Consider the following 57671-nt stretch of genomic DNA (forward strand, 5'->3'; position numbering starts at 1 on the left):
GCTTCCACGTACGGCAGTTACCGAACCGAGTGATCAAGTACGACGCACCGTTCGACGGCGCACGTTAAAGATCAAGCTAGGGCGTGTTTCGAAAGCAGCGTCGTCTGCCCGAAGGGCAGGCGGGACTTTCGAAACACGCCCCGGGGCGGGACCCGCGCGGTCAGGTCACTCCTCGACCGGCCGGCGGGTCGTGAGCTGGGGGAAGGTGCCGCCCAGGGTGCCGGTGGTGCTGCCGTCCGAGGTGCTTCCGTCGGTGGTCGCGCCGGTGGAGGTGTCTCCGCCGGTGCTGCCGTCGGTGGTGCCGCCGGTGGTGGGGGTGCCGCCGGTCGTCGTGCCGCCGCCGGTGCTGCCGTCGGTGGTGCCGCCGGTGGTGCCGCCCTGGCTCGTTCCGGGGTTCTGGGTGTTCTGGCCGCCGGTGGAGCCGTCGGCCTCGCTGCTCGCGCTCGGCTCGCCCGCGGAGGGCTCGGAGGAGGGGGAGGCGGTTTCCGCGGAGCCCTCCTGGAGCCGGAGGGTGAAGTCCTTCACGGGGGTGCCCTTGAGGGCGTTCCTGGTGAACTGGGCCCAGATCTGGGTGGGTGCGCCGCCGCCGTTGATGCGGGGCAGGCCCATCGCGCCGTAGAGCGGCTTGTGGGCGGCGGTGACGGGGTCCTGGCCCATGACGGCGACGACGGTGGCGAGGTCGGGGGTGTAGCCGGCGAACCAGGCGGCGGTGTCCTTCTCGGCGGTGCCGGTCTTGCCGGCGGCGGGGCGGCCGGCGGCGAGGGCCGCGGTGGCGGTGCCGTTCTGGACGACGCTGCGCAGCACCGAGGTGGTGGTGTCGGCGGCTTCGCGGCTGATGACCTGGGAGGTCTTGCGCTCGGGGAGGTCGAGGACGTCGACGCCGTTCCTGGTGATCTTGTCGATGAGGGTGTAGGTGCCGTGCCGGCCGTGGTTGGCGAGGGTGGCGTAGGCCTCGGCCATGTCCAGCACGCTGGCGGTGGCGGTGCCGAGGGCGATCGACGGGTAGGGGTTGAGGTCGGGGGTGTCGCTGGGCAGGCCGAGTTCGACGGCGGTCTGCTTGACCTTCTCGGGGCCGACGTCGACGGCCATCTGCGCGTACACGGAGTTCACGGACTTGTCGGTGGCGGTACGGACGTCGATGTCGCCGTAGTTGACGTAGTCCTCGTTCTCGGGTGCGTAGGTCTCGCCGCTCCAGCCCTGTACGGGGCGCTTGTTGGTGCCGTCGTAGAGGGTGCCCGGGGTGATGCGGCGGCGGTCCTGGGTCTCGGAGTCGTTCTCGACGGCCGCGGTGAGGACGAAGGGCTTGAAGGTGGAGCCGACCTGGAAGTCCCGGCGGGTGGCGTTGTTGGTGTACTGCTTGACGTAGTCGATGCCGCCGTAGAGGGCGAGGACGTTGCCGGTCTTGGGTTCGACCGCGGCGCCGCCGGCGCGGACGTAGGTGTCGGCCTTGCGGTTCTTCGGGTCGAGCTTGTCCATCAGCTGGTCGTCGACGGCCTTGACGAAGGCGTCCTGCTTCTTCTTGTCCAGGGTGGTGGTGATGCGGTAGCCGCCGGCTTCGAGTTCGTCGGCGGTGGCGATCTTGTTGGTGCGCAGGTAGTCCTTGATGGCGGTGACGAGGTAGCCGCGCTGGCCGGACATGCCGTTGTCGGCGCCGGAGGTCTCCTTGGGGGTGGGGAAGGTCAGTCCGGTGCGGTCGGCCTGGCTGAGCCAGCCCTTGGTGACCATGCCGTCGAGCACGTAGTTCCAGCGGGCCTCGGCGGCCTTGCGGTTCTCGGGGTGGGCGATGACGTCGTACTCGCTGGGCGCGTTGACCAGGGCGGCGAGGTAGGCGCCCTGGGCGGCGGTGAGCTCGGCGGCGTCGACGCCGTAGTAGGCCTTGGCGGCGGCCTGCATGCCGTAGGCGTTGCGGCCGAAGTAGCTGGTGTTGAGGTAGCCCTCGAGGATGTTGTCCTTGGAGGTCTCGCGGTCCAGCTTGATGGAGATGAAGAACTCCTTCACCTTGCGGGTGACGGTCTGTTCCTGGGCGAGGTAGTAGTTCTTCACGTACTGCTGGGTGATCGTGGAGCCGGACTGCTTGCCCTTGCCGAGGGCGGTGTTCCAGCCGGCCCGGAGCATCGCCTTGGGGTCGATGGCGGACTCGGTGTAGAAGTCGCGGTCCTCGGCGGCCAGGACGGCGTGCTGGGCGGCCTCGGAGATCTGGGAGAGGTCGACGTTCTCGCGGTTGACGGTGCCGTCGCGGGCGATCTCGGTGCCGTCGGCGTAGAGGTAGACGTTGCTCTGCTTGGTGGCGAGGGCGTTGGCGGGCGGGATCTTCACCATGGAGTAGCCGAGGAAGAACAGGCCGGCGAGGACGAGCGCGGCGAGGACGAAGGTGCCGAGGACCATGCGCCAGGTGGGGAAGAGGCGGCGCCAGCCGGTGCGCTTGGGCCGCTTCGGGCGCTTGGGTCCGGCGGCGTCGGCGGCGCTCGCCGCCTGGGGCGCACCGGGCGTGTCGGGCGTGCCGGGCGCCTCGGGGGTGCGGGCCGCCGTGGGTGCGCCGGCCGCCGCGGGTGCGCCGGCCGCCGCGGGTGCGCCGGCCGTTCCGGCGGCGCGGGCCGGGGTGGGGGTGTGTGCCGCCTTGGGCCGGTGGGCCGTGTCGGCGGTCCGGCGTGCCCCGGGGACACCGGCGGCCTCGGACGTACGGTCCGCCTCGGGACGACCGGCTGCACCGGCTGCACCGGCTGCACCGGCTGCACCGGCTGCACCGATCGCCCCGGTGGTGCGCGCTGCCTGGGCGGCTCGGGCGGCTCGGGCCGCTCGGGCAGCCGCGGGGCCTTGTGCGGCCCGGATTTCACGTGGCGCCTCGGTCTCCCGGCCGGCGCCGGTCTTTTGCACCGCCCGGAGTTCCCGGGTGTCCTCGGTCTCCCGCACGGCCCGGGGTTCTTGTCCGCCCCCGGTCTTCCGGGCCGCCGGGGGTTCCGGTGTATCCCCGGTCTTCCGGGCCGCCCGGGGTTCTTGTCCGCCCTCGGACTTCCGGGCCGCCGGGGGTTCCGGTGCGTTTCCGGCCTCGCGTCCGTCCCCGGTCCCGCGCGCCGCCTTCGGTGGACCGGCAGCCTCGGGTGTGCCGGCCGCCTCCGGTGTGCCGGTCGCCCGGTCCTCGGTCGGCTGCTTCGGCTGCGGCTCGTCGCTCATGTGTTGCTCGGACTCCTGATTCGCCTCGTACGTGGCCGTACGTGTCGTACACGTTCTGCGCCCCCTGTTGAAGACTCTCGCACCCTGCGTTCCGTTCCCGGCAATCGGCGCGTGTTGTGCCACACGCGCCCCGTGCCGGAGAGGTGCCCGGAAATCGCGTGGCGCGCGAGGAAGCCCGCCCACTAGGCTCCTGCGCTTCGCCGCCGTGGCGGGACGGGCGCGGGGTCGCCGCGGGTGAGGAGGGCTGGTGCCGTGGGTTCGGTGCGCTTGTACGCGGCCGTGGCGGCGGGGGGTTTCAGAAGGTACGCGACCTACCGTGCGGCGACGGCGGCGGGGGTGTTCACCAACACGGTTTTCGGCCTGATCCTCGCCTACACATATCTGGCGTTGTGGGACGAGCGGCCGCAGCTGGGCGGCTACGACCAGGCGCAGGCGGTGACGTACGTCTGGCTGGGGCAGGCGCTGTTCGCGACGCTCGCGATGCAGGGCGGCGGTTTCGAGGCGGAGTTGATGGAACGCGTCCGTTCGGGTGCGGTGGCGATCGACCTGTACCGCCCGGCCGATCTGCAGCTGTGGTGGCTGGCCACCGACCTGGGGCGCTCGCTGTTCCAGTTGCTGGGCCGGGGGGTGGTCCCGTTCGTGTTCGGGGCGCTGGTCTTCCCGACGGCGCTGCCCGCCGACCCCTGGTCGTGGCTGCGGTTCCTGGTGGCCCTGCCGCTGGCGGCGGTGGTGAGTTTCGGCATCCGGTTCCTGGTGGCGTTGAGCGGTTTCTGGCTGCTGGACGGCACGGGGGCGCTCCAGATGCTGGTGGTGACGGGGATGTTCTGCACCGGCATGGCGCTGCCGCTGAACGCGTTCCCGGAGCCGTTGGGCCAGATCGTGCGGGCGCTGCCGTGGTCGGCGATGCTCCAGATGCCGGCGGACCTGCTGATGGGGGAGGCCTCGGCGTGGGGGACGTACGCCTTCCAGGCGGGGTGGGCGGTGGTGCTGCTGGCGCTGGGGCGGGTGGTGCAGGCGGCGGCGACGCGGCGGGTGGTGGTGCAGGGTGGCTGAGGCGGGCCGGGTGCGGGAGGCGGACGGGGCGCGCGGGGCGGACCGGGCGACGGGCCGGGCGCGGGAGGGGCTGCGGGCGTACCGGCTGATCGCGGGGATGTGGATCCGTTCGATGACGGCCTACCCGCTGTCGTTCGCGATGACGCTGCTGAGCGGGCTGCTGGTGACGGGTCTGGACTTTGTCGCGATCTTGCTGATGTTCTCGCGGATCGACGTGCTCGGCGGCTACTCGCTGCCGGAGGTGGCCTTCCTGTACGGCCTGTCCGCGACCTCGTTCGGGATCGCGGACCTGATGATCGGCTCGGCGGGCCGGCTGGGCTCGCGGGTGCGGGACGGCACGCTCGACACGCTGCTGGTGCGTCCGGCGCCGGTGCTGGCGCAGGTGGCGGCGGACCGGTTCGCGCTGCGCCGGGTCTCCCGGATCACGCAGGGGGTGCTGGTGCTGGGGTACGCACTGGCGGCGGTGGACGTCGACTGGACGCCGGCCAGGGTGCTGCTGGTGCCGGTGACGGTGGTCAGCGGTGCGGCGATCTTCGGGGCGGTGCTGGTGGCGGGGGCCGCGTTCCAGTTCGTCGCGCAGGACGCGGCGGAGGTGCAGAGCGCGTTCACGTACGGCGGCCAGACGCTGCTGCAGTACCCGCCGACGGTGTTCGGCAGGGAGCTGGTGCGCGCGGTGACGTTCGTGTTCCCGCTGGCCTTCGTGAACTGGGTGCCGGCCGCGTACGTGCTGGGGCGGCCGTACCCGCTGGGCCTGCCGGGGTGGGCGGCGGGCGCCCCGCCGCTGGTGGCGGCGGCCTGTTGCGCGGCGGCGGGGCTGGCCTGGCGGGCGGGGCTGAGGTCGTACCGGAGCACGGGGAACTGACGGGGAACCAGTGGGAGTCGTGGTGGACGCGTTCATTGAACTCGACGGTGTCGAGAAGGTCTTCGAGGTGCGCAGGCGCACCGGCTTCCTGCGGCGCGAGCGGCGGCGGGTGCGGGCGGTGGACGGGCTGTCGTTCACCGTGGCGCGCGGCGAGATCGTCGGCTACATCGGGCCGAACGGTGCCGGGAAGTCGACGACGATCAAGATGCTGACGGGCATCCTCACGCCGAGCGCCGGCCGGCTGCGGGTGGCGGGCATCGACCCGGCCCGGGAACGGACCCGGCTCGCGCACCGCATCGGGGTGGTGTTCGGGCAGCGGACGTCGCTGTGGTGGGACCTCCCGCTGGTCGACTCCTACCGGCTCGCGCACCGCATGTACCGCATCCCGGACGCCCGTTACCGGGAGAACCTCGACCGGCTCGTCGAACTCCTCGACCTGGAGGCGTTGTTGGAGGTGCCGGTGCGGCAGCTGTCGCTCGGCCAGCGGATGCGCGGCGACATCGCGGCGGCGCTGCTGCACGACCCCGAGGTCCTCTACCTCGACGAGCCGACGATCGGACTCGACGTCGTGTCCAAGACGAGGGTGCGGGAGTTCCTGGGCGAGTTGAACGCCGGGCGCGGCACGACGGTCCTGCTCACCACCCACGACCTCCAGGACATCGAGCGGCTCTGCTCCCGCGTGATGGTCATCGACCACGGGCGCATGGTGTACGACGGTCCGCTCGCGGGACTGCACGAGGCGGGGGAGAGCGAACGGATCCTGGTCGTGGACCTGGAGCGGGAGCTCCCGCCCATCGACGCGGGTCCCGCGGCGCGGGTGGTGCGGGTGGAGGGGCCGCGCCAGTGGCTGGCCTTCCCCGCGTCGGGGTCGGCGGCCCCGCTGGTGGCGCGGATCGCGGCGGAGTACCCGCTGGTGGACCTGTCGGTGCGCGAGCCCGACATCGAGGCGGTGATCGGCCGCATGTACGCGGGCCGGGAGACCGTGGTGCCGGGCGCGGGGAACTCGTAGGCTGCTGTGCATGACCGACGACGCAGTCCCGGACCTCCGCGCCTCCGACGCCGACCGTGAGCGTGTCGCCGAGGTCCTGCGGGACGCCCTCGCCGAGGGCCGGCTCGACATGGCGGAGTTCGAGGAGCGGCTGGACGCGACGTACCGGGCGCGGACCTACGGCGAGCTGACGCCGCTCACGCGTGACCTGCCGGCGGCGGGGGCCGCCGTGCCGCCCGCCGTGTCGCTGCACAAGTCCGAGGAGCGGGGGGAGGAGGCCGGGGCGTGGGCCGGGCGGATCACGGGCGGCGAGGGGTCGTCCGCGTGGGCCGTTGCCGTCATGTCCGGCTTCCAGCGCAAGGGGCGGTGGACGGTGCCCCGCCGGTTCACCGCCTTCGCCTTCTGGGGCGGTGGTGAGCTCGATCTGCGCGAGGCGGATTTCGCGGCCGGCGAGGTCGTGATCAACTGCGTCGCCGTCATGGGCGGGGTGAACGTCGTGGTGCCGCCCGGCGTCGAGGTCGTGGTGCGGGGGATCGGGATCATGGGCGGCTTCGACCACCGGGAGCAGGGGGTGCCGGCCGCGCCGGGCGCTCCGCGGGTGGTGGTCACCGGGTTCGCCTTCTGGGGCGGGGTCGGCGTCGAACGCAAGCGCAGGCGGGACCGCGAGGAGCGGGAGCTGTCCCGGGGCCGGGACAGGCGGCGCCACCTGGGGCACTGAGGCCGGCAGCCGGCAGGCCGACCGCGGCGGGTGCGCCGCCCGAGGCGGCTCCGGGCGGGCTACAACTCCGCCCGTTCCGCTCCCCTGAGCTGCTCCCACTCGATCAGTTCGGCCATCTTCCGGTATCCCCGGTCGCTGGGGTGGAGGTGGTCGCCGGAGTCGTACTCCGAGCGCAGCCGCCGGGGGTCGTACGGGTCGTGCATCACCCGGTCGACGTCCACGACCGTGTCGTAGACCGAGCCGGACCGGATCGCCGCGTTGATCGCCTGCCGCACGTCCTCGCGGGCGTCGGTGTAGCCGCGGTGGCCGCGGAAGGGGAGCAGGGTGGTGCCGACGGCCTTGACGCCGTGGGCGTGGGCGCGGCGGACCAGGGTGCGCAGGCCGTCGAGGACGGCGTCGGGGTCGGCGGTGTCGCGGGAGCGGAGGATGTCGTTGACGCCGAGGTCGATGACGACGGCCCGGACGTTCGGCCGGCCGAGGACGTCGCGGTCGAAGCGGTTCAGGCCGCTGGGGTTGGCGGCCGGCCGGCCCTGGCCGTCGGCGAGGACGCGGTTGCCGCTGATGCCGGCGTTGACGACGCCGTAGCGCGGGGCGTACCCGCCGTCGGTGCGGGAGGCGCGGAGCCGGTCGGAGAGGACGTCGGGCCAGCGGCGGTCGGCGCCGGGGGTGGAGGTGACGCCGTCGGTGATGGAGTCGCCGAAGGCGACGACGGTGCCGTCGGCCTCGGTGCTGAGGACGTCCAGTGCGGTGACGTGGCGCCAGGAGGTGATCCGCCCGGTGTACGGGGCTCCGGTCACGTCGCCGGTGTGCTCGCCGTCGGCGACGTAACTCGTCTGCCGGGCCCGGTGGTGGAAGGTGACCGGGCCCGCGGAGTCCGGGGTGTGGAGGCTGATCAGGACGTCGGTGTCGCCGGGGACGGCGAGCGGGGCGGCGTCGCTGACGGCCTGTCCGCCCGCCGGGATCGTGATCGCCGGGCGGCCGCCGAAGGTGAGGCGGCGCAGGGTGGCGGGGTCGGCGGCCGCGCTGTCGTCGTCCGCCGCGACGGCGAGGGTGGCGGCGCTCACGGTCAGCGGGCCGGTGCCGTAGAGATTGGACAGCGTGATGCGGGCACTCGTCCCCGGGACGCTGGTGTGGACGACGTTGCGCACCGTGCGTCCCGCCGTGCCGTCGGTGTCGGTGAGGGGTTCGCCGCCGGACGGGGCGGCGGCCCAGCTGCCGACCCACACGCCGGTGGAGGCGGCCGCGGCGGAGCGGTGGCCGGTGCGGGAGGCGGCGAGGACGTCGTCGCGGCGGCGCCCGCCGTCCCCGGCGTCGACCCCGGCGTACACGGCGGCCGAGAGGCCCACGATCACGGCGAGGATCGCGGACAGGAGGGCGTGCTGGCGGGCGTGGTGGCGGGCACGGGGCACCCCGGGACCCCCGCCGTCAGGCCTGGTCATGCGGGCGTGTGTCTCCTCGGACGAGGGAGCGGCGAGGCTCCGACGGAACATTCAGGAGATCACCGTTGAACTCCCCCACCTGACAGACGCCGGGAACTCCTGTTTCGTTCCAGGAGTCGGACAGGTGGGGACAATGGCGGCGTGCGGGTCACGGGGGACCGGGAACGGGTGGAGCGGATGGAACGCAAGGGAACACAGGACGGGGCGGCGCCCGCGGCGCGCGCCATGAACGTCTTCAGCGCCGCCGACGAGGAGCGGCAGCGCGGGGTGCGGCGCATGAAGCTCACCGCGGCCGGGCTGCTGGTGTTCGTGGCGGTGGTGTACGTCCTCGCCGAGTGGGCCTCCCACCGGGGTGCCGGTGCCTGGGCGGGATACGTGGCGGCGGCGGCCGAGGCGGGCATGGTGGGCGCGCTGGCCGACTGGTTCGCCGTCACCGCCCTGTTCCGCCGTCCGCTGGGCCTGCCCATCCCGCACACGGCGATCATCCCCACGAAGAAGGACCAGCTGGGCGTCTCCCTGGGCGAGTTCGTCGGCGAGAACTTCCTGTCCGGCGAGGTCGTGCGGCAGCGGCTGCGCGCGGTCGGCATCGGCAGCAGGCTGGGGACCTGGCTGGCGCAGCCGGAGCACGCGGAGCGGGTGACGGCGGAGCTGGCGACGGCGCTGCGGGGCGCGCTGACCGTGCTGCGGGACTCCGACGTGCAGGCGGTGGTCGGGGAGGCGATCACGCGGCGGGCGGACGCCCAGGAGATCGCGCCGGGCATGGGCAAGATGCTGGAGAAGGTCGTCGCGGACGGCGGTCACCGGCGGGCCGTCGACCTGGTGGTGGGGCGGGCGCACGACTGGCTGGTGCTGCACTCCGACTCGGTGATGGACGCGGTGCAGGGCGGTGCGCCCGGCTGGACGCCCCGGTTCGTCGACAAGCGGATCGGCGAGCGGGTCTACAAGGAGCTGCTGCGTTTCTGCGTGGAGATGCGGGACATGCCGTCCCACCCGGCCCGTGGCGCCCTGGACCGCTTCCTGCGCGACTTCGCCGCCGACCTGCAGTCCGACACCGACACCCGCGCGAAGGTGGAGCGGCTCAAGAGCGAGGTGCTGGGCCGCGGCGAGGTCCAGGACCTCATCGCGTCCGTCTGGACGGCCGTACGCGCGATGATCGTCTCCGCGGCCGAGGACGAGCGCAGCGAGCTGCGGCTGCGGGTGCGGGCCGCGCTGCTGTCGCTGGGGTCGCGGATGGCGACCGAGCAGAAGGTGCAGGGCAAGGTCGACAACTGGGTGGAGAGCGCGGCGGTGCACGTGGTGTCGACGTACCGCAAGGAGATCACCCTGCTGATCACCGACACCGTGGCCGGCTGGGACGCCGAGCACACCACCCGCAAGATCGAGGCGCACATCGGCCGTGACCTGCAGTTCATCCGTATCAACGGCACGGTGGTCGGCTCGCTGGCGGGCCTGCTGATCTACACGGTGGCCCACGCGCTGGGGGCGTAGCGGCGGTCGGGCGGGGCGGGGGCGTAGCGGCATCTCCCCGGGGAACCTGATGGTGGTTCCGCTGGACGAGGAGGGAGCCCATGGCCACCACCGCACAGGCCGAGACCGGCCGAACCATCACGACGAACATCCCCGCTCGTCTGGACCGCCTCCCGTGGTCACGCTGGCACTGGACGATCGTGATCGGTCTCGGCACCGTGTGGATCCTCGACGGCCTCGAGGTCACGGTCGTCGGCAACATCGCCGGGCGGCTGTCGGAGCCCGGCAGCGGCCTGCCCATCACCTCCGGGCAGGTCACCGGCATCGCCGCCGCCCTGTACGTGGCGGGTGCCTGTCTCGGCGCGCTGATCTGGGGGCGCCTGACGGACCGCTGGGGGCGCAAAAAACTCTTCATGATCACGCTGGCGGTCTATCTGGCGGCGACCGCGCTGACCGCGGTCTCCTTCGACACCTGGTGGTTCCTGCTCTTCCGCTTCCTCACCGGCTTCGGCATCGGCGGCGAGTACGCGGCGATCAACTCCGCGATCGACGAGCTGATCCCCGCCAAGTACCGGGGCCGCGTCGACCTGATGATCAACGGCAGTTTCTGGCTGGGCGCGGTCGGCGGTTCGCTGCTGTCGATCGTCGCGCTGAACACGGACCTGTTCGCGGCGAACGTGGGCTGGCGCCTGACGTTCGCGCTCGGCGCCGTCCTCGCCCTGGTCATCCTCCTCGTACGGCGCCACGTCCCGGAGAGCCCGCGGTGGCTGCTGATCCACGGCCGGGACCGGGAGGCGGAGGAGATCGTCTCCTCCATCGAGCGGCGGATCGAGGCCGAGCGGGGCGGGCCGCTGCCGGCGGCCGAGGGCGAACTCACCATCCACCAGCGCCGCAGCGTCTCCTTCCTGGAGATCGGCCGCACGGTCTTCTCCGACTACCGCCGGCGCGCGGTCCTCGGCTTCTCCCTCTTCATCGGGCAGGCCTTCCTCTACAACGCGATCACCTTCGGCTTCGGCGCGATCCTCACCACGTTCTTCGACGTGCCGACCGGCCACACCGGCTACTACTTCGCCGTGATCGCCCTCGGCAACTTCTTCGGCCCGCTGCTGCTGGGCAAGCTCTTCGACACCGTCGGCCGCCGGATCATGATCTCGTCGACGTACCTGCTCTCCGGCCTGCTGCTGTTCGGCACGGCCTGGCTGTTCGACCACGGCGCGCTGAGCGCGACCACCATGACGGCCTGCTGGTGCGCGGTGCTGTTCTTCGCCTCCGCGGGCGCCTCCAGCGCCTACCTCACGGTTTCCGAGATCTTCCCGATGGAGACCCGCGCCATGTCCATCGCCTTCTTCTACGCCCTCGGCACCGCCGCGGGCGGCATCAGCGGCCCCCTGCTGTTCGCCGACCTCACCGGCACGGGCCGGGTCGGCGACACGGTCCTCGCCTTCCAGATCGGCGCGGCCCTGATGTGCGCGGCGGGCCTGGTCGCCGCGTTCCTCGCGGTGCGGGCCGAGGGACGCTCCCTGGAGGACATCGCCAAGCCGCTGACGGCGGCGGCGAGGCCCCGCCCGGCGATGGGGGTCGCGACGGCGGAGGAAACCCCGGGGGCCTGAGGGACCTCACACCCTCCACGGGGCTCCGTCACCCCACGGTGGACGCCTGAGAGCCGCTGTACGGCGGGACCGTGCCCGACGGGGCGCGGCCCCGCCGCGGCCTGCGGGCACCGTCCGGGGGAGCGGCCCCGCACCGGCCGGTGCCTGCGGGCGGGGCCTGCGGGCCGGGCCTGCGGCGTGGTCCTGAATTCTCCGGCCTGAGCCCGGCCGGGTCAGCCCCGACGGTCCGCGACCGCCCAGGAGGCCAGGGCGACGGCGCCCGCGACCCCGAACACCGACGGCCAGGCGCCCACCTTCTTGGCCAGCGGATGCGACCCGGCGAACGCGGCGACGTACGCCACGCCCAGCGCGCCCGCCGCCCTGCCGCCCGCCCGCTGCCGCCACTGCTGCGCCGCCGCGGCCCCCGCCACGGCGAGCACGGCCCCGCCGAGCGGCCGCTTCTTCGTCCACCGGGCCACGCCGTACCCGCCGACGAGCCCGCCCGCGGCGATCACCGAACTGGGAACCTTCGCCATCACTGCCTCCACGCATCACGTCCCCCGAAGTCACCCAGAGGCTATGCGCGCACCACGAATCGCCCCCAACCTGAGTCGAGGCTTGTCAAGTTTCCTCCTTCGGGCTATATAAGAAGTCGTAGGGCATCGCACCGACAGATCTGACGAGAGGAGTGGACTGTGATGCTCATGCGTACCGACCCCTTCCGCGAATTCGACCGACTCGCGCAGCAGGTCTTTGGTACCAACACCGCCACGGGGACCGGCAACCGCCCCGCCGCCATGCCGATGGACGCCTACCGTTCGGGGGACGACTTCCTCGTCCACTTCGACCTCCCCGGCATCGACCCCGAGACGATCGAGCTGGACGTCGAACGCAACGTCCTCAGCGTCCGCGCCGAGCGCCGCACCCCCGCCCCCGAGGGCGCGGAGCTGATCGTCGCCGAGCGCCCGACGGGCACCTTCACCCGCCAGCTCTTCCTCGGCGACACCCTGGACACGGAACGGATCGACGCCTCGTACGAGGCCGGCGTCCTGACCCTGCGCATCCCCGTGGCCGAGCAGGCCAAGCCGCGCCGCATCCAGATCTCCGGCGGCGGCGAAGGCCGCAGGCAGATCAGCGGCTGACGCCCCGCGCCGCACCCCGTGGCCCCGCGCCGCACCCCGTGGCCCCGCGCCGCACCCCGTGACCCCGTGGCCCCGAGACCCGACTCGGGGCCACGGGGCGCGCCCGCCCCTCGCTGTACCCCACCGCATCCCACCGGCCCGCACCCGACCGGCCCGCACCTGGAGGAGGAGCCCGAACGATGACGACGACCGCGACGACCACCGCGCAGACGCCGAGAACGGTGATCCCGGCCCCGCAGCGGTCCGTACGCGCGACGGCGGCAGGAGACGACGACCGGAGAGCCTGGACCGAACTGGTCACCGCGGTAAGGGAGTCGGGCCAGTACCCGACCGCCGCCGAGGCCGAACGCGTCACCCGCGCGGTCCTCTCCGAACTGGGCGGCCAGGTGACCGGCGACGAGCGGGTGGCCCTGGCCCGCACGCTCCCGAAGGAGGCGGCCGGGCTGATCGCGTCCCGCATCCCGGAGCCCCGCCCCCGCTCGGCGCGCGAGTTCGTCGACGCGGTGGCGACGCGCATCGAGGGCGCCACCCCCACCACGGCCCGCTGGCACGCCGGCTCGGTCCTCGGCGTCCTGCCACCCCGGATCGGCGACGCCCTCACCGACCGCGTCCTCGCCCAACTCCCGCCCGGCTACGCCCTGCTGTTCGGCCGCGCGGAACTGGCGACCCGCACGGCCTGACCGAGCCCCCGGCCGACGGCATGTCCCTCCCGGCCGACGGGACGTCCCCGTCGGCGGGGCCGCCGCCGACCCACGGCAGATCCGCCGGCGGTGGCGACGGACCGGGGGAGGAGCCGGCGGTACCGACCGCCGCCGGACGCACGGAGCAGGACCTGGACGGACGGAGTGTCAGGACCTCATGTCATCCTCTGGGCATGGCCAGTGCAGAGACGTTCGAAGACCGGCACGACGACGGGCCGCCCCCCGCTCCGGCGCCCACCACCCCGGCCGAGTGGGACGACCTGATCAGGGAGTGGGACGACATCCGGCACGGCTACTACCTCGGCGATGCGGCCGCAATGGTACGGGCCTGCGCGGAGAACCTTGAGGCGAGCGTGGCGGCCGGCGGCCCGGACACCGCCCTGTGGACCCTCGGGCTGATGCTGACAGGCCCTTACGTGGTGTACGCCCGCCCGGACGCGGCGGCCGAGGCCCGGGTGTCGGCGGCGATGGGCGCCGTCGAACGCGCCCTGGGGCAGACGTCCTGCGCACATGAGGAACACCCGTGCGACGAGATCCTGCTCGACGCCGAGTCGGACCACTTCCGGTGGGTCCTGGAGATGCTGGCCCATCCGGAGCGGGACGCCGCCCACGAAGCGGACCTGGCCGATGAGGGGCTGTGGCCCGATGACGAGGGGGCGCAGTCCTGGTACGAGGGCCGGATGACGCGTGACGTATGGGCCTGCCCGCAGAACCTGGCCGGCCTCGCCCGCTCCTTTCCCGGCTGAGGCCGCCCGTTGCTCGGACCGGGCACGGAAGCGGAGCGCGATCGCCGCAGCGCGATCGCCGGCGCGGGACGGTCGGCATCCAGCCGACGAACCACTGCCATGGGGCGCCGCTGTGTCCTCTCGGACGACACGGCCGTGCCGTCGGTCCTGTTCGTCCGCTCGGAGATCCTCGGCCCGTGCGCCGACTCAGGAGGTCTCCGACGGACGACCCGGCGCGCAGCGCCGCAACACCTGACGCGGTGGCCGGTCGTTCAGAGATCGGGCAGGGCAATCCGGCCGGTCATCAGGATGTCGTGGTTCGCGAAGAGCGTCCCCAGCACGAAACGCCGACGGATGTGGGCCGTCCACCGCGCACCGGGCAGGTCCACGTACGCCCGGACCGTCCTGGCGCGGCTCGCCTGGGTCAGGATCCACCGGGCCTGGTCTGCTTCCTGGGTGCGACCGCCCAGGTCCCGTGCGAGACGCCACAACTCCTCGCCTTCGCTGTGCTCGTCGACGATCGCGACGAGCCCGATCTCCCCCAGACCGCGCTCGTCGCCGGACCGGGTCGTGTAGGCGACGGTGAGTGCATCGAGGGGGAAGACCGTCACCCGGCTGCTCGCGGCCAACTCGATCAGGGACACGAGGGGGTCCGTTCTCGGGAGGTGGGGTGGGCGGGGCGCCCCGATCGCGGCCGCCCCGCCCGGGGCGGAGTGAGGAAGACGTCAGCAGCAGGGCCCGTCACCGCAGCAGGCGGGCGCGTTGCACTCGGCGGCCGTACCCCACAGCCGTTCGTCGACCTCGAAGCCCGCGGCGCGCAACCTGCCCACCACGTCGACCATCAGGCCGCGGGTGCGGACCTTGGAGTTGGGCTGGTGGTGCAGGAAGTACCCGAAGCTTCGTCGGCACCACTCGGCGTACCAGACGGTGTGCAGGATGAGCGTGTGCCACCCGGGGTCCACCTGTTGCGAGGGAGCCATGCTTGCGCCCTCACCGCTGGTGCCCATGACGAAGACCAGGGCGAGTGCCTGGTCGACGACCCGATCGGCGACACAGCGCTCCAGGCCGTACTCGTCCGCGCAGAAGGCGGCGAGCATCTCGAACTCGGCCTCGGTGACGAGGGAGCGGCCGGTGCGCGTCTCGGCGGCTACAGCTGTGACGGTCATGGGGTGGCCTCCTTGATGTGAGTGGTGTCGCAAGGTTCTTCGATGTGCGGCTGTTTTTCGGGCAGCACTGATTCACCTCACAGTTGAAGAATCATTCGGGAGTCCTCTCCTGGACTTCTGTGCATGTGACTTGGCCAGTAGAGGGGCTTACGTCGCGCTGCGAGCCGCGCCAAAAGGCGGCACCGTGTTCAGCGCGAAATCTCATACGACTGCGCGCACGATTGGCGAACGCTGCCCAGGCAGCTCAAGAGAGCATGGCGATTCCGCTCCGGCCCTCACCGGCCAGACGCGTGATAGCCCGGAGCACGATCTGCAAGCGGCGCTCGTCGAGAAACTCCACGGTGGAGAGGTAACTGTGCCTCAGGCCCACAATGGACAAAACAAGTCCGAGAAAAGCGCGTTCGCTTTCGCTCAGTCCGAGGGTGTAGAGACGTCCGGCCATCCCCTCCCACCGGCAGATCATGACACCGTTCTGCTTCGCCACGAGCGCCGTACGAACGTTGTCCCGTGTGAGGAGCTGCTCTTCTTCGACGAGAGCCTTCACGGCGATGCGGTCGCGCAGACCGACCGCCGACCGTACGAGACACTCGCCAAGTGACGGCATGTCGGGCGCGGTGGCGCTGTAAGTCTGCTGAGGCGTCCTGACCTCGGCGCTTCGAGTGACTGCCGTGGCAGTGGGCTTCGTAGCCATGACCGGGACGTTAGTCGGCGCAATTGCGCGCCTGCTTGCTGATTGCGCGCGATTGCGGATCCGCTCCCGGCATTTACCGGAGATTGCCTACGGGAGGTCCAAAGACGCTCGCGCTCGGCCGATCAGGCGGCGCGCCGGTGCTCCGAACTCTGCCGACTCCGCAAGCCAGTCCCACGCCCGTTCGTACAGTTGTAGGTCGTCCTCGCCGGTGAGCCACAACTCCTCACTGATCGTTTCGACGATGACCAGTCTGCGGTCGTAGATCCAGAAGGCGTGTGGCGCCGTCCGGCGGAGTTGTGCCCCGAAGGGCAGGATGCCGAGTTCGATCCGGCGCCGGCCCACCAGGTTGTACAACCGATCCAATTGCTCGGCCATGACGTTTGCCGGGCACGAACGGTGATACAAGGCGGCCTCGCACACGAGAAACCGGAACGTCTTCGTGGGGTCGTACAGTGCCTCTTGGCGGCGCATCCGGGCCTCGACGGCGGCCTCGGTGGTCGGGGTGATGCCCCGGAACTCGGCGTTGGCGTCGAAAATGGCGCGGGCGTACTCCGGAGTCTGGAACAGCCCTGGAATACGTGACACCTCCAGGCCGCGGATCGCCCTCGTGGCCTCGGTCTGCCGGACCGCGATCTCCTGGCGGCCACGATGCCCGCCGGCCAACTGACGACGCCACGAGCGATGCCGCTGCCTCGACTCCAGTCCGGCACGCAGCCCTTGAAGCTCAGCCTCTACGTCCGGTTGCCCGCAGGCGTGCGCCCATGCGGTCAAGTCGGCTGCGGACGGGGTTTGTCTGCCGTTCTGGAGGCGTGAGACCTTCGAGGGCTGACAGCCGAGCCGGGAAGCGATGGTTTTGCCGTCCAGACCGGCCTCGGCGCGTAGTTCACGCAGTCGCGCGCCGAGGGCTTCTCTGGCGGTCTGGTAGTCCGTGCTCACACGGTGGAACGTACCCGCCCGGCGAACTCCTCGGCACGCACCGCATGGTGCCAGGCGGCATCCCGCGCTTGGCATGCGGCGAGGACCTCGGCAGGGTCCTCGGTGACGTACACACCCAGCGTCGTGTCCTCGTCGTCGAACGCGAAGCGGACGAGAATCCTGGAGTCGAAGAGCCAGAAGTCGTGGTTCGGCAGACGCATTTCCTGAGCGCGGTTACGGCTCAGGATACGAATGTCCTCGCCCGCGCCGATGTTGCCGGGAGCGCTGGCGAGGAGGAACTCCTGCCCTTGAGTGGCCGGTTCGTCGACGAGTCGCACGCGTTCGAACCGCTTGCCGAGAGTCGTCTGAGCCCGGACGTTCTCACGCCAGGCGTTGTCCGGGTCGCGGGCGATGTCCTCGCCTGCGAGGAACCGGGCCCACTTGGGGCTGTTGCGGTCGGAGGCGTATCCCCGACGGGTCTCCAGGCGCCAAGCGGTGTGCCTGAAGCTGTGGAACAGGTCCGCGATCGACGAGAACGGCTGGAGTTCGGGAGCATCACTCCGTGGCGAGAACCGCGTCAGCAGGCTGCGCGGGACGCGAACGAAGGTCTCGGTCTCCTTCACGTCACGCAACTGCGCCAGGTGCCCGGGGTCGGTCTCACGCTCACCCTGTACGAGGATCTCGTCGGTGCCCTCGATGTCGTACAGGGTGGGACAGTCACCGTCGTCGCTGGTCGTCCCGATGAGCCTGAGCGTCATGCCGTCCTCCATCTGTGCTTGTCGGAGACCCAGGATGTTCTTGCCGAGCCCGGCGGCGCTCGACGATTGCGGCGGATTGCGCACGTGGTCCGGCCGAACGGGATTGCGCGCAAGTGGGAGCGGAGATCGCCGCGCGGACCTTGCTCGCAGCGCGCCGGAATCCTCGGCCCTCCCGCGCCCTCAGCCCTGCGTGCCCTCCCGCACAGCACGTACGAACGAGCGCCAGGCCGTGCTCCCGACGGTGACGACGGTTTCCCCCGCCCCCTTCGAGTCCCGCACGAGCGCTCCACCTCCGCTCAGGGCGCACTCGACGCACTCGCCCCCCGCCCCATTGCTGTAAGAGGACGTGAACCACGTCGGACGGTCGTCGCCGCCTGGAATTGCAGTGCTCACCTTGCGAACTCCTTCGAAATCGATTCGATCAAGTGGGTCGAACGCTGAGGACTCAGCGCTGCAGCCCGCAGGCCGTCGAATGCCCTTGTGTACTCACGGACATGGTGCTCGCCCTCCAGATAGATCGCGTCGGTGATGCCGTCCCGGTACACGATGTCCGGGTCCTCCGGTGCCGGAAAACCCAGCATGGTGAACGACCCCGTGGTCGGATACGTGCCCGAGTCGAAAGGGAGGACCTGGAGAGTCACGGCGGGCAGTCGGACGGCGTCCAGGACACGCTCCAACTGTTCCCGCATGAGCGCACGGTCCCCGATGACGTTACGGAGAGCACCTTCGTTCACGACGAACCAGGCCTCGGGCGCGTCCGGTCGGCTGAGCATGTCCTGACGTTCCATACGCACACGGACGGCTCTGTCGATGTCCGCGGTCGTCATGTGCGCGCCGGTCCGGTGAAGTTCGGAGGCGTATGCGTGCGTCTGCATGAGGCCGGGCAATACCTCGCACTGGTACTGACGGAAGGTGGAGGCGTCCTGCTCCAGGCCGATGTAGATGTTGAACCACTCCGGAACGCCGGAACCGTGCACCTGCCACCAGCCCCGCACCTTGGCCTGCCTGGCGAGCGATTTGAGGAACTCCCGCATTTCGTCCCCTGTGCCGTAGAAGCGGCACAGGGCGTCGATGTCGGAGGGCTGGACCCGCCCGCTGCCCGTCTCCATGCGGTTGACCTTGGAACCGCTCCAGTCCAGGGCCTGGCCGACCTGGGCACAGGTGAGCGCGCTCTGTTCGCGGAGCTTCTTCAGCTCGATCGACAGGCGGCGCCTGCGTGCCGTGGGTGATCCGGCCATGTGAACCCCGTTCCGTGTAGCGGGTGTTCAGTCTCGCGCCCAGAGGTGTGCCTGCCAATCACTCGGAAGTGGGAATCCCGCCGTGCACATTGCACGAAGGGATTCGCAACCCTCACTCTGATTGCGAGGCGACCACTCAAAGTGATGCCTCGTGACCCTGCGTGGCTCGTGGGGTGTCGTCAGGACGAGAGGGGTTTTCGTGGGCCAGGAAGCGTGCATGAGGCGCAAGCCGTGGGACTTTGCCTTCACGGCCGAACCGGCGGAGGTGGCCGGCCTGCGCCGGGTCATGCGAGCCCATCTCGGCATCTGGGGTCTGCACGGAGTCGTCGACGAGGCCCAACTCTGCGTCAGCGAGCTGGCGTCCAACGTCATCACGCACGTGGGCCCCGGAACCCCGGCCGTCCTCGCGGTCTCGATGAACGGCGCCTACCTGCGCGTCGAGGTCCATGACCCCGACACCCGCGCCCTGCCCACCCTGCTCGACGCGAAGGCCGACTCCGAGGGCGGCCGGGGCATGGCGCTCGTCGACGCGGTGGCCGCACGGTGGGGCGTGGAACTCGGCCCCGACCGCAAGGTCACGTGGTGCGAACTGGCGACGGGACTGACCTCACCTGACGGTCACGTGGAGGACCCCGGCGTGCGGCGGGCCGAGGCCCTGTTGGAGCTGTGCACGGACGGAGGACCGCCCTGCCTGCCGGGCACGGGAAGACTGGGCAGGACCGTGGCAGAGGAGCCGGTGATCTCACTCATCACGGACCTCCTCCACTGGCTCCGTGCCCACGGCTGCGACGTGGAGAACGCCTTGGACCGGGCCCAGACCCGCTACGACGCCGAAATGGGCGCAGTCGACGACGGGACACCCCGAGAGGCGACCGTCTGACGCGGCGACCCCGACGGACCTCCATCAGCACCCGCGGCGAGCAGAAGTGCATCGTGCAGGCCACCCGGCACCCCCCTGCCCTGGGAGGGGTGGCCATGCATCAGGGCGACAGGCCACTGCTCGCGTCGCCGCATCCATGCGCTGGACGATCACGGATCGAGGAGAGCCGCTCGAGAACTGCGGGGGTGGGGACCGGCACGGAGCATCAGCTCGGCGTCGGTCCCCACCCCACCAGGGTGTCGCGGGGCTGCACACCGGCCCGGACGTCAACCGGCGGCTATGTCCGCGAAGAACCCGAGGTCAGGATCCTCCGGAGTGCCGACGAGCAAGGCACGGTCGAGCAGGATGTTGTTGTGCTCGCAGCTTGTCTCGGGGAGCATCACACAGGCGTGGCAGGCAGCGAGGTTCGCCCCTCCGACACCGGACACCCCGGTCTCCATGCAAAGCGGATCGGAGGAACACCACTCGGCACGACGTATGGCCGAACGCACCGTACGGTCCAAGGTCTCCGGTTCACCCTGTGCGACGAGACCGCCGAGGCTGCCCGCGGAATCGCTCGTCGCTGTGTAGATCAGTACCCCGGCCATGTCGTCGGCAGCATAGAGGCGCTCGCGCAGGGACGCTGCCGGGTAGCCCGCCTCCAGACTCCACTCGTCGATGAGGACGTGCGCCAAGGTGTGCAGCAGCACCATGCGCGGGGTGGCGGGGGAAGGGACGGCTTGGTTTCCGTCACCTGCCCGCTGATCGAGCATCCGTTGGTGCGCGGTGCGCATCCGCTCCGTCCGGGCCGCCACCGCCACGGCCTTTTCCCAGGCTCCGAGTCGGTTCTCGTCCAGGCGGAGGAACACCCCTTCGCCGCGCACTTGTACAGCCGGGAGCCAGGGCAGGGAGGAGTCGGAGAGCGGCATCTCCTCCGACTCGATCGTCGAATCGGGGTCGGCGAGCCGTGTGAACGCCTTCAGCGCGCGCACCTCGCGAAGCTTCTTGACCAGCATCGGGCCGGTGATGCCGAGCGGAGCCAGCACGCTCTGGTCGCCCAACGGGGGCTCACAGATGAACTGCTCGTCCCGAGAGTTTTCGCTCTCGTCGTTGCCCGAACGGAGGCGCTCGTACTCCTTGTTGCGAAGGGCGCGGTAGCGGTGGTCGAAGGTGGGGTGCGCCTCACTGTCGGGATCCTCCTCGCGCTCCGCATCGAGCAACGCCATCACCTCGTCAAGGGGCACGGGGCACTGCCCCTTGAAGACACCTTTGAGGTAGATCCCGACATGTTCGCGGTTGTCGTACTCGCGCAGCGCGTCCCAATGCTCGGAGAGCGGATCCGACCGGCCGTCGCTCCACGGCGGGATGGAGAGAGCCGACTTCAACACCGGCTGCCACACGGCGGAGGAACCACGCTGAAGCGTGCGCAACGGGCGTCCGCAATTCACAGGGGGAGCGGACGTGCCGAGCCACGGTCGGGTGCCCTGACACCTGAGCCCGAGATCCTTCAGCGCGTTCTTCCGAAAGGAGCCTTCCATCGAGACCTCGGGAGCCCGCTCACAGGTGCAGGAGACGAGGATCGAGCGGAGGGAGGACGTACGCCCGGACGATCGCAGCCGGAGCTTCCCGCCGCAACGACCGACGGCCGTGGCCCCACGCTCGGTCGAGCGGTGGACCCAGTGCCAGTAAGGGAATTCGTCGAGGTGTCCGGCCTCGCACGCGACGACGAAGCGGGAGGGGACGAGGTCGACCTCGCACGTGCCGCAGACGCTCTTTCCCTCCGGTGGATTGAAGTCACGGTGACGCTGGAGCTCGGTGCATTCCGGGCAGGAGTGCATCAGCGGGAACCGTCGTACCCGCATGCCGTCCTTGCTGTCGTCGTCGGACGCGGGCGGCAGACGGAAGTAGTTGACGCCGAGAAGACGGGCCAGACGCCGTTCATAGACGCGTGGAGCCTCGTCGACTCTCCAGCTCTCCTCGGCGCGGTCCAGGCTCGAGACGACGAAGGACTCGTTGTCGACGGCGATGAGCGAGCCGACGCCGTACGTGGTGATGGCCTGGGCGCGGCGGACCGCACCTCGTCGAGGCAGGTTCTGAGCGGGCGTTCCACCCTTGGTCGCGCGGCGCTTACGAGCGGGAGGCGGGGTCATCGGGTTCCCTCCATGAACAGTGCGGACTCGGCGTCGACATCGCGCAGGCTCCACAGGGTGGACCACGCCCTGGCATCCTCGGACTCGTCGTCGTACGCCTTCAGGAGTGAGTGAGCACGACTGCCCGAGTAGGGCGGCTCGAAGAGCAGGCTCGGATGAAGCTCGGCCGCTTCGCACCACCAGTCGACGAACTCCTCGAAGGCGTCGGACACGGCTTCGACCTCCGTAGGGGTGACCGCGCGGACACGACGCAGAAGGATGCCCTTGACCTCGTTCCGGAGGGTGTCCTCGTACGACTCGACCTTGCCGGCGCTCTCATTGGGACGGGCCTCCGGGATCAAGATGCGGGCGAGGGCCACGATCACCGCGTGCAGGCCCCTTTCGCGGGCGCGGGCGGAGAACGGGGTCACGGAGGTGGACTCGACCTCGCGGTAGAGGGCGGAGTGGAAGTGCTGGAAGCTCTCGTAGTGGGAACGGTCGCGGGAACGGGTCGAATTGAGCATGATCGCGACCAGGCCGGGGTGCGCGCGGCCGACTCGGCTGGTGGCCTGGATGTACTCGGCCGTCGTCTGCGGCTGGCCCATCACGGCCATGAGGCCGAGGCGGTCCACGTCCACGCCCACCGCGATCATGTTGGTGGCCAGGAGGACGTCCACCGTGTCCTCGTCGGGCAGCTTCTTCTCGATGCCCTTGAGGCGGGTCGGGATCTCGCTGGCGTCGACACGGCTCGTCAGCTCCGAGTAGTTGGCCACCGAGCGGACCGCCACCCCCTCACGCTCGGCGAGCAGCTCCAGGTAGGCCACCACGTCGTCGTGCACCTGGAGTTCGGCGGCGGATAGCAGCCGAAGGCTGTTGAAGTAGCCGACGAGACTCCAGTACGCGTCGCGTACCTCGTCCTCGGTGTCCGCGTGCTTGGCCCGGTGCAGCAGGGTGGCGTACGTGCGGATCAGCAGAGTGGACTGGCTGGTGCCGGGGGCCAGGAGGCCGACGTAGCGGCGGCTCGCCTTCTCCTCGCGGGGGGTCTCCACGGCGAACCACGAATCACGGGCGTCCAGACCGGCGGGCGGGAACTGTCGCACCTGGCGGGCGAAGAGGTGGCGGCCCTGGTCGGCGGCGCGACGGATGGTCGCCGTGGAGGCGATCACCTTGGGTCGGCCGGCGAGAGCGTCCACGGCGGTCTCGTAGAGACCCGTGAGGGTGCCCAGCGGGCCGGAGATCAGATGGAGTTCGTCCTGGACGATCAGTTCGGGGGGCGGGGTGCCGTCGTTCGGGTCGTCGAGGTTGAAGAGGGCCGAGGTCGCCGGGCGCCACGGCATCGAGGCGAACTTGTCGACGGTGGCGATCACCAGTGTCGGTCGGGCGGCGTACACCGCCTCGTCGATCAGGTGGACGGGCAGGCCGTCCGCGAAGTCGCATCCCGTGCCGGGGCAGCGGACATGCATCCGCTTGGCCTCCTCGTCGACGTCGTAGTCGCGCGCGTCGAGGCGAGTTCCGCACCAGGGACAGGCGTGCAGCTGGACGGGGTTCTCCTTGGCGAGGCGCTTGTCGAGGTTCTTGCGCAGCTCGTCGAGCTTCTCGTCGGCCTTGGCCAACGTGTTGGGAGTCGCCGAGCGCCCCACCCACATGCCGACGGAGAACTCCTCATGGCCCAGTTCGGGCGTGTGGCGTCGCATGTGCTCCATGGCACAGAGCAGGATCGCCGCTCGCTCGAACTGCTGAAGGGTGAGCAGGCGGAGCGTGTAGCGCATGAGGACGGTGACGCCGCCGCCGTCCGCACCCTTGCGGATGCGGCGCAGGAACGACGTGAGGGCGATCAGACCGAGATAGGCCTCCGTCTTGCCACCACCGGTCGGGAACCACAACAGGTCGGAGACCTCGCGGTCGTCGTGCCCGGGATCGTCGATGCCGGCCAGACAGAGCAGCACGAACGCGATCTGGAAGGGACGCCAGCGGCCGGCGGCCGGGTCAGGGGTACCGACACGACCGTTCTTCACCCAGACACTGCGGGCCCGCTGTTCGGCCATGGCACGGTTGGCCAGTCGGAACGCCCTCAGCAGATCGGGCTTCGTCCGCAACAGTTCGATGCCCTCACGGATCCGGCGGAGAGCCTCACGGCAGGACCTCACCTGATCGCGCGCGGCCTTCTCGTGGAGGCTGTCCGTCAGGGCCTCCGCCTCGGCGGCCTTGCGGTCGATCCACCGCTCGTAACCCGTGGCGAGTTCCTCCAGAGCGGCCAGGACCTCGGCGTCGGGCTTCTCCGCCAGTTCCAGCATGGAGAGCGCCGAGCTGTCGATCTCCGGGTTGGAGTCGGTGAGCAGCACCTCCACGGACGGTACGAACTGGCTGCGGATCTCGGGGACGGCTGCCGGGACGGTGTCGGACACGCCGATCGGCGACGGGGTCCAGTCCCACTCCGCGGAGCAGCCGTGCCCGACGGCGAAGGTCGGTGCGTGACGGTGCAGCAACCGGCTCGTGGCGATCTCCGGATCGTGGGTGGCCCCCGGAGCGGTGCGCTCGACGAACGCCGTGGAGCCGTCGGCCGCCCGTACCGTCAGACCGCACTGAAACAGGGAGAAGGCGTCCTGGAGGTCGTACTTGCCGACCCTGTGCTCGTTGACCAGCGTCACCGTGATCGTGACCGCGCCGGTGATCGGGTTGCGCCGTCGGACGGTGACACGCAGTCCGACTCCGTCGTGGAGACTCTCCCGTCCGTCACCGTCGGGCGTGGTGACGTCGATCCGGTGCTCCGGCAGGTCGAGTTCCACACGCCGCCAGTGTTCCTGCTGGTCGGACACGGTGCGTGCCTCGGCGCGGCGGGGTTCGACCGGGTTGCCGTCCGCGTCGGTGGGTCTGTACACGGCGGCACGTGCCGAGACCACGATCGTGCCGCTTATGGCCGGGTCCACCGCGAAGGTCAGGCCCATCGAGGACGGACGGCGATCCCTCGCCCGGCCGAGCTCCTGCTCGGTGCCGGACTCCTCGACGTCGTCGCGGGTCAGCAGCGGTGCGGCGTCCAGTCCGTCCTGCTCGGCGGCCTCCTCCTTCTTCCTCTCCTCCGCGCCCTCGTCCGCCGCCCGCGGATACAGCACGCCCGTCAGGTAGCGGTCGATCGGTGCGTCCTGGGTGAGCACCTCGGCCCGATCGTCCGGCGCGGCGTCCTCGGCGGGGCCCAGGAGCTCACGGCGGAGACCCACCAGGAGTTCCTCGTCCCGAACCCGGTAGTGCTCGGAGTGTCGGCCTGCCACGTGCGTCATGCTCCCTGCTCCTCGTCGTTGTCGGCCCGCCGGAACCTTCCGACGCCGGTGATCCTGGGGACGATCCACACACCTCGGTCGCCCAGTCCGACGTTGGCCCCCGCAGCGGTGCTGCCCGTCACGGTCTCCAGGGTGTCGATCCGCGGGCCGTGGATCTCGTCGGGCCACCAGGGCTCCCACGTCCTGTTCACCTTCTGCACCTGGTACAGCTCCTCGCGGAACCGCCGCGAGACCTCTCCGATCTCTCGCCCCTCGTGCGTCAGGGCGTACGGCGGGCTCTGCGACTCGCCCATCGGCAGGTCGTGGCGCTTGCGCAGCACCACCGGCTGCCCGGCTCCGACGTGTTCCAGGAGATAGGCCTGGGTGGCGACGGCGTCGCCGTCGTGGTTGGGCGGGTCGTCCCGACACACGTCGCCCGCCTCCACGACGATGCCGAACCGGTCGTACGATCGCCAGCCGCCGATGTAGCGTCTGCCGCCGCCCTGCTTTCCCGTCCGCCTGAACTGCGGCAGCTCAGGGGGTGCCATGTAGTACAGGTCGTGTCGGGCGCGCGTCATGGCCACGTAGAGGGCGCGGGCCTCGGCGGGGAGATCCAGCTCCCCCTTGTGCCGCTTGCGCAGTTCCGCGACGGCCGGCGGAGTCAACACGATCACCCGGTCGAACTCCAGTCCCTTGGCCCGGTGCACGGTCGAGACGACGATCCGGGCGGTCTCCGGGTCAGCCGCCTCGTCGGGGAACCGGCCGTCGGCGACCGCACGGCGCAGCCGGTCCAGATCGATCACGTTCCGTCCGGGTCCACGAGCGACCCGACGCAGCGTGGTCCACAGGACGGACACATCCGGCCGGAACGGCAGGGAGATCTCCGTGAGCAGCGAGCGGAACCGGTCCTCGGTGAGGCCGGTCGCCTCCGTGCGGCGCAGCAACTCGGCGACCCAGTGAGGCACCGGACGCTCTTCGAGCGGACGCCGCAACCGGTGCTCCACATCGTGGGCGTGCAGCAACTCGGAGACCACGAGGGCCTCCCCATTGTCGCGGGTGAGGATCGCGCAGGTGTCGGTGGAATCCCGCAGACCGGCCAGGGTGAACTCGTCGTCGAGGTCGCCCATGGCGTTCACCGGCTCCAGGAGCAGTTCGCGAAGCTCCTCGTAGAGCGTGCCCGCTTCTTCCGGGTCGGTGAGCTGCTGGAGACGCGGTCCGTGGGCCAGGGCCACCCGGGCCTCCGGCGTGGTGGCGCGGAAGTTCCCGGTCAGCCGCAGCTCCACCAGATCGTCGGGGTACGAGCAGCGCAGCCAGTCGAAGAACCGGTTGATCTCGTCGGCACGTTCTCGGGGGTCCGCGATCTGGAAGCCGTAGACGGACTGCGCGGCGTCCCCGACGACGGTGAAGCCGCAGCTGTCCTGGTACCGGTCGAGCAGTGTCTCCACCAGTTCGCGGCGCGCGCCCAGCAGGTCCTGCACCTCGTCGATCACGACATGGGCGGGCGGGGCGGCGTCACCGATCTCCAGTGCGCCCTTCTCGACCGCGTGGGCGGCGGCGGTGATCCGCTCGTCGAAGCCGGCCCCCTTCCAGTCACCGTCCGGGTGAGCCCGGCTGAGCACGCCGTACGCCCAGGCGTCGAAGGTCTGGGCGCGCACCCGACGGGCCCGGTCCCCGTGCCGGACGATGCGCTCGCGCAGCTCGCGGGCGGCCGCCCGCGAGAAGGTGAGCACCAGGATCTCCGAGGCCTCCAACGCCTCCTCCTGGTTCTCGTGATCGCACAGCGCGTCGAGCCTCCGTACGAGAGTGTGCGTCTTTCCCGCCCCGGCTCCGGCGGTGACCAGGACCCGCGCGTCCCAGGGCTGCTCCACCACGGCCCGCTGCTCTTCGGTGAGCGGAGGACTGTCCAGGTAGACGTCGTTCACTTGTGGCTCCAGAGGTGCTCGAACTGGGTGAAGGCGAGCCGGGTGTCGAAGTTTTCGATGTTGTCGCTCACGTTGAGGATCAGGCAGGTGGGCTTGCCACCGTTCTTCGGTCCGCGCAGACCTCGCCCGATCATCTGCTGGTAGACGTTGGTGCTGTAGACCGGACGGGCCACGACCACGACACGGGTGGCGGGGGCGTCGAAACCCTGGGTCAGGACGCCGTAGTTGGTGAGGACCCGGATGCGACCGTCGCGGAAGTCCTCGATGCGTCGCCGTCGGTCCTGGGCGCTGGTGGTCGAGTCCACGGCGGCGGCGGTGACTCCCCGGTCGTTGAACAGGGCGGCCAGGTAATTGGCGTGATCCACGGAGGTCGCGAAGAGCAGGGTCGGCCAGTCCTTCGGAAGGCCGGCTACCTCGTCGACGATGCGGCGACTCCGCGCGTGGTCCTCCGCGAGCCGCTGTTCGGCGGAACGCGAGAGCGTGGCCATGCGCTCGGCCTGCTCCTTCTCGTCCCGGGTCAGCTCGATGCTTCCGCCTTCCAGAACGCGGTGCTCCACCTGCGCGAGCATCTCCCACTTCTGAAGGTCTCCGTACGGGTCGCCGGAGGGGAAGACCCCCTCGTCGAGGCGCCTGCCGCCGAAACGGTTGACCAGACGACGGGTCTCCTCCTCGTTGGTGTTGCGGAACGGGGTGGCGGTCAGACCGAGCAGGTGACGTCGGGTCTCGTACTGGGTGAGTCCCAGCTTCCCCAGGATGGCGGTGTACCGCGGAGAGATCGCGGTGTGGGCCTCGTCCACGATCACCAGTGCCGCCTCCCGAAGCCATTCGTACTGGTCGGCCTCCAGACACCGTTCCAGTTTGGCGTCCGTGGCGACGACCAGGTGCGGGTGCCCCTCGACGTTCCCGACCTCGTTGCCGCCCCACAGTCGGCTGATGGCGAGGGGGCGCTCGGCTCCCACCTTGCTCCACACGAACTTCCAGCTTTGTACGGCTTGTTCGCACAGTTCCTCGGTCTGGGCGATCCACAGCAACGGCCCCTGCAGATCACCCACCCGCTTCACCCAGCGGATCGCGGCCTCCGCGGTGACGCGCGTCTTGCCGGCGCCGGTGGGCAGGGACAGCATGGCGCGCTGCGGAGCCAGCCGGTCGAGCAACGTGGTGATGTTGCGGACCAGGTCTTCCTGATAGTCATGGAGCCGAGGGAAGTCCCGCGGGCCGTCGACCGTCTCGGAGGCGGGAGGAGACGGCGTCCGGGATCCGGCGAAGGCCATCGGTAGCCCGAGGCTCGACACGAAGGTGACAGCGGCAGAGGAACCTCCATAACCCAGAGGCGCGTTGGGGAACCTGGCCTGGATGTCCCGGGCGTGATGGTGGAGCACCCTGTCGCCGCGTGCGTTGAAAGCCATCTGCGCCACCCGGTGCCCTGACGGTTCCGCACCACCGGTCGCCTCCAGCTCGGCCTCCATCAACCCTTCGGGCAGACCGGAACGCAGTGCCTCCGCACCGATCAGCAGCTCGATCTTGGTGACCACGTCGCCCGCGTCGCGTACCGCCTTCAGCGCCGCCTTGGTCTTGCTGTCCCGTGCCATCCGCTCCTGGTTCTCCAGGACCAACCGGCAGCCCGCCATACCCAGTCCGAGCTTCAGCTCGCGGTCGATCAGGCGGAGCATCGGCTCGGGTTCCAGGGGGACGCGGACCTTGACCGTGGTGCCCTGACGCACCGCGTCCAACGGGCGGGTCCTGGCGGCGTTCGGTGTCCGGGTCACCTCTTCGAGTTCCTTGCACCGCTGCACCAGGCTGTTGCGATTGCCGCTGTTCAGACGCTGACGCAGGCCGGGGTACAGCTCCACGAGCGGGACCGGCTCGCCGTCCGGAACCTCGCGGGTCTCCCGCGTGATGGCTTCGGCGTAGCGCTTCATGCCCCACTTCTCGATCATCAACTCCGCGTCCTCGGCGGACGTCACGAGCAGGGCGGGAAGCTGTTCCGCCCGCAGCGCCCGGTACTCCGTCGGGCCCACCGCGACGGTGATCTCCTCGTCGGAGCGGGTGCCCCAGGTGTCGCCGATCCGGCAGCGGGTCAGTGAGTCCTCGGGGAAGTCCGCACCGAAACGGGTGAGCATCACATAGGTGTTGCCGACGAAGAGGTCGTCCTCGCTCCGCGTCACCTCCGCGAGGAGCTTCTCCCAGCGTTCGGCGGGAACGTCGTCGACTGTGGTGGGAAGGCGCAGCTTGCGGGCCTTCTCGGGGGAGATGTCGGCGACCGGCAACACGTCTCGGTAAGCGGCGAGCTGAGGTCCGACTGCTTCGCCCAGCGACTTGATCCCCTGAGAGGTGGAGACGGTTCCGTACTTCCTGAGCATCCAGCGGATCGGTGACATCACGGCCTGTCGGGTGCTCGACTGCGCACCGATCTGACGGGTCCAGTTGTCCACCACCGCGTCGTCCGGCAATGCCTTCAGGAAGGCCGCACGGGACTCCTCCGAGAGCGACCGGAAGAGGTGCAGGGGACCACCGATCGCGGAACCCTCCACCTTCATGCGATTGAGCGCCGGGCGGGGAGCCCGCTGGTCCAGGCCTCGCAGATAGGACGCGTGGACCGCTTCCCGGTACTCCTCGAACCAGTCCTCGCCCTCCGGGCGCACCGAGCTCGACGGACGTTCGCGCAAGCCGATCTCCTGGAAGAAGGCGAGGTCGTCGGAGTGGAACTTCGTGTCGACGGCGATACCCGGGTCGCGCCCCGCGTCCACCACCGCGCCCGGCAGCATGCAGTCGCGCACCGGGCGGAACCTGCCGTCCGCGGTCCGCACGCGGAGGGTCTCGCGGGCGTTCGGCACGTGCTGGAGCACGGTGTGGGTCAGTCGGCGTCCACCGGCCTGGCGGAACAGGTCCCAGAAGCGCTCCCACTCGGTGTTTCCGTAGCCGTCGAAGCCCTGGTCGAGGACACTGATGAACCGGCCCTCGACGTCGGCTTCGCGGATGCCGAGGAGGTTGAGCGCGGAGGCGAGCTCAGGGTCCCGCGCGATCTCGCCGACCACGTACACCAGGGACTCACGCAGCCCGTCCTCGTCGGCACGGCGATACACCTGACCGACGACAGGAGGAACGAGGCCGTGTTCCTCGGTCAGCACGACCTTCGCCCTGCGGGCTTCGTCGACGTGCGGAGAACCGGACTTGACCATGTCGGCGAGGATGCGGATCGCCGTCGCGGAGGCCTCGGCGGTGCCGCTCTCGACCAGCGCCTCCAGCCATGCCCGGACGTCGGCCCGCCGGTGCCCGGCCGCCCCGAGAATGTGCTCGACCTTGCCCGAACGCAGCGCGTCCGCCTCGGCGCTCGGGTGCAGCCAGTTCGAGGGCCGGCCGGGCGACTCGTGCCACATCCGCAACCAGCGGGCGTTCCGTTCCTTGTCGAGACGTGGCGGGACACGCAGCTCGGTGGGGACGCGCAACACGCCCTCCTGGTCTGGCAGCGACGGACGGACCGCCGCCTGTTCCCAGATCTCCCGGGTCAGGAACTCGTCGGCCCAGCTGATCGCCTCCTTCACACGGCCGGGCAGCAGCGGGAGGTACGCGGCGGGGTCCTCCACAGGGGCCAGACCGGGCAGGGAGTCGACGACCAAGGCCGCCGAGACCCTGATCATCTCCTCGTTGAACGCGGAGGAGTCGAGCAGGTTCTGACGGTCTTCGTTGGTCTTCCAGGCACCGTTGAGGATGCCGCTCAGGGACATCTCGTACTTGGTGGGGAAGAAGGACCAGAAGCGCCCCCGCCCCCGCGACTGCGGACTGATGTGCAGCCCGGTCTTCTCGTCCTTCTCCAGCGCGGGCACCGCCCAGGCGAGGTCCAGGGCGAGCCGGTCGTGCAGTTCGCCGGCGTCGGCCCTGGCCGCAGGACCGGGCTCGTGCGTGGTGGAGAAAACCCGCCAGCGTGCGCTGACGGTCGGCTTCCCCGTCCGCTCCTCCACCACGGTGTGCAGGTTCCCGGAGCGCTCGGTCGTCAGCATGCGTCGGACGGCCGGGCGGGGGCGACGGTCTTCGAGGACGACCTTGGCCACGTGCGGGGAGAGCAGCTGGAAGCCGAGAGGGAACTCCTCGCGGGTCGACCCGGCGGTCGTCCGTCCACCGTGCATGTCCAATGCCAACTTGCCGGCGGCGCCGTCGAGAAGCGGCAGACGGACGACGGTCGTGGCCCAACCCAGCAACTCGTCGAGGACGGGGTCCTCGGAACGCTCGGCATCCGCGTCGAGGGCACGTGCCATGCGCAGCACCGGTGCCTCGAACTGCGCACCCAGGTGGTCCTGCACCCCCGGCACCGAGCGGATCTTCTCGTACGCCCAGTCACGGTCGAATCCGAAGGAACCGGAGCTGCTGAAGAACTGCGGAGCATCGGTGACCACCAGAACGGATTTCACGCCGACGCCGAAACGGCCGATCTGCCCACCGCGCTTGCGCGACATGCTCATGCGGAGAATGGTCTCCGCGCCTTCAGGGGTCACCGGAGTACCCTCGTTGGCGCAGTAGAGGTGCTTGTCGGTGAGGACCACCTGGACGGATCCCCCCGGCTCGGCGGCGATCTCGTCCGCGGCGTTCTGCACGAGTTCGAAGAGCTGGCGGTCGCCGTATCCGCCCTGGGTGATCCGTCGTTCGCTGTTGGCGTGTTCCGGAATGAGGCCAGGATCGACTTCGTAGGTCTGCAATACGCGAGCGGATTGTTCGAGGACGGTGTGAACGACGGAGGAGGCGGTGGACGACACTGTTTCTGAGCTCCTGAGGACGAGGAAGGAACAAGTCGGGGCAGCGCGTGCGAGGGGGGGCCGGACACAGGGGAGCCCTGTCAGGTCATGGGGTGGGCAGCTGGCGAGGCGTCAGCCGCCGTCGACGCTTCCGGAACGATCCACGTCGAAGTGCTCGCCGAGCTCTTCGACCGTCATCTCGGCCTCGTAGAGGACGTGCTTCTTTTCGGCGCCGTCGGATGCCACTGCCCATGCAAGGTGGAGGGAGCTTAATTCCCGCTGCGAAAGAGGGGTGGAATAATGGGCGTGGTGGTACGGCTCCACGTCCCCCGTGGTTTCTTCCATGAGTGCGTTGTCTCCGTCGTCCTTGGTTGGCCTCGCGCCAGGGTGTGCTTGGCGAAAGGAGTTTCTCGAAATGGATTCCAGGCTGAATCGAGGGCCCTGATGCGACTGTTCCGGGCGGGCATTCGTTCCGGTTTTCAGAACTTTAGGGGAATGCTGCCCGACTGCACCACCCCATTGCCCGATTCCATTCGATCCTCTTCTTGGCGGATTTCGCGGGAGGAAGTGGATGAAGGTACAGCTCACCCGTGGCCGCGTTGGTAGCCCTGGTGAGGCTGTTCCAGGCGGGACGGCTGTTCCGACAATACGACTGTAGGGCGATCTTGTTCGACCGCGCCACCCCGATTCGGCAAGCTCCACAAGCGGAATTCCGACTTCCGTAAGTGTCTGAAGCGCGGTGCGGGCGCGTCGACTCCGGGTGCGGCGAGAAAGGCTCAAAACGCCCATTTCGCCCGCATCGTGGATTTTCTGGTATTAATTTCTCGCCCTTTGGCCTCGAGAGGGCTTCATTCGGGTGTCGTCAATTCCCAGTTGACTGCTGTGTGCGTGTCAAATTAGCCTGCTCGCGTTCGTGTGGAGCAACAGAGGGGTGGGTGGTCACGTGGAGACCGGCGAGGAGTTCGGGCCTTGGCTCTCCCGTCAGCTCGCGCTCACGGGCAAGACGCAGGCGGAACTGGCCGAGGAACTGGGGCTGACCAGGGCCGCGGTCTCTGCGTGGATCACCAAGCGCTCGGTCCCGCGTCCGACCGTCATGGGGGAGATCGCCAAGGCGCTCGGCACGGATCTGAGTACGGTGCACACCCGGACTGCCGACACACAGGCGGGTCTCCCCGTCACTTGGTACCACCGACCCGGCTACCAGGACGGCGGACGTGACGGCGGCAATGCCGCGGCCTTCGCCTTCGACGCGGACCTCCAGGTACTCGCGCGCGAGACCTGCCAGAACAGCCTCGACGAGCGAATCGTGGAGAACGGTCGTCCGGTCCGCGTGCGGTACACCATCCACGAGCTCACCGGCGAGAAGCTGGACGCCTTCCGTTCCGCCATCCTCTGGGACGAACTCCAACCCCATTACTCGGCGGTCTCCGAATCCGCCGCCGATCAGAAGGTCGGACGCGTCGTGGACGCCGGCGTGCGTGACATGTTCGAGAAGGGCCGCTTGATCCTCCTCCGTATCGACGACTACAACGCTTCCGGCCTCACCGGTGACGACTACGGGGACGGCAAGTTCGCGGCCGTCGTCCGTCGGCAGTTGGAAAGCCTCAAGTCGGGCCGTGGTGCGGGCGGTTCCTACGGTCTCGGCAAGGCGACACTCTGGGCGACCAGCGCGCTCGGCATGGTGCTGATCAACTCGACGCTCTCCGACCCGCACGAAGGTCGCACCGAACGCCGTGTCATCGGACGACTGGAGCTTCCCTGGCGCTCCGTCGACGGCAACCAGTACGCGGGTCCGGCCTGGTTGGGCCGTCCCGATCCGGAGACACCCGGTGCGGAAGTGGTCCGTTCCTGGTGGGCGGACGAGGAGACGGTCAAGCGCCTCCACCTCACCCGCGAGAGCGACGAGCCGGGCACCTCTTTCCTGATCGTCGGTGCCCATGACGTGGCGAGCCTAGAACAGAGCAGGCCGGACTCGACCGACGAGGACGAGAACGGGAGCGACGACGACGGTACCCGCGACATCCGTGCCATGCACCGACGCCTGGTCGACGCGTTGGGCCGGGACTTCTGGGCGGCCATGACCGGAGGCGGCAGCAGACTCCCGCTGCTGGAGACCTCGGTCCGCACGATGCGCAACGACGATGTGGTCATAGAGGAGGAGAAGGTCGACCCTGCCGACAAGCAGCCCTCTCGCACCCGGGCGCTGCGTGCCTTCTACGAGGGGGCGACCGTGGACCGGCTCACCGCGGCCGGCCAGGTGGCCCTCCGCACGGTTCCGCTCCGACTGCCCCTGGCCGGAGGGCGCCGTGGCACGCTCGGCACCCACCCGGGAGTGCTCCTGGTGACGGAGGCCGAGGACAAGGACGGCGTGCCCAACCAGGTTCACTCCCTGCGCGGCAACCGGATGACCATCAAGAAGTCCGGCGTCGCCGGGCTGCCGCTGGGCGTCAACTCCTTCCAGGCGGTTCTCCTGGTGGGGCACGCGGCCGGGGAGTCGGCACCCTTCGCAGAGGAGGCCGAGGAGTTCCTGCGCGCCGCCGAGCCGCCCGAGCACGACCGCTGGGGACAGACCGAGGAACTGACCCTCCGTTGGTCGCACAGCGCGCACCATCGCATCGCCAGGTTGACCACCGAGGTCAATGCCGCGGTGAAGGAACTGGTGGTCCGACCGAAACGTCCGGGCTCGCAGGAGAGCGCCAAACTTCGCAAGAAGCTCACCGTCCAACGCAAGAACACCGTGCCCAGACGTGGCTCTGGGCCGTCTCTGCCCGAACTGGACGGACTTGACGCCGAGATCGGCACGGAAGGTGAGTGGAAGATCACCGCCGACGTGAAACTGCCGCGTGCCGACGAACTGCCCGCCATGACACCGGTGGTCCTCCTCGACGTTCGGTCCGGTAGTCGCCCGCGGCTCGACTGGGCGGACCTCGTTGCTTTGGAGGGGTGCAATGTCGAGAACGGCGTACTCCGCTTTACCCCCGGTGCCCGCCGAGCCGCCTTCCGGGGGTCCACCGACCCCACCAGCCATCCGGTCCGTACCGAACTCACGCGACTCGTTCTTGAACTCCGTGCCGGCGCAGGGGAGTGAGGCATGAAGTTCTATCCGTACAAGCGACTCAACCGTCCGATCACCTTGAGAGTGACCTCGGTCTCCCTCAAACTGTCTGACGGTACTCGCGATCCACTGGACACTTCGGCGTATTCCACCCCCCAGCGGACCGTGGCCCTGGGGGTGGGGCAACACGAGGACTGGGTGTCGGCCAGGATCGGTCTGTCCGCCACCCTGCCTCCCGGCGCCACCGATCCCGATGCCCCGTGGGGCGATCTGAAAGTCCTGGCGGTGCTCACCGAAGGCGCCACCAATGTGCGGAACTCGGTGGAACTGCGGCAGGACGCTCCGGACAGCAAGGAATGGTCCGGCGAGATCGAGGTGCTCCGCGATGATCACGTGGGTCGTGCCTCCTTGGCCGTTCACGCGGTCGCCACGGTCGGTGATGTGCGGGGTCGGGCGATCACGGAGACGGACGGTGACTGGACCGTCGACGTCATTGCTGAGGAACCGCTCGGCGGTCTGCGTCTGGACGTGAAACAGGCGAGTTTCTCCAGGAGCGCGCGGGAGTGGTTGCGCCCCTATGCCGACGCGCCTTGGGTGATCGATGCCTCGGGCCGGCTGCCGTTGATCATGATCAACACTGACATCGAGGAATTCTCCGATCTCCTCGGAGGTGAGGGCGGGGGGATCGAGAACAAGGTCCACGAGTTGTTGATCTCCCAGATGTCCACCGATGTATGGACCGCGGTGTTCCACAGCGCCGTGGGGGACCTGGAGGTCGAACCGGACGGCTCGCCCGTCTTCCCCACCGACTGGCGGGGAGAAGTGCTACGGGAGATGCTCCCCGATGTGGTGCCGGGCTTTCGTGTCGAGGAAGCACTCCGTCAGGTCCACCACCGTCGGACCGGTGACGCGGGATGGGTGGAGCTTCAGACCCGTGTCCATTACGCCGCCGTGCGTCGCGCCGGCGCGAGCAAGGCGCTCGCCAACGTCCTGCGCGCACTGCAGCAGATGAATCGAGAGGACAGCGCGTGATCGAGAAGCCGCACTACCTTCCCGAGCGGCTCGGTCTGCTCTCTGCGACGGCTGCCGATCCCTTCCTCACCGAGGACCTCCTCAAGGCGGTCCAAGGGCACGGAGGCGTCGACCTGGCCAAAGTCGTCGAACCTCTGCCGGAGGACGATGCCCGGTGGACGGTCGAACCGCTCAGGGATCTCGTGGACGACGCGATGCACCAGTTCAAGGGAAACCGGACCGACGCGGACGGCTGGTTGGCGCCCCGGCTGCACGCGACTCTGCGTCTCAGCCGGCGTGAGGCCGCGGATCAGAGGCTCTGGAACCATCTCGCGCTGGCTGTCGCTCCGGACTATGTGGCTTTTAGGCACCCGCCGGTGCCTCCACGGGGAGGAGGCGCGCCGCGTATCAACAGGGACCGTTTCAAAGGTGCGGCTGATCGGCAGTGCTTCTCGCGCCTCTGGTGGTTGGCGGAGATGTTCCGCAACGGTGACGACTACGCACCGGTGGTGGCGGCCTGCGCCAACCAGGATCTGATCCACAACGCGTTGCGCCTGGACCTGCTCGACCACCGCCCCACCGCTCAGGCTCTGGTACGTGTCCTGGAACGAGGGATCGCGGGCACCGGCCGCGAGATCAACGGCCTGATGGCGGCGATCAACACCGCCGGCGCCACCCTCGTCTACGACGCGCTCGCCCCGGACGAGCTGCGTGACCCCGAGGCCCTCCGCCAATGGATCGCGGAGGCCGAGTCCGCGCCGCCGGTCCCCAGGCACGACCTGCCCACCGGACCTGACGAAGAGCCCGTCCCCGAGAAATCGGTGGCCGCGCTCACCGAGTACTTCACGGACCTCTTCGAGACGGCCCCGGTCAGGGGGCGCGTGCCTCAGACCTGATCGGGAGGGGCAAGGGTCACCTGCCGGTGAGCGGGTGGCCCTCCCATTGCCCGTGCTCGCGCACCTCCACCGGCTCGCCGGGCTGCCAGGCCTCCAGGTCCGCGACGGCCTGCTCCAGTCGGGCGCGGGCCTCCTCACCGGTCAGCTCCGGTTCGAGGACGTGCCGCAGCACGTGCAGGGCGAGCCTGGGCGGTACGGCGTTGCCGATCTGCTGCGGCACGTCGTTACCGCACCAGGGGTAGGCGACGGGGAACGTCTGGAGCACGCCGGCCTCGGCGAAGGTGAAACGGTCGAACTCGGAGAGGTCGGTGTCCGTGCCTTTGTGAACCAGACGGTTGCGCGACACCTTCCCGGTGATCGTCGCGGACGGAACGTCGTGATCACGCTTGCCGCGCGCACCGGGGTCGCCGCCGGTCCCGTAGTTGGAGACGACGGTGAAGGCGGGGCGGTCCGGCAGATGGGGCGCGAGATTCCGAGCCTTCTTGAGAGCTGCCTCCATGGACACCCAGGCCGCTTTCGGCGTCCCGGCGGGGTTCTCCTCCATGGTGTCCCAGAGAAGTGTGTCCGTCTGCTCCGCTGCCGACGATCCCACGGGAACGGCCATGGGGCGGTAGCGCTCGTGGGTCTCCACCACTTCAGGGATGTCGGTATCGCCGCGTCGCGCCATGAGCACCGCGCGCTTGCGTGTCTGCGGAACCCCGAACGCCTCGGTGAACATCAATTGCGTCTTCGTCCGGTAGCCGAGGGTGTCGAGCACCTTGGCGTACTCCTCCCATACCGGCATCACGGCGGGGACCTGCTCCAGGACGACTGCCTCGTAGGGCTCCAGCCCTGGACGTCGGCTCCGCTCGATGACCCACCACAGCGGTTGAAGGACCAGCCCTGTCCGTTCGTCGCCCAACTTCTCGAGCTCGGCCTTGAGGTCGTTCAGCCTGGCCCCCAGGGCGCTGTACTCCTCGATCAGATGCTTGAGGTCCGCATTCTCGAGCTCGCGTTCTCTTGAGGCCCTGAGCGCCTTCAGAACGCCCTTGATCTCTTCCGGGGAGCTGCCGTGCTCCTGAAGACTCTTCTTGATCGCCTTGCGCTCCACGGAACGGAGCGCCTCGACCTCACGCTTCTCGTCCTTGATCTTCTCTGCCTCGGCGGCCTTTTCCTTCAGCTCCTCGGAGATCTCCCGCCAGACACCGGAAATGCTGTCCCATTCCGCTTCGTCCGTTTTCACGGCGGTGTGCAGGCGCTCGATGTACCGCAGCACGTCGTCCAGCGCCCTGCGACCGGCGCCGTGCCCGGCCACGGTGAAGGTCTGGCAGGGAGGCCCACCGGTCAGCACCTGGGCATGGGGGAAATGCGCAGCGGAGTATTCCCTCACGTCGCCGTGGAAGGTGTCCATCCCCGCCGCGCTGCGAGTGGCGCACGCGTCCTTGTCCCACTCGATGCCGGTGACCTGGTGGCCCAGGACGTCCGCAGCCACATCCAGCCCACCGGGCCCCGCAAACAGATCCACGATGCGGAAACTCACAGGTCGGACGTCTTTCTTCTCGATGTGGCTCATGGGCGTGAAGTTTAGCCGGCGTTGCGAGGTGCGTACGGCCCGTCCGTCCCATGTACCGGTGAGGAACGCAGAGCGGTCGCGATGGCGGTTCCGAGCGCCTTCCCCACCGGCGGAGGAGTGGCATGACCGATCTGCCTGTACCGAGCCGTCTTCCGTCCCGTGATGTGCCATTCCGGAGGGAACGACTGCAGGAGGGCCGCCTGGTCCACCGTGATTTTGATCATCTGCGACGGATCGTTCGCCTGCGGCCACTCGTAATCTGCTCCCGGCACTTCGTCCGCCATCGCCCCCGCGTTCACCCCCATCCGCGCCCAGGCCCGCTTCGTGCCGGACGGACCGAGATCCGCACCGCCGCGATTGTCCGAGCCGCCGACCAGAGTGGGGGCGACGGACGAGGCCTGTGCCGCCCAGCCTTCGGCGCTGCGCCAGCCGCGGGCCTTCATGGATCGGAGCAGTGCCCGACCGACCGACACGTGCTCGTCCACCGTCGGCTCGGGCGGGGCGAAGCCGTGGAACCACTCTTCTTTGAGAGCCACGAGAATGCCCTGCCTCCGTTCTTGCGGCACACCGAAATCGGCCGCGTTCAGCACGAACCAGCAGAATTGATAACCGAGATGTGCGAGTTCCTTCTGGATGAAGTCGCGAACATCGGCGTAGGCCGGGGACTCGACGAGAGCGGGCAGGTTCTCCAGCAACAGGGCGCGCGGCTGGATCGAGTGGACCAGATAGATCGTGGCAGTGAGAAGTCTCAGTTCCTGGTCGCTGTCGGCACGCCCCACTGCGGCCGAGGCTTTGACTCGCGGCAGGCCGGCCGACAGCAGGTCGACGTCGAAGACCTCCGGGTGCTCGTCCGGAAGGAACTCGATCAGGTCCTCGCGGACCACGTTCCAGTCCGGCCGGTTGGCCAGGAGCGTCTCACACGCCTGGTGCTTGCTGTCGAGCAGGAGCACCGGCGAGAAGCCCGCGCTCTCCAGCCCCGAGGCCAGTCCGCCGGCACCCGCGCAGACATCCACGAAACTCAACCGGTCTGTCATTCACTGCCCTCGGTTTCCCGCATGGTGTCCGACGACCGCGTTCTCCCCCTACGGCGTTCCCGGTCCTGTTTCTCCAGAGCCACCGCAGCCCGTACCGCCGCTGCCACCTCGTCGGGCGGTACGTGCTCCCAGAATCGCAGCACCGTCCAGCCCTGGGCGGTGAGGTGCTCGGTCGTCTCCCGATCACGTGCCATGTTCCGGTCCAGTTTCTGCCGCCACCAGTCAGCATTCGCCTTCGGCCGAGTGGCGTGCTCAGGGCAGCCGTGCCAGAAGCAGCCGTCGATGAGGATCGCGACCTTGGCCCGCGGGAAAGCCACGTCGATGCGCCGCCGGGGCATGCCCGGCACGGGGTACTCCACGCGGTAACGCAGCCCGGCCGCGTGCAGCAGTCGCCGCACGGCCAGTTCGATCCCGGTGTCCTTGCTCGCCTGCCTGCTCATGCGGGCCGAGACACCGGGAGAGGAAGGCGTCATGCTGTTCACTGTCGTCGGCCTCACGAACGCGTGTCGTCACGGTCGATGATCGCCGCGTCCTCCCTGGTCGAGTCGATCGCACGGAACCGCACCAAGGGACGGTTGCCCTGCGCCGTCGACGACGGGGCGACGAAGGCGAAGGCCATGACGAGGTCCCGCGGATCGACCGAACCGTCGGACGTGATCCGGGGCTCCGATTCCACCACGGGGTAGAGCACGAGTGCACCTCGACGCGGGCGGGCGTTCTGTTCGACGGTCGCGTTTCCGGTCAGGCTGATGGCCCCCGCTATGCGCTTCGCCGCAGCGACGTGCTTGGGGTCACGGATCGCGCCGAAGAGAGGACCTCGTCGACGCCTTCGACGGGCCAGGGAGAAGGGGCCGTGCCCCGAGATGCGGGCCTCGTTCCGGCGGGCGGACGTCTGCATCGGAGCGATCACGAGCCAGTCGTCGATCCTGCCCGCTTCTCGCCCGGCGTCCAGGAGGAATTCCAGGTGGGGCGAGAACTGCTCCGGGGCGGACCAGCGCAGGTCGCACAACACCGTGAGCAGGTCCCCGTGCGACACCGTGCCCACCCGCGCGTCGTACTCCGGGCTGTCGCCCACGGAGAGCGGGACGGGAGTGTCCGACAGCACGCCGAGGATCGGCGCCCAGCACTCCGTGTTGTGGCGCAGGGCTTCGGGGTCCTCGGGGTAGGCCGTGGGTTCCTCCCATACACCCGGGGACCGCACCTCCACCAGTTCCGCATTGAACATCTTGTTCCGAGCCGACGGCTTCACCCAAGGCAGATGCTGGGCCACCAGCGGCGGGATCTGCGCCGGCGTGACTTGGGGGCGGCCGTCGACCAGTGGTGCGTACCGGGCCAGTTCCTCGCGGAAGAGCTCCTCATCCCGGCAGATGGCTTCGAAAGCCTCGTACAGGTCCACCGTCCTGGCGTTGCGGCCGCTGCCGAGAGTCTCCTCACGCCCTATGTAGAGGCGTACGAGGTCCCGGTACCCGGGCCGGAAACCGAACCAGCGGCCCATCTGCATCAAGGTGTCGGCCTGCTGCGTCGTACGGCGGTAGTACGTGATCGTCAGGCCCTCCACGGTGAAGCCGCGGGAGAGCTTCGTACCGCCCACCAAGATCTTCCAGACGTGCGGTGTCCGGTCGAAGTCGAGGTTCAGCTGCTCGAAGTAGCGGTCGGAGTCACCGTTCACGACGATGACCGGCTGACCTCCCTGGCCGATGCGCTGACGTGCGGTGTTGACGTAGGGCCGCAGCTCCTCGTAGGTGTCGGGAGCGGGGAGGTCCGAGGCACGTGCCTCACTGACCGGAGCGAAGTCCGAAGCCCACAGTGCGGCAAGACGTTCGTGACCTGCCGTCGAGCTGTAACCCGCCTGATGCCACATGGAATTGATCCGCAGGGCGAGTTCCGCGTGATCATCCTTCCGCACCGACTGATGAGCGAGCATCGTGTGATGCCGGAACGGCCCGTCGTCGACACCGTGGTCGGCTCGGTACAGCTTCAGCGCACCGGACAGGACGAATGCATCCATCGCCTCTTGGAGACGGTCGTCCGCGGAGTCGCGGACGTCCCGGATGTGCGCCTTCTCCTGAGAGTTGGCAAAGGTGCGCTCGTAGCGCGGCGCCGCCGAGTCCAGATCGTGGAAGTCCTGGACGCCCATGTATCCGGACGGGCGGGGAAGCGAGATCAGGAAGTCGCTGGGGAAGAGGTCCTCGTCGTCACCCGGATCGATGAAGACGTTGGCGAAGGGGGTGGCCGTGTAGCCGACGTACTGCGCCCGCGGAAGCAGTCCCAGGAGCTGGGAGAGCAGGCCGTTGATGGCTGTGCGTTCCGTGCGTCCCTGTTCCCACTTCTTCGGGTCCAGGGTGTTGATGGAGGCCTGGTCGGACTCGTCGTCGATGATCAGGGCGGGCAGTTCGCCGAGCAGTCCGTGGATCTGCTTGAGGTCCTTGACCAGCTTGGTCAGGACGGCCTTGTTCTTCTTCACCACCAGGATGCGGGCGGCGGTGTGGTGGAGGTTGGCCGGATCGTGCAGGGGCCGGGTCGGCTCCCGCTTCTCGAACTCGAGGGCCCGGATGCCTTGGGCGAGGCTCTTGTAATCCTTGTCGCGAGTGGTCAGACGCTCGATGTCGAACGCACCGAGGACGGACGGGCGCGCTCCGTGCCGGACGAAGTCGTCCCAGTCCGCGTCGTCGTCACCCACATAGTCCACCCCCACGAGGGAGTCGAGGTCCGTGATGTCCGCGCCTCGCAGGATGTTCTCCTGACCGATCAGCTCCATGTCGAGTCGGCGCTGGGTCTGAGCACGCAACAGGTTGAGGGTGCCGCCCAGCACGATGACGAGTCGGTAGCCGGCGTCGATGGCCTTGGCGGCGACACCCGTGAAGTTGGCCGTCTTGCCGGACTGTACATATCCGACGACCAAGCCCTTCGCCTGCCGGGCCGCAGGTTGTTCCGGATCGGTCAGGCGTTCCACGACCGCCCGGCTCGCTTCGTCAAGGCTTGTGACCGCGGCGTCAGACCATCCCTTTGTCCGGAGCTTCCCCTCGTACGAGGTCCAGTAGAAGGAGCGGGCAGCCGCTCGCTCCGGGGTGTACCAAGGGGTGAACTCACGCGTGATCACCGTGGGGCCAGGGATCTTCGCCACGGGTACGGCATCGTCCAGCGCCTTTCGCACGTCGTTGCCGAACTTGAGTCTCTCGTACACGGCTGCGCGGCGCTCATCGGTGCGGGCGGGGGTGGCGGGCGCCCAGTGAGGGTCCTCGGCGAAGTCCCAGATCGTGAGGTGACGGCTCCAGAGTGCTCTGAGCGACTCGTCGCCATTGACGAGGCAGGCGTGGAACAGTTCCTCGCTCAGGTCGGCGTCCGGGTGGTCCTCATCAGCGGCAAGGGCGGCCCACTTCGCGAAATGCCGGGGCGCGCTCTTCATGCCTGCCAGTACGTCGGCGTGGATCGCAAGAAGAACGGAGGGCGGGGTGTCACTCATGTGAAGTCCTCGGTCTGGAGCAGAGGCGTGGTGGGATGCATTGCCGGCGTCAGGAAAAAGGCTGTGCACGTCGCGCGCGCTGAGCTTCCACCGAGGCCATGAGAATGGTGTTCCAGTAGTCCAGACGGTCCTGACGGCTGCGTTCCCAGCGCCCCAGTCCGAAGCAGTCCTCGAGAAGCAGATAGAGCAGGGTCTTTGTCACGGGGGTGTCATTCGCTCCTCCGCGTCTGCCGTCGTTGAAGTCCTCCCGGTACGCCTTGTTCAGGATCACGACGTTGCTCTCACGGTTCAGACCGAAGAACTGGTCGGGCGGAAGCGAACCCCAGACGAAGGCGATCGGTTCCTCACCCGCTTTCTCGGGCAGTTCCTCCTTGATGACTCGCTTGACCTTGGGGTCCAGGCCCTTGCCGGGGGGCGTCACAGGCTTGCGGACGATCTCGTTGCGCCTCGAACCGTCCCGATAGGCGGTCTCGGCGTCCAGGATGAAACTCCGGAAAGTGCGCCCCCTGGAGTCCACTGCCTTGTCGAGGCCGTCGGTGAAGGCCTGGGTGACGGTGATCTTCTCCTTCTTCACGTCCAGGCTCAGTACGTTGTTGGCCTGGGGCGGAAGTTCGACGGCGACCCGGGCGAGTACCAGGTGCCCCTCGGGATTCCGCCAGCCGTTCCACCCACCGGCCTGCACGAGACGGTCGTTACGGTAGAAGTAGAAACCCTGCCTGTCCGTCAGCGCGCCGACCTGGCGGAAGCCCGCCTGTTTGGACTTCGCCTGCCAGATGTGTGCCTTCAGCCGCAGATCCCCCAGACTTTCCACCGGGGCGACGAACTCCCGGGGGTAGCCGGCTTTGCCCGGGACTTTGTATCCGAAGGGGTCCAGGGCTTCCACGGCGATGTGGTCCACTTCCTCGCCAGGACCCTGTCCTCCGCTGCCGACGTCCCAGACCGCTATGTCGAGCTTCAGCCCGCGCTGAAGATACCGGTGGAGGTAGAGACCGAGGTGGGTCTCGAGACGGGATATCGCTTTGGACAGGAACTGGTCGCTCTGGCCGCGGGCGACGGTCTCGAAGGCCCGCACGCCGTCCCAGCGCACGACGGTTCCCTGCCATTCGATGACCCCGTCGTAACGATCCACGAGTTCCTGCGCGTACCGCGGGTCGACGGTGTCGCACCGGAAGCCGTCCTCGATGCCCTCCGCGGTGAGGCGGCGTCCGGTGGCTCGGCTGCGCCGGGTGCGGCTGACCACGGTGAGCGAGGAGGCATGGGACAGGGAAGCCGCTTTCATCCCTGTGCCGTACATACCGAGGGCGCCGTCGCCGTAGTCACGGCGACGGCCCACCGTCATCGCGGCGTCCAGATCCTCGTCGTCCATCCCCTTGCCGTTGTCGATGATCAGCAGGGTGAGGATTCGATCGGCATCACGCAGGAAGTGGACGACGATCTTGTCGGCTCGGGCGTCGATGGAGTTGTCGATGAGGTCGGCGACGGCGACCTCGAAGCCGTAGCCCTGGTTGGTCAGGGCCCTCCCGTAACCGGCGTCCGGCGGTAGGTGCGTACTGCCGGACGTGGGGACGTCGTACTGCCATTCGGTGCCGGGCTGGTAGGGCATGCTTCCTCGAAGACGCAGGTCAGGGCCTGCTCCACGAGTTAGCAGCCCCCTACACACAACAAACGGAGAATGTGACCGTACTGCAAAGGTTGGACATAGGGGGAGGTGGGTGCTGAACAGGGGCGATAAATCCCTTATCTGCGCCTGGTTCGCAAGTAGCTCTGGCCAAAGATCTTCATCGAATATGCCGCCATGGGTGCATCCAGGCGACCGTCCTGGCCTGCCTGAACTCTAGGCAGCGTGCCGGGTGCCCGGAGCCCGAGGAGTGGGGCCCCAGGTCAGTGGCTCCGGGCGTCGTGCGTCGTTTGGTTCGGGAAATACGCCGAGTGTTCGGCGGTCGACCGGTGAGACGCCCGCGAGGGGACCCCGGTCATGCCCCGTGACACTCCCCATAAGCCTTCTGCGACCCGCACCAACAATCCGCCCCCCGCTGAGGCGGCCAAGCCGCCGCCCTCCCCCGGGCCGCCAGGATCGTCGCGTACTGGGGCAGCAGGTCGGGGTCTCCCGGGGAGGCGCCCTCCGAGGCCGCGAAGGCCTCGTACGAGGGGACCGTGCCCGTCACGATGCCCAGGTTGCCCGTGCCGGAGGCGGCCAGTTCGCGCAGGGAGGCCTCTATCACCGCGAGGTGGGTCTCGTGGGACGGGTACTCGTCCGCGAGGGTGGGGTAGGCCGACCGCAGTTCTGCCAGTTCGCCCGCCGGCCAGTGCAGGACCGCCACCGGGAAGGGGCGGGAGAGGGCCTCCCGGAAGGTGCCCAGTTCGGCGCGGAGGCGGGAGATCTCGGCTTCCAGCTCCAGCGGGTTGTCGGACCCGAGGGACCAGACCCGCTTCGGGTCGTGGAGTTCGTCCAGGGAGACCGGGGACGCGTTCACGGCGTCGGCGAGGGTGTCCCAGTCGTCGTGGGCCGCGCCCAGCATCCGGCGGACGCGGTGGCGGCCGAAGAGCAGGGGGTGCGTGGCGTACGGCGGCTCGGGTACGTCCGTCAGCAGCAGCCGGGCCGCCTCGGTGAACGTCGCCTCCGCCGCCTCCAGCTCGTCGTGGGCCTCCAGGGACTCCGCGACGATCACCCAGGGGGCCGGGTCCCGCGGCGCGGCCGCGCGGATGCCGTCGATGATCGCGCGGGCCTCGGCCTCGTGGCCGTACTCCCACAGGTTCGAGGCCTTGAGGGCGCGGACCAGGTGCGGGGCGTCCAGGCCGGCCGGGGACGACAGCAGGCGGTCGTAGAGGGTGGTCGCGGCGGGGCGGTCGCCGGACAGTTCCAAGTGGGCCGCGGCCTGGATCAGCAGGGCCTCGGCGTCCTCGGGATACAGGCCGGCGGTCCGCTCCAGGCGTGCCGCTTCGGCGGTGTGGTCGACGTTCTCGGCAGGCGTGTCGGGGCGCATGGGTGACACCGTACTGCCGACCGGTGACGAAGAGGAGAGAGCCGCAGGCCAGGGGGACGGGGACGACGGGCACGGGAAGCCCGGCCCGCGGCCCGCGGCCCGCGGCCCGGGGCCCGGGGCCCGGGGCGCCGGGGAGGGGGCGCCCCGGGGGGCCTGGATCCCCTAGACCGTCACCCCGTCCACCTGGAGGGTCTGCACCGCGCCCGCCGCGAACGGCACGCTGACCGTCTTTCCGGACAGGTACGTGTCCGAGCGGGCCGTGTAGAGGTCGCCGCCGCCGCCCGAGGTCACCGTGTTCCAGCGGGGGACCAGGCCGCCGGAGCCGCCGGTCACGGTGGTGAAGCGGGAGAGGTCGAAGGTCAGGGTCTGGGCCGACGCGGAGGTGTTGGCGGCGACGATCACCAGGCGCCGCGCGGCCCTGTCCAGGGCGGCCACCGCATAGCTGACGCCCGTGTCGAGGATCGTCATGCCGGGGCGGATGTGGCGGCTGAACTGGGCCATCACGTAGTACTTCGTGGTGACCGCGCCGGGCTGGAGGGTGGCCGCGTCGTACGCGATCATCGCCCAGTTCGTCGAGGGGTCCATGACCTGCCAGTACACCCAGGCCGTCGGGTGCAGCCAGCGGAAGTCGTAGAGCAGGTTGCTCGCCATGGACAGGCCGGTGCCGTCGTTGTCGCCGGTCTCGGAGTTCCACAGGGCCTTGCCGGACGTCGTCACCACGTCCGTGTACAGGAGGTCCCGGCGGCCGCCCGAGCCCTGGTAGCCGTGCACGTTGACCCGGTTCACCAGGGCCTTCGTGGACGCGCCGAAGGAGTTCCACGTCGTGCGGGCCAGGTCGTAACTCGTCTCGTCCGAGGCGGAGATACGGGTGCCGGTCAGGCCGCGCTTGTCCAACTCGCTGCGTAGGTGCGGCAGTACGGCCGCCTGGACGCCGGCGTCCATGTGGCAGCCCTCCTGGGTGCCGGTCGCCGTCCACCAGGACGAGGAGGGCTCGTTGAAGGGGTCGACCGTCGCGAAGTCCACCCCCCAGTTGTTCTTCGCGTACAGCGCGACGGCGGCCAGGTGGGAGGCGTGCTGGCGGTAGTTCCAGGACTGGAGGTTGTTGCCGCCGCCCGCCGCGCCCGAGGGGTTGTGGTTCAGGCACATCCACCACATGGGGGAGTTGGCGAACAGTTCGGTGGTCGCGCCCCGCGCGGTCGCCTTCGTCAGCATGGCCCGCTGCTTGGCGTCCGCCGACCAGTTCCACGCCGAGGAGGCGGGGTCCTCGTTGTTCCAGTCCTGCCAGAAGCCCTCGATCTGCTTGAACGCGGGGATGTTGGGGGAGACCGCCATCGACTCGCCGCCCACGCTGTTCCAGCTGCACGCGCCCAGGTTGTAGCGGGCGATGTTCATGCCGAGGCCCGGGAGCGTCCGGCCGCCGTAGGCCACCGACCTGGTCGTGAAGAAGATGTCGGCGAAGTCGTCGCGGGCGCCGAAGACGTTCGCCCACCAGGCGAGGGAGGTGCCCCAGCCCTCCCAAGTGCCGTAATTGGTAGACGGGTTGACGCCGATCGTCGCGTCGGCGCGGGCCGTGCCGGCCGCCAGGCCGGTGCCGAGGAGGGCGCCGCCGGTGGCCGCCAGCAGGGTTCTGCGTCGGATCATGGCTTCTCCGCTTCACTGGGCTGAGGACGTGCCGGTCGTCCCACCGGCGGCATCCGTGAACCGAGGACAGGGGGCCGGCCGTCCCGGCCGGGGTCCGTCACTCGTGGCTCGTTGCGGGAACGTGAGTGCGTGCGCGCGTCACGAAGCATCGGGGGCGGCGCGTGCTGTTGTCGAGGGTTCCGACAGCCCTTTCTCAAACCCGCGGAGGAAGGTTCGACGGGGCGAACGGCATTGCCCTCGTGGGCGGTTGGTCGACCGGGTCCCGCCCCACACCCCGGCCCGTTCGGGTATAACCGAACAAGGACAGCGACGTGAACGGCTACGCGAACAGGAGGGGACCACGGTGATCCGCGCCATGCTCGACACCCCCCTGCTGCGGCGCCGGCCCGCGGTCGCCCTCCTCCTCACCGTTCTCGGGCTCGCCCTGATCGACGCGGGCAGCCTCTCCTCGACCGTCGCCCTCGCCGCGACCGCCGCCGCCGGGGCCGCCCTCGCGCTCTGCTCGCTTCTCGCCGCGCGCTGCGCCCCCGCCGTGCCGCGCACCCGGGTGCGCACGGCCGTCCGCGACCGCGACCGCCGTACCGCCTTCCTGCCGCAGCGCGACCCCGACGCCTCCGGACGGCCCCGGCCCAGGGCACCCGGACACGCCCTCCCGACGGCCGTCGCGTAGGGCACCCAAGGGCACCCAAGCCACCACCCGGGTCGCACCGCTGACCACACCGTGCCCCGCGCGGGCCGTCATGCCGCCGTATCCACGTCCCGGCACGACGAGACCCCCGGAGGGCTCCGTACCCATGTCCGTCTTCTCCGTCCTCTCTGTCTTCTTCACCGTCTTCGTCCACCTCGTCGAGCGGCTCGCCGACCTGCTCGAACCCCTCTTCCACGCCTCCGCGGCCGCCGCCGCGATCGTCCTGTTCACCGCGTTCGTACGGCTCCTCGTCCATCCCCTGTCACGGGCCGCCGCCCGCGGCCAGAAGGCGCGGGCCGCGCTCCAGCCGCGGATCGCCGAACTGCGCGCCCGGCACGCCCGCGACCCGGAGAGGCTCCGGCGGGCCGTGCTGGAACTGCACGCCCGGGAGCAGGTGTCCCCGCTGTCCGGCTGCCTGCCCGGCCTCCTCCAGGCGCCCGCCTTCCTCCTCCTCTACTACGTCTTCTCGCACTCCACGATCGGCGGCGAGACCAACGGCCTGCTCACCCACCGGCTCCTCGACGCACCCCTCGGCGACCGCTGGACCGACGCCCTCGCCGCCGGCGGGCCGTTCGGCGGGGCCGGGCTGGTCTACATGGCGCTGTTCGCCGTCGTCGCGGCCGTCGCCACCGTCGGCTACCGCCACGCTCGGCGCGCGACGGCCGTGAGCCCGGTAGCCGTGAGCCCGGCGACCGGCGGGGAGCAGGTGCCCGGCCTGGGCGCGGTCACCCGGGTGATGCCGTTCCTGTCCTTCTTCACCCTCGTCACCGTCGCCGTCGTACCGCTGGCCGCCGCCCTGTACGTCGTCACCAGCACGGCCTGGAGCGTGGCCGAGCGGGCGCTGCTCCACCGGTGACGTGCCCGTGGCGCGGGCCCGTGGCGCGTGCCCGTGGGACGGACCTGCCGTGACGGTCCAGTACGTGAACCGGGTCTTGCGGAGTGGACGCACAGCTTGGAGGATCGGCCAGTCCTCCGACCACCGCACCCGTCGGCGGGCGCCCGCGACCGAGGGAGACTGTGATCATGAAGCTGCTGCGAGTCGGTACGGCGGGCGCGGAGCGTCCCGCGCTGCTCGACGCCCAGGGAACCCTGCGGGACCTGTCGGGCCTCGTGGACGACATCGACGGCGCCCTGCTCGCCGACGCCGACGCGCTCGGCCGGATCCGTGCCGCCGGCGAGTCCGGCGAGCTGCCCGCGCTGGACGCGACCGGGCTGCGGGTCGGCCCGCCGCTCGGCCGGATCGGCAAGGTCGTGTGCATCGGGCTGAACTACCACGACCACGCCCGCGAGACGGGGTCCGCGGCGCCCGCCGAGCCCGTCGTCTTCTTCAAGGCGGCGGACACGGTCGTCGGGCCGTACGACACCGTGCTCGTGCCGCGCGGGTCCACGCGGACCGACTGGGAGGTGGAGCTGGCGGTCGTCATCGGGCGCACCGCCCGCTACCTGGAGTCGGCGGCGGAAGGGCTCGCGCACGTCGCCGGGTACGCCGTCGCGCACGACGTCTCCGAGCGGGAGTTCCAGATGGACCGGGGCGGCACGTGGGACAAGGGGAAGAACTGCGAGACGTTCAACCCGCTCGGCCCGTGGCTCGTGACGGCCGACGAGGTGCCCGACCCCCAGGCGCTGGGGCTGCGGCTGTGGGTCAACGGCGAGCTGAAGCAGGACGGCACGACCGCCGAGCAGATCTTCCCCGTCGGCGAAGTCGTCCGCTACGTAAGCCAGTTCATGGTGCTGTACCCCGGCGACGTCATCAACACGGGGACGCCCGCCGGGGTCGCCTTCGGGCAGCCCGAGCCGAAGCCGTACCTGCGGGCGGGGGACGTGGTCGAGCTGGAGATCGACGGTCTGGGGCGCCAGCGTCAGGAACTCGAGGACGCGTGACGCTCCGCCGCGGGCGGGGGAAACGGGGCGGGCGGGGGCGGGAGGAACGGGGCGGGCGGTCGGCCGGAGCGATCGGTCGGTGCGGGTCGTCCCCGGCCGGTCGCGTCCGCGGGACGGAGCCCGTACCCCGGCTCCGCCCCGCACCTCCTGGCGTGCCTCAGCGCGGGTCCAGGTCCTTCTCCAGGAACTGTTCCAGGGCTTCCACCACGAAACGGTGGTCCTCCAGCTGCGGCAGGCCCGAGACGGTCACCGCGCCGACCACCCCGACGCCCTCGACGGTGATCGGGAAGGAGCCGCCGTGGGCCGCGTACGTGTCGGGGTCCAGGCGCGAGGACTCCTCGAACGTCGTGCCCTTCGCACGGAAACGCGAGCCCACCAGGTAGGACGAGGCGCCGTAGCGCTCCACCACCCGGCGCTTGCGCGCGATCCAGGCGTCGTTGTCGGGGGCCGAGCCGGGCAGGGCCGCGTGGAAGAGCTGCTGGCCGGCCCGGTGGATGTCGACGGCGACCGGGGCCTGCCGTTCGCGGGCCAGCTCCACCAGCAGCGTGCCGAGCGCCCAGGCGTCGTCGAAGGTGAACTGCCGGAACACCAGGCGGCGTTCCTGCGCCTGTAGCTCCTCCAGGGTGGGAGCGATCTCCGGGGTGAACCTGGGGGTGATCTCGTGGGTCACAGCGACACCGCCACTCCGTCTCGTGCCGAACGGCGGGCCGCCTCCAGGACGTCGAGCGCGGCGGCCGCCTCCGCGGCGGTCACCGGGTTGGGACCGCCGTCGGTCAGTGCCTTCGCCACCGCAGCGTAGTAGGCCGGGTAGTCGCCGGGCAGGGTCCGCACGGCCCGTCCGCCGCCGGTCACCGGCGACTCGCCGGAGCCGACGCGCCCCCACAGCTCCTCGGGCTCCTCGCCCCAGCCGGCGCCGGGCCGCCCGCCGTCCCGCAGCGCCGCCTCCTGCGGGTCCAGGCCGTACTTCACATAGCCGGCCTTCGAGCCCAGCACCCGGAACCGCGGGCCGAGCTGGGCGGTCGTCGCCGAGACGTAGAGGTGGGAGCGGACGCCGCCGGCGTGGGTGAGCGCGAGGAACGTGTCGTCGTCGGCCTCCGCGCCGGCCCGGCGGACGACCGACTCGGCGTAGACCTGGGTGACCGGGCCGAAGAGGACCAGCGCCTGGTCGACGACATGGCTGCCGAGGTCGTACAGCAGACCTCCGATCTCCGCAGGGTCGCCGGACTCCCGCCAGCCGCCCTTCGGCTGCGGCCGCCACCGCTCGAACCGGGACTCGAAGCGCCACACGTCGCCCAGCGCGCCCTCGGCGAGCAGTGCGCGCAGGGTGAGGAAGTCGTTGTCCCAGCGGCGGTTCTGGAAGACGGAGAGGAACAGTCCGCGCTCCTCGGCCAGGCCGGCCAGCTCCCGTGCCCCGGCGGCGGTACCGGCGACCGGCTTGTCCACGACGACCGCGAGGTCCGCTTCGAGGGCGGTCCTGGCGAGCGGCACGTGCGTCTTGTTCGGGGACGCGACGACGATCAGGTCCAGGTCCCCGGAGCGGGCGAACAGCTCGTCGGGGGTGCCGGCGACGCGTACGTCCGGGAACCCGGCGCGGGCCTGCTCCCGCCGCTCGGGGTTCGAGGTGACCACCGTGTCGAGGACGAGGCCCTCGGTGGCGGCGATCAGCGGGGCGTGGAAGACGGAGCCGGCCAGGCCGTAGCCGATCAGGCCCACGCGGAGGGGGGTACCAGTCATGCGACCTACTTTCGCAACGCTGTTGCCAAAGTGCAAGCGCGGGGGAGAATGGGCGCGTGAACAGGACGAACGGCGGCACGGCAGGCGGCAGGAGCGGGGCGGGCGGCCCGAGCGGCCCTGGAGGCACCCGCGGCGCGAGCGGCGCGAGCGGTGGCGCCGTCGGCGCGAATCTCCTCGCCGTGCGCAGTCACAACGCCGCGCTCGTGCTCGACCTGCTGCGCACGGCCGGACCGGACGGCATCAGCCGGCTCGAACTCGCCGAGCGCACCGGCCTCACCCCGCAGGCCGTCAGCAAGATCACCGCCCGGCTGCGGGAGGAGGGCCTCGCGGCGGAGGCCGGCCGCCGCGCCTCCACCGGCGGCAAGCCGCGCACCGTGCTGCGGCTGGTGCCGGCGGCCGCCCACGCGGTCGGCGTCCACCTCGACCGCGACGAACTGCGGATCGTCCTCACGGACCTCTACGGGAGCGTGGTCGGGGAGCGCCGGGGCCCGCTCGACCTGGGGGCCGGGGCGGAAGCGGTGCTGGGGGCCGTCGAACGGGGCGTCGGCGAGATGCTGGGGCTGGGGCTGGGGCTGGGGCTGGGGCAGGCCTCGAGGCTGCTCGGTGTCGGCGTCGCCCTGCCCGGTCCGCTCGACCACACCCACGGCGTCCTGCACCGCGTCACCGGCTTCCCGGAGTGGGACGGCTTCCCCCTGCGGGACGCGCTGGCACGGCGGCTCCGCGTGCCGGTGGTCGTCGACAAGGACACCAACGCCGCCGCCCTCGGCCTCGCCGTCGCCGGCGAACGCGGCTCCTTCGCCTACCTCCACCTCGGTACGGGACTCGGCGCCGGCCTCGTCGTCGGCGGCAGGGTGCACCGCGGGGCGCGCACGGGCGCGGGGGAGTTCGGCCACCAGGTCATCCAGCTGGACGGGCCGCCCTGCCCCTGCGGGAACCGCGGCTGCGTCGAGGCGCTGTGCCTGGCGGCCATCGACCGGGGTGACGTGGCGGAGGCGGCCCGGGTGCTGGGCACCGCCACCGCGAACCTCGCCGGTCTGCTCGACATCGACCAGGTCCTCCTCGGCGGCCGCACGATCACCGCCACCCCGGACCCCTTCGTGGCCGGAGTCGCGGCGGTCCTCGCCGCCCGCGCCGCCCGGGAGGGCTCCCCGGACCTCGCCGTACCCGTACGACTCGCGCCCGGCGGGTCCGACGGCTCCGGCGGCCCGGCCGGGGTGGCGGAGGGCGCCGCCCACCTGCTCCTGGGGCCGGTGTTCGGGCGGACGGACGTATGAGACGGACCCTGGGACGGATGCATGGGACGGATGCATGAGACGGACGCATGAGACGGTCGGGTGTCCGAGAGGAACCGGTACCCTCCGCCGAACGAATGCATTCGCACGGCCGTACGGTGCGGCAGCCCCCGCCCGGCGCACCCCTCCGGCAGGCTCACGTGTTCATGCGACTGTGCACGCCCGTCTCCCTCTGCCTCGCCGCAGCCGCCGTTCTGCTGCCCTTACCCCCCTTGGCGGAAGCCGTGCCGAGCTGTGCCGGGGCGGACGCGGGGGACTTCCCGCTCACCACCCGGCTGCACGGCGGGCCCGACTCCTACCGTGCCGGGGGCGGCCCCGGCACCTGGTTCGTCGACCTCACCAACACCACCCGCCGCACCTGCACCGGCGTGCACCCGGTCGTCGTCCTCGTCGACTCCGCGCACGCCCTGGAGCCGGCCCAGACCCGTCTGGAGTTCTACGCCGACGGCCACCCGCACCCCGTCCGCTTCGAGACGACCGACGAGGACGAACTCGTCGGAGCACTCGCGGACGTCCCCGGCGCGACGGAGGAACCCGCCGGGTCCGCGGAGCGCCCGGCCCCCTTCCCCGGCTTCACCGTCCCCCCGGGCCGGACCCTCACCGTGAAGCTGCGCCTCTCGCTCGCCTCGGACGCCGTGCCCAACCGGGTCACCGCCAACGCGGCGGTCGTCCAGCGCCAGGGAGAGGACGGCGAGTGGGTCGGACAGTCGAACGACTACCGGTTCGCCATCGAGACGGGCGGCGGGAGCGACTCCGCGACCGAGTCCGCCCCCCGGTCCACCCCCGCCACCCCCACCGGCGAGAGCTCCCCCACCGGCGAGAGCTCCTCCACCGCCGAAACCTCCCCCACTCCCGAGACCTCCCGCTCCGCCCCGCCCTCCCTCGCCGACGAGGCCCAGGAACTGGCCCTCACCGGTCTCTCCTCCCCGGTCGGCGCCCTCGCCGTCACCGCCGTTCTCCTCGCCACGGGCGCCGCCCTCGTCGTGCTCCGCAGGCGCCGCTGACGCGTACCGGGGCCGCACCGCGGCATCGCCTCGTTCACCTGGTGACCGGCCGGGTCCGGATCGCGCGGTCCTGATTAGGCTGGGGGCGTCGGTACGCCGTGGTTCCGGCGCCCCCGCACCGCCCGTACGCACGCCAGGAGACGCACCACATGGCAGACCGCAAGCCCATCGAGTCGTGGCTCACCGACATGGACGGGGTGCTCATCCACGAGGGCGTCCCGATCCCCGGCGCAGACTCCTTCCTGAAGAAGCTGCGCGAGTCGGGCCGGCCCTTCCTCGTGCTGACGAACAACTCGATCTACACCCCGCGCGACCTGCACGCCCGGCTGCGCCGCATGGGCCTGGAGGTGCCGATCGAGAACATCTGGACCTCGGCCCTGGCCACCGCCCAGTTCCTGGACGACCAGCGGCCCGACGGTTCCGCGTACGTCATCGGCGAGGCCGGCCTGACCACGGCGCTGCACGACATCGGCTACATCCTCACCGACCACGAGCCGGACTACGTCGTCCTCGGCGAGACCCGGACCTACTCCTTCGAAGCCATGACGAAGGCGGTACGGCTGATCAACGACGGCGCCCGCTTCATCTGCACCAACCCGGACGAGACCGGCCCCTCCACCGAGGGCCCGCTGCCCGCGACCGGCGCGGTGGCCGCGCTGATCACCAAGGCGACCGGCAAGCAGCCCTACTTCGCGGGCAAGCCCAACCCGCTGATGATGCGCACGGGACTGAACGCGATCGGCGCCCACTCCGAGACCAGCGCGATGATCGGCGACCGCATGGACACCGACGTGCTGGCCGGCATGGAGGCCGGGATGCAGACGTTCCTGGTGCTCACCGGCCTGACCCGGCCCGAGGACGTGGAGGGCTTCCCGTACCGCCCGTCGAAGGTGGTCGACTCGATCGCGGACCTCGTCGACCGGATCTGAAACCTGTCACCGGGCGGAAATGACCCGGACGGAGCAGCGGTGCCCCGCTGGAGATGCGGGGCACCGGCGCGAGGAGGAGCCTCCAGGTACTGGGAGGTTCACGATGGGTTCACTGAAAGCCACACTCTGTGCGGGCGTCGCGGTCGTCGCGGCGGCCCTCACCCCGACGGCGTACGCCACGAACCCGGCAGGCGGAGTCTCGGTGACCCCGTCGACCCCGGCCCCCGGCGCCGAGGTCGCCCTCGAGGTCACCGGCTGCCCGGGGAAGAAGGCCACCGCGGAGTCCGAGGCGTTCGTCTCCGACGCGCACCTGGTCGGCCCGGGCGGTTCGGGCGGCCCGCTGTCCGGTGACACCCGGATCCGCACCTCGCTCGCCCCCGGTTCCTACCGCGTCACGATCGTCTGCGCCGACTTCGAGGTCAAGGGCGCGATCAAGGTGGTGGCGGCCACCGCCCGGCCGACCGCCCCCGCGTCCCCGGTCGCGCCGGTCCTGGCGGGCGGCGGAGGCGCGGCGCCCCTGGCCGCCACCGACGAATCCCGCACGGAGGGCCCCGGCCTCGCCCACGCCGTCACCGGTCTGCTGCTGGCCGGTGCCGCCGCCGTCGCCGTGGTGCTGCGCGGGGTCCGGCGCCGCCGCCGTGGGACGGAATGACCGTGTCCGAACGGGAACACGGCTCCGGACGGCTCCTCATCGGCCTGGCCTGGGCGCTGCTGCTGCTCGGCCTGTGGCTGTGGGGCCGCGAGGCGACCGACCTGCGGCCCGGCGCCGCCGCCACCGCCACGGGTGACGTGGCCGCGGTGGGCCGGCCCGCCGACGCCGAGCTGCCGCCCGCCGCCCGGCCGCTGGCCGCCGCGCTGCCGCAGCGCGTGGACATCCCGCAGCTGGGCGTGCAGGCCCCGGTCGTGGCCCGCGGCCTGGACGCACAGGGCGCGATCGCCGCGCCGCCCTACGACCAGGCGGGCGTCGTCGGCTGGTACGGCGCCGGGGTGAAGCCCGGCGCCGCCGGTACCGCGCTGATGGTCGGCCACGTCGACACCGAGACCCGCCCCGCGGTCTTCTACAAGCTGAGCACGCTCGCGGCCGGCGAGACGATCCGGGTGGTCCGCGCCGACGGCAAGGTCGCCGAGTTCACCGTCGACGACGTCGCGGTGGTCCGGCGCGACGGCTTCGACGCCCGCCGGGCCTACGGCACCCGCGAGCCGGGCCGCGCCGAGCTGCGTCTGATCACCTGCGGCGGCACCTTCGACCGGGCGAGCCGCAGCTACACGGCCAACGTGATCGTGTCGGCGTACCTGACCGGCACCGCGCCCTGACGGCCGCCCGGAACAGCAGAAAGCCCCTCGCTCGCGCGAGGGGCTTTCTCGTCTGTGCGCCGCCAGGGACTCGAACCCCGGACCCGCTGATTAAGAGTCAGCTGCTCTAACCAACTGAGCTAGCGGCGCCTGCTGACGACGTTAACTCTACATGACCTCCGGGGGTGCTCCTGACGCCCGGACGGCCCTCCGGACCTGCCCCGCACCCCCCTGGGAGGGGCCCGCGTACATCATTCGGACCGTCAGCATGCGCGTCGGCAAGGCAGTTGGTAAAGACTGGCGAACGTGCACAGTCGCGGACATTTTCATCTGCAGTGTGAGGGGAATCGCATGGTGGCTCCGGTGTTCGAGGAATTCGATCCCGCGAGCGACTGCGAATGCCCCGGATGTGTCGACCGGAGGCGGTCCGCAGCGGCTTCCCCGGCCGCCGGAACCGGCGGCCGCCCGGCCGCCCACCGCACCGTCGTCGTCGCGGCCGCGGCCTCCGCGGCCCTCGGAGCCGGTCACGCGGTCCCCGCCCTGGCCGCCCCCCACCAGGCCCCCCACCAGGCCCCCCACCAGGCCCCCGACCGGCCGGGAGCCCCGGCGGACGACGGGCCCGAGACCCCGCAGGGCGCGAAGGCGCCCCTGCACGGGCCCGGCGGCAAGCCCGCCGGCACGGTCCCCCTGCCGGCGACCACCCGAACGGAGATCATCGACCGCGCCAAGAAGTGGGTCGCGGCGAAGGTGCCGTACAGCATGAGCGCGTACTGGTCGGACGGCTACCGGCAGGACTGCTCCGGCTATGTGTCCATGGCCTGGAACCTGCCGGGCAACGAGTGGACGGGCAGCCTCCACACCTACGCGACCAAGATCACCAAGGAGGATCTCCAGCCGGGCGACATGCTGCTGTTCCACAACCCGGCCAACCCGACGAACGGCTCCCACGTCGTCCTCTTCGGCGGCTGGACGGACTACACGCACGGCTACTACATCGCCTACGAGCAGACCCGCCCCACCACCCGCAGGCTCGCCACTCCTTACGGGTACTGGACCAACCCCGGCAAGTACGTCCCCTACCGCTACAAGGGCCTGACCGCCGAGCCGAAGGGCCCGGCCGTGCCGCAGGTCCCGGGCAAGGACGGCGGCGGGGACGCCGCCAACCCCGGCTCCGGCGCCGTACCGCCCGCGTACCCGGGGCGGGCGGCCTTCGGGCCCGGGGCCGACAACAAGCACGTCACCCGGCTCGGCCGGCTCCTCGTCGAGCGCGGCGCGAAGCGGTTCTACGCCTCGGGGCCCGGCCCGCGCTGGTCGGACGCCGACCGGCGGGCCACCCGGGCGTTCCAGCAGGCCCAGGGCTGGAGCGGCGCCGGCGCCGACGGGCTGCCCGGCCCGCTGACCTGGTCGCTGCTGACCACCGGCAAGGGCAAGGACATCGCCCCCGCGGGGTCCGGAGCGGTGGGTGCGCCCGCCCCCGCCCCGGCCCCGCGGGTCCCCGCCTATCCCGGCCGGGGCATGTTCCGCCCCGGCGCCGACAACGCGCACGTCACCCAGCTGGGGAGGCAGCTGGTGAAGAAGGGGTTCGGCAAGTACTACACCAAGGGGCCCGGACCGCGCTGGGGCGAGGCGGACCGGCGGGGCGTCGAGGCCTTCCAACGCGCCCAGGGCTGGCGCGGCGGGGCGGCCGACGGCTACCCGGG

The 57671-nt window shown here is 70.3% G+C and carries 46 protein-coding genes and 1 tRNA gene (1 of these 47 running past the window's edge); 22 read left to right on the top strand and 25 right to left on the bottom strand.

Annotated features, from left to right (window positions below; translation table 11 throughout):
- Positions 1-165: 165 nt before the first annotated feature.
- Positions 166-2910, bottom strand: coding sequence for a transglycosylase domain-containing protein (locus tag ACIP5W_RS11825; protein WP_401470481.1), 2745 nt, complete (start codon positions 2908-2910; stop codon positions 166-168).
- Between the two features lie 513 nt (positions 2911-3423).
- Between ACIP5W_RS11825 and ACIP5W_RS11830 the strand changes: the two genes are divergently transcribed.
- Genes ACIP5W_RS11830 through ACIP5W_RS11845 form a run of 4 tightly spaced genes read left to right on the top strand, consistent with a single transcriptional unit; the run spans position 3424 to position 6792 of the window.
- Positions 3424-4224 (top strand): ABC transporter permease, encoded by an 801-nt coding sequence (locus tag ACIP5W_RS11830; RefSeq protein ID WP_401470484.1) that lies wholly within the window; start codon positions 3424-3426, stop codon positions 4222-4224.
- Positions 4217-5086 (top strand): ABC transporter permease, encoded by an 870-nt coding sequence (locus ACIP5W_RS11835; protein ID WP_401470487.1) that lies wholly within the window; start codon positions 4217-4219, stop codon positions 5084-5086. Before ACIP5W_RS11830 ends, ACIP5W_RS11835 begins: the two co-directional genes overlap by 8 nt.
- A 19-nt stretch (positions 5087-5105) precedes the next feature.
- Complete coding sequence (locus ACIP5W_RS11840; RefSeq protein ID WP_401470490.1) at positions 5106-6095, top strand: ATP-binding cassette domain-containing protein; 990 nt, start codon at positions 5106-5108, stop codon at positions 6093-6095.
- A 10-nt stretch (positions 6096-6105) separates the two neighbouring features.
- On the top strand, positions 6106-6792 hold the full coding sequence (locus ACIP5W_RS11845; RefSeq protein WP_401470493.1) for a DUF1707 domain-containing protein: 687 nt from the start codon (positions 6106-6108) through the stop codon (positions 6790-6792).
- 59 nt (positions 6793-6851) lie between these two features.
- On the opposite strand, the gene ACIP5W_RS11850 is transcribed toward ACIP5W_RS11845, so the two are convergent.
- Positions 6852-8231 carry an SGNH/GDSL hydrolase family protein gene (locus ACIP5W_RS11850; protein ID WP_401470496.1) on the bottom strand — a complete coding sequence of 460 codons (1380 nt, stop codon included), beginning with the start codon at positions 8229-8231 and terminating at the stop codon, positions 6852-6854.
- A 177-nt stretch (positions 8232-8408) separates the two neighbouring features.
- On the opposite strand from ACIP5W_RS11850, the gene ACIP5W_RS11855 reads away from it, so the two are divergent.
- On the top strand, positions 8409-9719 hold the full coding sequence (locus ACIP5W_RS11855; protein WP_401471179.1) for a DUF445 domain-containing protein: 1311 nt from the start codon (positions 8409-8411) through the stop codon (positions 9717-9719).
- Positions 9720-9799: 80 nt separating this feature from the next.
- Positions 9800-11308 carry an MFS transporter gene (locus ACIP5W_RS11860; protein ID WP_401470499.1) on the top strand — a complete coding sequence of 503 codons (1509 nt, stop codon included), beginning with the start codon at positions 9800-9802 and terminating at the stop codon, positions 11306-11308.
- 212 nt (positions 11309-11520) lie between these two features.
- Here the strand turns inward: ACIP5W_RS11860 and ACIP5W_RS11865 are convergent, their stop codons facing one another.
- Positions 11521-11823, bottom strand: coding sequence for a hypothetical protein (locus tag ACIP5W_RS11865; protein ID WP_401470502.1), 303 nt, complete (start codon positions 11821-11823; stop codon positions 11521-11523).
- A gap of 162 nt (positions 11824-11985) precedes the next feature.
- Between ACIP5W_RS11865 and ACIP5W_RS11870 the strand changes: the two genes are divergently transcribed.
- From ACIP5W_RS11870 to ACIP5W_RS11880, 3 genes are all read left to right on the top strand, one after another.
- A complete protein-coding gene (locus tag ACIP5W_RS11870) occupies positions 11986-12429 on the top strand; it encodes an Hsp20/alpha crystallin family protein (protein ID WP_401470505.1) in 444 nt (147 codons plus the stop codon).
- A gap of 179 nt (positions 12430-12608) precedes the next feature.
- Positions 12609-13109, top strand: a complete 501-nt coding sequence (locus ACIP5W_RS11875) for a DUF2267 domain-containing protein (RefSeq protein ID WP_401470507.1) — start codon at positions 12609-12611, stop codon at positions 13107-13109.
- A 194-nt stretch (positions 13110-13303) separates the two neighbouring features.
- Positions 13304-13876 carry a hypothetical protein gene (locus ACIP5W_RS11880; protein WP_401470510.1) on the top strand — a complete coding sequence of 191 codons (573 nt, stop codon included), beginning with the start codon at positions 13304-13306 and terminating at the stop codon, positions 13874-13876.
- Positions 13877-14127: 251 nt separating this feature from the next.
- Here the strand turns inward: ACIP5W_RS11880 and ACIP5W_RS11885 are convergent, their stop codons facing one another.
- The 7 genes from ACIP5W_RS11885 to ACIP5W_RS11915 form a co-directional block, all read right to left on the bottom strand.
- Entirely contained in the window at positions 14128-14499 is a 372-nt protein-coding gene (locus tag ACIP5W_RS11885; protein ID WP_401470513.1) for a hypothetical protein, read from the bottom strand.
- Positions 14500-14580: 81 nt separating this feature from the next.
- Complete coding sequence (locus ACIP5W_RS11890) at positions 14581-15021, bottom strand: hypothetical protein (protein WP_401470516.1); 441 nt, start codon at positions 15019-15021, stop codon at positions 14581-14583.
- A 244-nt stretch (positions 15022-15265) separates the two neighbouring features.
- Positions 15266-15712: a hypothetical protein gene (locus ACIP5W_RS11895; RefSeq protein ID WP_401470519.1), complete on the bottom strand. Its 447-nt coding sequence runs from the start codon at positions 15710-15712 to the stop codon at positions 15266-15268.
- An 87-nt stretch (positions 15713-15799) separates the two neighbouring features.
- Positions 15800-16648 carry a helix-turn-helix domain-containing protein gene (locus tag ACIP5W_RS11900; RefSeq protein WP_401470522.1) on the bottom strand — a complete coding sequence of 283 codons (849 nt, stop codon included), beginning with the start codon at positions 16646-16648 and terminating at the stop codon, positions 15800-15802.
- Positions 16645-17385: a DUF6879 family protein gene (locus ACIP5W_RS11905; protein WP_401470525.1), complete on the bottom strand. Its 741-nt coding sequence runs from the start codon at positions 17383-17385 to the stop codon at positions 16645-16647. The genes ACIP5W_RS11900 and ACIP5W_RS11905 overlap by 4 nt, the downstream gene beginning before the upstream one ends.
- Before the next feature lie 180 nt (positions 17386-17565).
- On the bottom strand, positions 17566-17778 hold the full coding sequence (locus tag ACIP5W_RS11910; protein WP_401470528.1) for a DUF397 domain-containing protein: 213 nt from the start codon (positions 17776-17778) through the stop codon (positions 17566-17568).
- A complete protein-coding gene (locus ACIP5W_RS11915) occupies positions 17775-18623 on the bottom strand; it encodes a helix-turn-helix domain-containing protein (RefSeq protein WP_401470531.1) in 849 nt (282 codons plus the stop codon). Before ACIP5W_RS11915 ends, ACIP5W_RS11910 begins: the two co-directional genes overlap by 4 nt.
- A gap of 217 nt (positions 18624-18840) precedes the next feature.
- On the opposite strand from ACIP5W_RS11915, the gene ACIP5W_RS11920 reads away from it, so the two are divergent.
- Positions 18841-19503: an ATP-binding protein gene (locus ACIP5W_RS11920; protein ID WP_401470534.1), complete on the top strand. Its 663-nt coding sequence runs from the start codon at positions 18841-18843 to the stop codon at positions 19501-19503.
- Positions 19504-19769: 266 nt separating this feature from the next.
- Here ACIP5W_RS11920 and drmB read toward each other — a convergent pair whose 3' ends face one another.
- The 5 genes from drmB to ACIP5W_RS11945 all read right to left on the bottom strand — a co-directional run bounded on the left by drmB (position 19770) and on the right by ACIP5W_RS11945 (position 31859).
- Positions 19770-21632, bottom strand: a complete 1863-nt coding sequence (drmB, locus tag ACIP5W_RS11925; protein ID WP_401470537.1) for a DrmB family protein — start codon at positions 21630-21632, stop codon at positions 19770-19772.
- The gene (locus ACIP5W_RS11930) at positions 21629-24886 is read right to left on the bottom strand and encodes a helicase-related protein (protein WP_401470540.1); all 3258 of its coding nucleotides are present in this window, start codon (positions 24884-24886) and stop codon (positions 21629-21631) included. Before ACIP5W_RS11930 ends, drmB begins: the two co-directional genes overlap by 4 nt.
- Positions 24883-26787 (bottom strand): UvrD-helicase domain-containing protein, encoded by a 1905-nt coding sequence (locus tag ACIP5W_RS11935; protein ID WP_401470543.1) that lies wholly within the window; start codon positions 26785-26787, stop codon positions 24883-24885. The genes ACIP5W_RS11930 and ACIP5W_RS11935 overlap by 4 nt, the downstream gene beginning before the upstream one ends.
- Positions 26784-31535: a DEAD/DEAH box helicase gene (locus ACIP5W_RS11940; RefSeq protein ID WP_401470546.1), complete on the bottom strand. Its 4752-nt coding sequence runs from the start codon at positions 31533-31535 to the stop codon at positions 26784-26786. Before ACIP5W_RS11940 ends, ACIP5W_RS11935 begins: the two co-directional genes overlap by 4 nt.
- A gap of 111 nt (positions 31536-31646) precedes the next feature.
- A complete protein-coding gene (locus tag ACIP5W_RS11945; protein ID WP_401470549.1) occupies positions 31647-31859 on the bottom strand; it encodes a hypothetical protein in 213 nt (70 codons plus the stop codon).
- 598 nt (positions 31860-32457) lie between these two features.
- Between ACIP5W_RS11945 and ACIP5W_RS11950 the strand changes: the two genes are divergently transcribed.
- Genes ACIP5W_RS11950 through ACIP5W_RS11960 form a run of 3 tightly spaced genes read left to right on the top strand, consistent with a single transcriptional unit; the run spans position 32458 to position 36476 of the window.
- Positions 32458-34602: a helix-turn-helix domain-containing protein gene (locus ACIP5W_RS11950; protein ID WP_401471182.1), complete on the top strand. Its 2145-nt coding sequence runs from the start codon at positions 32458-32460 to the stop codon at positions 34600-34602.
- A 3-nt stretch (positions 34603-34605) separates the two neighbouring features.
- Positions 34606-35601 (top strand): hypothetical protein, encoded by a 996-nt coding sequence (locus ACIP5W_RS11955; RefSeq protein WP_401470552.1) that lies wholly within the window; start codon positions 34606-34608, stop codon positions 35599-35601.
- The gene (locus ACIP5W_RS11960) at positions 35598-36476 is read left to right on the top strand and encodes a DUF6339 family protein (protein WP_401470555.1); all 879 of its coding nucleotides are present in this window, start codon (positions 35598-35600) and stop codon (positions 36474-36476) included. Before ACIP5W_RS11955 ends, ACIP5W_RS11960 begins: the two co-directional genes overlap by 4 nt.
- 16 nt (positions 36477-36492) lie before the next feature.
- On the opposite strand, the gene ACIP5W_RS11965 is transcribed toward ACIP5W_RS11960, so the two are convergent.
- The 7 genes from ACIP5W_RS11965 to ACIP5W_RS11995 all read right to left on the bottom strand — a co-directional run bounded on the left by ACIP5W_RS11965 (position 36493) and on the right by ACIP5W_RS11995 (position 47150).
- Positions 36493-38028 (bottom strand): DNA cytosine methyltransferase, encoded by a 1536-nt coding sequence (locus tag ACIP5W_RS11965; RefSeq protein ID WP_401470558.1) that lies wholly within the window; start codon positions 38026-38028, stop codon positions 36493-36495.
- Between the two features lie 11 nt (positions 38029-38039).
- Positions 38040-39062: a DNA cytosine methyltransferase gene (locus ACIP5W_RS11970; protein ID WP_401470561.1), complete on the bottom strand. Its 1023-nt coding sequence runs from the start codon at positions 39060-39062 to the stop codon at positions 38040-38042.
- Positions 39059-39502: a very short patch repair endonuclease gene (locus ACIP5W_RS11975; protein WP_401471185.1), complete on the bottom strand. Its 444-nt coding sequence runs from the start codon at positions 39500-39502 to the stop codon at positions 39059-39061. The genes ACIP5W_RS11970 and ACIP5W_RS11975 overlap by 4 nt, the downstream gene beginning before the upstream one ends.
- A gap of 53 nt (positions 39503-39555) precedes the next feature.
- The gene (locus ACIP5W_RS11980) at positions 39556-42525 is read right to left on the bottom strand and encodes a Z1 domain-containing protein (RefSeq protein WP_401470564.1); all 2970 of its coding nucleotides are present in this window, start codon (positions 42523-42525) and stop codon (positions 39556-39558) included.
- Positions 42526-42574: 49 nt separating this feature from the next.
- On the bottom strand, positions 42575-44128 hold the full coding sequence (locus ACIP5W_RS11985; protein WP_401470567.1) for an ATP-binding protein: 1554 nt from the start codon (positions 44126-44128) through the stop codon (positions 42575-42577).
- A gap of 370 nt (positions 44129-44498) precedes the next feature.
- A complete protein-coding gene (locus tag ACIP5W_RS11990; protein ID WP_401470570.1) occupies positions 44499-45509 on the bottom strand; it encodes an SEC-C domain-containing protein in 1011 nt (336 codons plus the stop codon).
- Between the two features lie 162 nt (positions 45510-45671).
- A complete protein-coding gene (locus ACIP5W_RS11995; protein ID WP_401470573.1) occupies positions 45672-47150 on the bottom strand; it encodes a beta-1,6-galactanase in 1479 nt (492 codons plus the stop codon).
- Between the two features lie 355 nt (positions 47151-47505).
- Here ACIP5W_RS11995 and ACIP5W_RS12000 point away from each other — a divergent pair, with 355 nt between their 5' ends.
- The 3 genes from ACIP5W_RS12000 (at position 47506) to ACIP5W_RS12010 (ending at position 49719) form a co-directional block, all read left to right on the top strand.
- The gene (locus ACIP5W_RS12000; protein ID WP_401471188.1) at positions 47506-47820 is read left to right on the top strand and encodes a DUF6412 domain-containing protein; all 315 of its coding nucleotides are present in this window, start codon (positions 47506-47508) and stop codon (positions 47818-47820) included.
- A 124-nt stretch (positions 47821-47944) separates the two neighbouring features.
- Positions 47945-48694: a YidC/Oxa1 family membrane protein insertase gene (locus ACIP5W_RS12005; RefSeq protein WP_401470576.1), complete on the top strand. Its 750-nt coding sequence runs from the start codon at positions 47945-47947 to the stop codon at positions 48692-48694.
- 167 nt (positions 48695-48861) lie between these two features.
- Entirely contained in the window at positions 48862-49719 is an 858-nt protein-coding gene (locus ACIP5W_RS12010; RefSeq protein WP_401470579.1) for a fumarylacetoacetate hydrolase family protein, read from the top strand.
- A gap of 157 nt (positions 49720-49876) precedes the next feature.
- Here ACIP5W_RS12010 and ACIP5W_RS12015 read toward each other — a convergent pair whose 3' ends face one another.
- Positions 49877-50389 carry a heme-degrading domain-containing protein gene (locus tag ACIP5W_RS12015; protein WP_401470582.1) on the bottom strand — a complete coding sequence of 171 codons (513 nt, stop codon included), beginning with the start codon at positions 50387-50389 and terminating at the stop codon, positions 49877-49879.
- Positions 50386-51453, bottom strand: a complete 1068-nt coding sequence (locus tag ACIP5W_RS12020; protein WP_401470585.1) for a Gfo/Idh/MocA family oxidoreductase — start codon at positions 51451-51453, stop codon at positions 50386-50388. The genes ACIP5W_RS12015 and ACIP5W_RS12020 overlap by 4 nt, the downstream gene beginning before the upstream one ends.
- Positions 51454-51509: 56 nt before the next feature.
- Between ACIP5W_RS12020 and ACIP5W_RS12025 the strand changes: the two genes are divergently transcribed.
- The 5 genes from ACIP5W_RS12025 to ACIP5W_RS12045 all read left to right on the top strand — a co-directional run bounded on the left by ACIP5W_RS12025 (position 51510) and on the right by ACIP5W_RS12045 (position 55992).
- Positions 51510-52727, top strand: a complete 1218-nt coding sequence (locus ACIP5W_RS12025; protein ID WP_401470588.1) for an ROK family protein — start codon at positions 51510-51512, stop codon at positions 52725-52727.
- Between the two features lie 164 nt (positions 52728-52891).
- Positions 52892-53749 (top strand): hypothetical protein, encoded by an 858-nt coding sequence (locus ACIP5W_RS12030; protein WP_401470591.1) that lies wholly within the window; start codon positions 52892-52894, stop codon positions 53747-53749.
- A gap of 149 nt (positions 53750-53898) precedes the next feature.
- Positions 53899-54678: an HAD-IIA family hydrolase gene (locus ACIP5W_RS12035; protein WP_401470594.1), complete on the top strand. Its 780-nt coding sequence runs from the start codon at positions 53899-53901 to the stop codon at positions 54676-54678.
- A gap of 103 nt (positions 54679-54781) precedes the next feature.
- Positions 54782-55330, top strand: coding sequence for a hypothetical protein (locus ACIP5W_RS12040; RefSeq protein ID WP_401470597.1), 549 nt, complete (start codon positions 54782-54784; stop codon positions 55328-55330).
- A complete protein-coding gene (locus ACIP5W_RS12045; RefSeq protein WP_401470600.1) occupies positions 55327-55992 on the top strand; it encodes a class F sortase in 666 nt (221 codons plus the stop codon). Before ACIP5W_RS12040 ends, ACIP5W_RS12045 begins: the two co-directional genes overlap by 4 nt.
- Before the next feature lie 55 nt (positions 55993-56047).
- Here ACIP5W_RS12045 and ACIP5W_RS12050 read toward each other — a convergent pair.
- Positions 56048-56121 (bottom strand) — tRNA-Lys (locus tag ACIP5W_RS12050).
- A 201-nt stretch (positions 56122-56322) separates the two neighbouring features.
- On the opposite strand from ACIP5W_RS12050, the gene ACIP5W_RS12055 reads away from it, so the two are divergent.
- Positions 56323-57671, top strand: partial view of a peptidoglycan-binding protein gene (locus tag ACIP5W_RS12055; protein ID WP_401470603.1) — the 5' portion only. Its footprint extends 31 nt past the window's final position; only the first 1349 of its 1380 coding nucleotides appear in the window; its start codon is at positions 56323-56325; its stop codon lies off the right edge, out of view.

This window comes from Streptomyces sp. NPDC088766, from assembly GCF_044750845.1.
In the GTDB taxonomy this organism is placed as follows: Bacteria; Actinomycetota; Actinomycetes; order Streptomycetales; family Streptomycetaceae; genus Streptomyces.

Bases quoted from the DNA above. Each gene is read 5' to 3' on its own strand.
- ACIP5W_RS11845 (WP_401470493.1), top strand. From the start codon at position 6,106: ATGACCGACGACGCAGTCCCGGACCTCCGCGCCTCCGACGCCGACCGT.
- ACIP5W_RS11850 (WP_401470496.1), bottom strand. From the start codon at position 8,231: ATGACCAGGCCTGACGGCGGGGGTCCCGGGGTGCCCCGTGCCCGCCAC.
- ACIP5W_RS11855 (WP_401471179.1), top strand. From the start codon at position 8,409: ATGGAACGCAAGGGAACACAGGACGGGGCGGCGCCCGCGGCGCGCGCC.
- ACIP5W_RS11860 (WP_401470499.1), top strand. From the start codon at position 9,800: ATGGCCACCACCGCACAGGCCGAGACCGGCCGAACCATCACGACGAAC.
- ACIP5W_RS11865 (WP_401470502.1), bottom strand. From the start codon at position 11,823: ATGGCGAAGGTTCCCAGTTCGGTGATCGCCGCGGGCGGGCTCGTCGGC.
- ACIP5W_RS11870 (WP_401470505.1), top strand. From the start codon at position 11,986: ATGCTCATGCGTACCGACCCCTTCCGCGAATTCGACCGACTCGCGCAG.
- ACIP5W_RS11875 (WP_401470507.1), top strand. From the start codon at position 12,609: ATGACGACGACCGCGACGACCACCGCGCAGACGCCGAGAACGGTGATC.
- ACIP5W_RS11880 (WP_401470510.1), top strand. From the start codon at position 13,304: ATGGCCAGTGCAGAGACGTTCGAAGACCGGCACGACGACGGGCCGCCC.
- ACIP5W_RS11890 (WP_401470516.1), bottom strand. From the start codon at position 15,021: ATGACCGTCACAGCTGTAGCCGCCGAGACGCGCACCGGCCGCTCCCTC.
- ACIP5W_RS11895 (WP_401470519.1), bottom strand. From the start codon at position 15,712: ATGGCTACGAAGCCCACTGCCACGGCAGTCACTCGAAGCGCCGAGGTC.
- ACIP5W_RS11905 (WP_401470525.1), bottom strand. From the start codon at position 17,385: ATGACGCTCAGGCTCATCGGGACGACCAGCGACGACGGTGACTGTCCC.
- ACIP5W_RS11915 (WP_401470531.1), bottom strand. From the start codon at position 18,623: ATGGCCGGATCACCCACGGCACGCAGGCGCCGCCTGTCGATCGAGCTG.
- ACIP5W_RS11920 (WP_401470534.1), top strand. From the start codon at position 18,841: ATGAGGCGCAAGCCGTGGGACTTTGCCTTCACGGCCGAACCGGCGGAG.
- drmB (WP_401470537.1), bottom strand. From the start codon at position 21,632: ATGACCCCGCCTCCCGCTCGTAAGCGCCGCGCGACCAAGGGTGGAACG.
- ACIP5W_RS11930 (WP_401470540.1), bottom strand. From the start codon at position 24,886: ATGACGCACGTGGCAGGCCGACACTCCGAGCACTACCGGGTTCGGGAC.
- ACIP5W_RS11945 (WP_401470549.1), bottom strand. From the start codon at position 31,859: ATGGAAGAAACCACGGGGGACGTGGAGCCGTACCACCACGCCCATTAT.
- ACIP5W_RS11955 (WP_401470552.1), top strand. From the start codon at position 34,606: ATGAAGTTCTATCCGTACAAGCGACTCAACCGTCCGATCACCTTGAGA.
- ACIP5W_RS11965 (WP_401470558.1), bottom strand. From the start codon at position 38,028: ATGAGCCACATCGAGAAGAAAGACGTCCGACCTGTGAGTTTCCGCATC.
- ACIP5W_RS11970 (WP_401470561.1), bottom strand. From the start codon at position 39,062: ATGACAGACCGGTTGAGTTTCGTGGATGTCTGCGCGGGTGCCGGCGGA.
- ACIP5W_RS11975 (WP_401471185.1), bottom strand. From the start codon at position 39,502: ATGAGCAGGCAGGCGAGCAAGGACACCGGGATCGAACTGGCCGTGCGG.
- ACIP5W_RS11980 (WP_401470564.1), bottom strand. From the start codon at position 42,525: ATGAGTGACACCCCGCCCTCCGTTCTTCTTGCGATCCACGCCGACGTA.
- ACIP5W_RS11985 (WP_401470567.1), bottom strand. From the start codon at position 44,128: ATGCCCTACCAGCCCGGCACCGAATGGCAGTACGACGTCCCCACGTCC.
- ACIP5W_RS11990 (WP_401470570.1), bottom strand. From the start codon at position 45,509: ATGCGCCCCGACACGCCTGCCGAGAACGTCGACCACACCGCCGAAGCG.
- ACIP5W_RS11995 (WP_401470573.1), bottom strand. From the start codon at position 47,150: ATGATCCGACGCAGAACCCTGCTGGCGGCCACCGGCGGCGCCCTCCTC.
- ACIP5W_RS12000 (WP_401471188.1), top strand. From the start codon at position 47,506: ATGCTCGACACCCCCCTGCTGCGGCGCCGGCCCGCGGTCGCCCTCCTC.
- ACIP5W_RS12005 (WP_401470576.1), top strand. From the start codon at position 47,945: ATGTCCGTCTTCTCCGTCCTCTCTGTCTTCTTCACCGTCTTCGTCCAC.
- ACIP5W_RS12010 (WP_401470579.1), top strand. From the start codon at position 48,862: ATGAAGCTGCTGCGAGTCGGTACGGCGGGCGCGGAGCGTCCCGCGCTG.
- ACIP5W_RS12020 (WP_401470585.1), bottom strand. From the start codon at position 51,453: ATGACTGGTACCCCCCTCCGCGTGGGCCTGATCGGCTACGGCCTGGCC.
- ACIP5W_RS12030 (WP_401470591.1), top strand. From the start codon at position 52,892: ATGCGACTGTGCACGCCCGTCTCCCTCTGCCTCGCCGCAGCCGCCGTT.
- ACIP5W_RS12035 (WP_401470594.1), top strand. From the start codon at position 53,899: ATGGCAGACCGCAAGCCCATCGAGTCGTGGCTCACCGACATGGACGGG.
- ACIP5W_RS12040 (WP_401470597.1), top strand. From the start codon at position 54,782: ATGGGTTCACTGAAAGCCACACTCTGTGCGGGCGTCGCGGTCGTCGCG.
- ACIP5W_RS12045 (WP_401470600.1), top strand. From the start codon at position 55,327: ATGACCGTGTCCGAACGGGAACACGGCTCCGGACGGCTCCTCATCGGC.